This window comes from Bradyrhizobium sp. UBA2491 (assembly GCF_002341725.1).
Classification (GTDB): domain Bacteria; phylum Pseudomonadota; class Alphaproteobacteria; order Rhizobiales; family Xanthobacteraceae; genus Bradyrhizobium.
Window position 1 is genome coordinate 185,376 of the sequence record NZ_DDOP01000081.1, and the last position, 40,876, is coordinate 226,251.

At 65.3% G+C, this 40,876-nt stretch carries 44 protein-coding genes; 34 read left to right on the plus strand and 10 right to left on the minus strand.

Annotated features, from left to right (window positions below):
* Nucleotides 1-128 precede the first annotated feature (128 nt).
* From B2W55_RS28855 to B2W55_RS28910, 12 genes are all read left to right on the plus strand, one after another.
* Nucleotides 129-1,811, plus strand: coding sequence for a ShlB/FhaC/HecB family hemolysin secretion/activation protein (locus B2W55_RS28855; RefSeq protein ID WP_024578843.1), 1,683 nt, complete (start codon nucleotides 129-131; stop codon nucleotides 1,809-1,811).
* 5 nt (nucleotides 1,812-1,816) lie between these two features.
* Nucleotides 1,817-3,835 carry a DUF2341 domain-containing protein gene (locus B2W55_RS28860; protein ID WP_029878763.1) on the plus strand — a complete coding sequence of 673 codons (2,019 nt, stop codon included), beginning with the start codon at nucleotides 1,817-1,819 and terminating at the stop codon, nucleotides 3,833-3,835.
* Between the two features lie 5 nt (nucleotides 3,836-3,840).
* On the plus strand, nucleotides 3,841-4,245 hold the full coding sequence (locus tag B2W55_RS28865) for an ExbD/TolR family protein (protein ID WP_024578845.1): 405 nt from the start codon (nucleotides 3,841-3,843) through the stop codon (nucleotides 4,243-4,245).
* A gap of 20 nt (nucleotides 4,246-4,265) precedes the next feature.
* On the plus strand, nucleotides 4,266-4,778 hold the full coding sequence (locus B2W55_RS28870) for a hypothetical protein (RefSeq protein ID WP_024578846.1): 513 nt from the start codon (nucleotides 4,266-4,268) through the stop codon (nucleotides 4,776-4,778).
* Nucleotides 4,775-5,584 (plus strand): TonB C-terminal domain-containing protein, encoded by an 810-nt coding sequence (locus B2W55_RS28875; RefSeq protein WP_024578847.1) that lies wholly within the window; start codon nucleotides 4,775-4,777, stop codon nucleotides 5,582-5,584. The genes B2W55_RS28870 and B2W55_RS28875 overlap by 4 nt, the downstream gene beginning before the upstream one ends.
* Nucleotides 5,585-5,647: 63 nt before the next feature.
* Complete coding sequence (locus B2W55_RS28880) at nucleotides 5,648-7,501, plus strand: putative porin (protein WP_024578848.1); 1,854 nt, start codon at nucleotides 5,648-5,650, stop codon at nucleotides 7,499-7,501.
* 2 nt (nucleotides 7,502-7,503) lie between these two features.
* A complete protein-coding gene (locus B2W55_RS28885; RefSeq protein WP_024578849.1) occupies nucleotides 7,504-8,097 on the plus strand; it encodes a hypothetical protein in 594 nt (197 codons plus the stop codon).
* Nucleotides 8,094-9,137 carry a peptidylprolyl isomerase gene (locus B2W55_RS28890; RefSeq protein WP_024578850.1) on the plus strand — a complete coding sequence of 348 codons (1,044 nt, stop codon included), beginning with the start codon at nucleotides 8,094-8,096 and terminating at the stop codon, nucleotides 9,135-9,137. Before B2W55_RS28885 ends, B2W55_RS28890 begins: the two co-directional genes overlap by 4 nt.
* 13 nt (nucleotides 9,138-9,150) lie before the next feature.
* Nucleotides 9,151-9,684: a YbjN domain-containing protein gene (locus B2W55_RS28895; protein ID WP_024578851.1), complete on the plus strand. Its 534-nt coding sequence runs from the start codon at nucleotides 9,151-9,153 to the stop codon at nucleotides 9,682-9,684.
* A gap of 37 nt (nucleotides 9,685-9,721) precedes the next feature.
* Nucleotides 9,722-10,627 carry a lytic transglycosylase domain-containing protein gene (locus B2W55_RS28900; RefSeq protein WP_024578852.1) on the plus strand — a complete coding sequence of 302 codons (906 nt, stop codon included), beginning with the start codon at nucleotides 9,722-9,724 and terminating at the stop codon, nucleotides 10,625-10,627.
* 97 nt (nucleotides 10,628-10,724) lie between these two features.
* Complete coding sequence (locus B2W55_RS28905; RefSeq protein ID WP_024578853.1) at nucleotides 10,725-11,147, plus strand: hypothetical protein; 423 nt, start codon at nucleotides 10,725-10,727, stop codon at nucleotides 11,145-11,147.
* 114 nt (nucleotides 11,148-11,261) lie between these two features.
* Nucleotides 11,262-11,438, plus strand: coding sequence for a hypothetical protein (locus B2W55_RS28910; protein WP_311538750.1), 177 nt, complete (start codon nucleotides 11,262-11,264; stop codon nucleotides 11,436-11,438).
* 33 nt (nucleotides 11,439-11,471) lie between these two features.
* Here the strand turns inward: B2W55_RS28910 and B2W55_RS28915 are convergent, their stop codons facing one another.
* Complete coding sequence (locus B2W55_RS28915) at nucleotides 11,472-12,530, minus strand: AraC family transcriptional regulator (protein ID WP_024578855.1); 1,059 nt, start codon at nucleotides 12,528-12,530, stop codon at nucleotides 11,472-11,474.
* A 373-nt stretch (nucleotides 12,531-12,903) separates the two neighbouring features.
* Here B2W55_RS28915 and B2W55_RS28920 point away from each other — a divergent pair, with 373 nt between their 5' ends.
* Genes B2W55_RS28920 through B2W55_RS28940 form a run of 5 tightly spaced genes read left to right on the plus strand, consistent with a single transcriptional unit; the run spans nucleotide 12,904 to nucleotide 18,175 of the window.
* Complete coding sequence (locus B2W55_RS28920; protein WP_024578856.1) at nucleotides 12,904-14,556, plus strand: fatty acid--CoA ligase; 1,653 nt, start codon at nucleotides 12,904-12,906, stop codon at nucleotides 14,554-14,556.
* A 42-nt stretch (nucleotides 14,557-14,598) separates the two neighbouring features.
* A complete protein-coding gene (locus B2W55_RS28925; protein ID WP_024578857.1) occupies nucleotides 14,599-15,081 on the plus strand; it encodes a MaoC family dehydratase in 483 nt (160 codons plus the stop codon).
* 5 nt (nucleotides 15,082-15,086) lie between these two features.
* Nucleotides 15,087-16,787: an alpha/beta fold hydrolase gene (locus B2W55_RS28930; RefSeq protein WP_024578858.1), complete on the plus strand. Its 1,701-nt coding sequence runs from the start codon at nucleotides 15,087-15,089 to the stop codon at nucleotides 16,785-16,787.
* On the plus strand, nucleotides 16,780-17,730 hold the full coding sequence (gene phaZ, locus B2W55_RS28935; protein WP_024578859.1) for a poly(3-hydroxyalkanoate) depolymerase: 951 nt from the start codon (nucleotides 16,780-16,782) through the stop codon (nucleotides 17,728-17,730). The genes B2W55_RS28930 and phaZ overlap by 8 nt, the downstream gene beginning before the upstream one ends.
* 16 nt (nucleotides 17,731-17,746) lie before the next feature.
* Nucleotides 17,747-18,175 (plus strand): phasin family protein, encoded by a 429-nt coding sequence (locus B2W55_RS28940; protein ID WP_024578860.1) that lies wholly within the window; start codon nucleotides 17,747-17,749, stop codon nucleotides 18,173-18,175.
* A gap of 149 nt (nucleotides 18,176-18,324) precedes the next feature.
* On the opposite strand, the gene B2W55_RS28945 is transcribed toward B2W55_RS28940, so the two are convergent.
* The 4 genes from B2W55_RS28945 to B2W55_RS28960 are packed head-to-tail and all read right to left on the minus strand — an operon-like array spanning nucleotide 18,325 to nucleotide 20,957.
* On the minus strand, nucleotides 18,325-19,572 hold the full coding sequence (locus B2W55_RS28945) for an MFS transporter (RefSeq protein ID WP_024578861.1): 1,248 nt from the start codon (nucleotides 19,570-19,572) through the stop codon (nucleotides 18,325-18,327).
* Nucleotides 19,569-19,898: a hypothetical protein gene (locus tag B2W55_RS28950; RefSeq protein WP_024578862.1), complete on the minus strand. Its 330-nt coding sequence runs from the start codon at nucleotides 19,896-19,898 to the stop codon at nucleotides 19,569-19,571. Before B2W55_RS28950 ends, B2W55_RS28945 begins: the two co-directional genes overlap by 4 nt.
* Nucleotides 19,885-20,460 (minus strand): isochorismatase family protein, encoded by a 576-nt coding sequence (locus B2W55_RS28955; RefSeq protein WP_024578863.1) that lies wholly within the window; start codon nucleotides 20,458-20,460, stop codon nucleotides 19,885-19,887. The genes B2W55_RS28950 and B2W55_RS28955 overlap by 14 nt, the downstream gene beginning before the upstream one ends.
* 44 nt (nucleotides 20,461-20,504) lie before the next feature.
* On the minus strand, nucleotides 20,505-20,957 hold the full coding sequence (locus B2W55_RS28960) for a MarR family winged helix-turn-helix transcriptional regulator (protein ID WP_024578864.1): 453 nt from the start codon (nucleotides 20,955-20,957) through the stop codon (nucleotides 20,505-20,507).
* Nucleotides 20,958-21,636: 679 nt separating this feature from the next.
* Here B2W55_RS28960 and B2W55_RS28965 point away from each other — a divergent pair.
* Complete coding sequence (locus tag B2W55_RS28965; protein WP_145987220.1) at nucleotides 21,637-21,936, plus strand: hypothetical protein; 300 nt, start codon at nucleotides 21,637-21,639, stop codon at nucleotides 21,934-21,936.
* A 24-nt stretch (nucleotides 21,937-21,960) separates the two neighbouring features.
* Nucleotides 21,961-22,269: a hypothetical protein gene (locus B2W55_RS28970; protein WP_024578867.1), complete on the plus strand. Its 309-nt coding sequence runs from the start codon at nucleotides 21,961-21,963 to the stop codon at nucleotides 22,267-22,269.
* A 45-nt stretch (nucleotides 22,270-22,314) separates the two neighbouring features.
* Here the strand turns inward: B2W55_RS28970 and B2W55_RS28975 are convergent, their stop codons facing one another.
* Complete coding sequence (locus B2W55_RS28975; RefSeq protein ID WP_244442114.1) at nucleotides 22,315-22,857, minus strand: hypothetical protein; 543 nt, start codon at nucleotides 22,855-22,857, stop codon at nucleotides 22,315-22,317.
* A gap of 100 nt (nucleotides 22,858-22,957) precedes the next feature.
* Between B2W55_RS28975 and B2W55_RS28980 the strand changes: the two genes are divergently transcribed.
* The 9 genes from B2W55_RS28980 to B2W55_RS29020 all read left to right on the plus strand — a co-directional run bounded on the left by B2W55_RS28980 (nucleotide 22,958) and on the right by B2W55_RS29020 (nucleotide 29,347).
* A complete protein-coding gene (locus B2W55_RS28980; RefSeq protein ID WP_024578869.1) occupies nucleotides 22,958-24,028 on the plus strand; it encodes a histidine kinase in 1,071 nt (356 codons plus the stop codon).
* Nucleotides 24,029-24,089: 61 nt separating this feature from the next.
* Nucleotides 24,090-24,746 carry a response regulator transcription factor gene (locus tag B2W55_RS28985; protein WP_024578870.1) on the plus strand — a complete coding sequence of 219 codons (657 nt, stop codon included), beginning with the start codon at nucleotides 24,090-24,092 and terminating at the stop codon, nucleotides 24,744-24,746.
* 6 nt (nucleotides 24,747-24,752) lie between these two features.
* On the plus strand, nucleotides 24,753-25,271 hold the full coding sequence (locus tag B2W55_RS28990) for a hypothetical protein (RefSeq protein ID WP_291532663.1): 519 nt from the start codon (nucleotides 24,753-24,755) through the stop codon (nucleotides 25,269-25,271).
* A gap of 2 nt (nucleotides 25,272-25,273) precedes the next feature.
* Nucleotides 25,274-27,016 carry an OmpA family protein gene (locus B2W55_RS28995; protein WP_024578872.1) on the plus strand — a complete coding sequence of 581 codons (1,743 nt, stop codon included), beginning with the start codon at nucleotides 25,274-25,276 and terminating at the stop codon, nucleotides 27,014-27,016.
* Nucleotides 27,016-27,516 carry a Rab family GTPase gene (locus B2W55_RS29000; RefSeq protein WP_024578873.1) on the plus strand — a complete coding sequence of 167 codons (501 nt, stop codon included), beginning with the start codon at nucleotides 27,016-27,018 and terminating at the stop codon, nucleotides 27,514-27,516. The genes B2W55_RS28995 and B2W55_RS29000 overlap by 1 nt, the downstream gene beginning before the upstream one ends.
* Nucleotides 27,517-27,798: 282 nt before the next feature.
* Nucleotides 27,799-28,203, plus strand: a complete 405-nt coding sequence (locus B2W55_RS29005) for a DUF3597 domain-containing protein (RefSeq protein ID WP_024578874.1) — start codon at nucleotides 27,799-27,801, stop codon at nucleotides 28,201-28,203.
* A 78-nt stretch (nucleotides 28,204-28,281) separates the two neighbouring features.
* Nucleotides 28,282-28,563, plus strand: a complete 282-nt coding sequence (locus B2W55_RS29010; protein WP_024578875.1) for a hypothetical protein — start codon at nucleotides 28,282-28,284, stop codon at nucleotides 28,561-28,563.
* Between the two features lie 74 nt (nucleotides 28,564-28,637).
* Entirely contained in the window at nucleotides 28,638-29,057 is a 420-nt protein-coding gene (mscL, locus tag B2W55_RS29015; protein ID WP_024578876.1) for a large conductance mechanosensitive channel protein MscL, read from the plus strand.
* Nucleotides 29,058-29,125: 68 nt separating this feature from the next.
* Nucleotides 29,126-29,347, plus strand: a complete 222-nt coding sequence (locus tag B2W55_RS29020) for a hypothetical protein (protein ID WP_024578877.1) — start codon at nucleotides 29,126-29,128, stop codon at nucleotides 29,345-29,347.
* Here B2W55_RS29020 and B2W55_RS29025 read toward each other — a convergent pair.
* The 3 genes from B2W55_RS29025 to B2W55_RS29035 form a co-directional block, all read right to left on the minus strand.
* Nucleotides 29,344-30,162, minus strand: a complete 819-nt coding sequence (locus B2W55_RS29025) for a class I SAM-dependent methyltransferase (protein WP_029878770.1) — start codon at nucleotides 30,160-30,162, stop codon at nucleotides 29,344-29,346. The genes B2W55_RS29020 and B2W55_RS29025 overlap by 4 nt on opposite strands.
* Complete coding sequence (locus tag B2W55_RS29030) at nucleotides 30,149-30,613, minus strand: Rrf2 family transcriptional regulator (RefSeq protein WP_024578879.1); 465 nt, start codon at nucleotides 30,611-30,613, stop codon at nucleotides 30,149-30,151. Before B2W55_RS29030 ends, B2W55_RS29025 begins: the two co-directional genes overlap by 14 nt.
* 81 nt (nucleotides 30,614-30,694) lie before the next feature.
* A complete protein-coding gene (locus B2W55_RS29035) occupies nucleotides 30,695-31,456 on the minus strand; it encodes an SDR family NAD(P)-dependent oxidoreductase (protein ID WP_024578880.1) in 762 nt (253 codons plus the stop codon).
* A gap of 93 nt (nucleotides 31,457-31,549) precedes the next feature.
* Between B2W55_RS29035 and B2W55_RS29040 the strand changes: the two genes are divergently transcribed.
* The 4 genes from B2W55_RS29040 to B2W55_RS29055 all read left to right on the plus strand — a co-directional run bounded on the left by B2W55_RS29040 (nucleotide 31,550) and on the right by B2W55_RS29055 (nucleotide 35,659).
* Nucleotides 31,550-32,146 (plus strand): TetR/AcrR family transcriptional regulator, encoded by a 597-nt coding sequence (locus B2W55_RS29040; protein ID WP_024578881.1) that lies wholly within the window; start codon nucleotides 31,550-31,552, stop codon nucleotides 32,144-32,146.
* Nucleotides 32,147-32,253: 107 nt separating this feature from the next.
* The gene (locus B2W55_RS29045) at nucleotides 32,254-34,338 is read left to right on the plus strand and encodes a tetratricopeptide repeat protein (protein WP_043855362.1); all 2,085 of its coding nucleotides are present in this window, start codon (nucleotides 32,254-32,256) and stop codon (nucleotides 34,336-34,338) included.
* A gap of 146 nt (nucleotides 34,339-34,484) precedes the next feature.
* Nucleotides 34,485-34,784: a hypothetical protein gene (locus B2W55_RS29050; protein WP_024578883.1), complete on the plus strand. Its 300-nt coding sequence runs from the start codon at nucleotides 34,485-34,487 to the stop codon at nucleotides 34,782-34,784.
* A gap of 38 nt (nucleotides 34,785-34,822) precedes the next feature.
* Complete coding sequence (locus B2W55_RS29055; RefSeq protein ID WP_145987221.1) at nucleotides 34,823-35,659, plus strand: hypothetical protein; 837 nt, start codon at nucleotides 34,823-34,825, stop codon at nucleotides 35,657-35,659.
* Nucleotides 35,660-35,709: 50 nt separating this feature from the next.
* Here B2W55_RS29055 and B2W55_RS29060 read toward each other — a convergent pair whose 3' ends face one another.
* Nucleotides 35,710-37,440: an ATP-dependent Clp protease adaptor ClpS gene (locus tag B2W55_RS29060; protein WP_024578885.1), complete on the minus strand. Its 1,731-nt coding sequence runs from the start codon at nucleotides 37,438-37,440 to the stop codon at nucleotides 35,710-35,712.
* Nucleotides 37,441-37,764: 324 nt separating this feature from the next.
* On the opposite strand from B2W55_RS29060, the gene B2W55_RS29065 reads away from it, so the two are divergent.
* Together B2W55_RS29065 and B2W55_RS29070 are read left to right on the plus strand one after the other, a co-directional pair.
* Nucleotides 37,765-40,119, plus strand: coding sequence for a mechanosensitive ion channel family protein (locus B2W55_RS29065; RefSeq protein ID WP_024578886.1), 2,355 nt, complete (start codon nucleotides 37,765-37,767; stop codon nucleotides 40,117-40,119).
* Between the two features lie 266 nt (nucleotides 40,120-40,385).
* On the plus strand, nucleotides 40,386-40,876 hold a 491-nt coding region (locus tag B2W55_RS29070; RefSeq protein ID WP_291532671.1), incomplete at its 3' end, for an LLM class flavin-dependent oxidoreductase.

Below are 40,876 nucleotides of genomic sequence, written 5' to 3' on the forward strand. Positions count from 1 at the left end.
AGGCGCCGCTATCGCGATCTTCCTGTCGCGATGGCGCGCGTCTGCACGAAGTAAGTGGGACGTCTGTGCGTAGTCGAAGAGATCATTTGTTTTTTGGGCGTCGTCAACGGCGCCGGGTCGGGTTCTGCATGTCGGCCGCCGTGCTCTCCGTGGCTGGTTCTGTCGCGGCGGTCGTTCCGGCGCGCGCGGCGAAGGATTCCGCGGCGCCGGCCGCAGCGCCGGCGCCCGGCAAGCAGCCGGCCCAGGCGAATGCGCCGGCGCAGAAGCCGGCGGCGCCGTTGCAGCGCTTCGACATCGACGACTTCGCGGTGCAGGGCGCCGACAAGCTGCCCCAGGTCGAGATCGAGGAGGCCATCTATCCGTTCCTCGGTCCGGGCAAGACCTCGGAGGATGTCGAGAAGGCGCGCGCCGCGCTGGAGAAGGCGTATCACGACAAGGGCTACCAGACCGTCAGCGTCGCGGTCCCGCAGCAGAATGTCACCGGCGGCGTGGTCACCCTCAAGGTGACGGAACTGAAGGTCGGACGGCTGCGGGTCAAGAACTCGCGTTACTTCGACCTCGACCGGATCAAGGACAGCGCGCCTTCGCTGAAGGAAGGCACCGTTCCCAATTTCACCGATGTCACCAAGGACATCGTCTCGCTCAACCAGTGGCCCGATCGCCGCGTGACGCCGGCATTGCGTGCCGGCGTGGCGCCCGGCACCGTCGACGTCGATCTCAATGTCGAGGACAAGGCGCCGATCCACGCCAGCCTCGAAGTGAACAACCGGCAATCGCCGTCCACCACGGCGAGCCGCGTCTCGGCCACCGTCCACTACGACGATCTGTGGCAGCTCGGCCACTCCCTGAGTTTCACCTATCAGGTCGCGCCGGAGCGTCCGAGCGATGCCGAGGTTTTCTCCGGCTCGTATATGGCGCGCGTGCCCAACGCCGATTGGCTCAATTTGCTGTTCTACAGCGTGAAGTCGAACAGCAATGTCGCGACGATCGGCGGTACCAACGTGGTCGGTCCCGGCATGATCATCGGCGAACGGGCCGTGATCACGCTGCCGACCCGCGAGGGCCTGTTCCACACGCTGTCGGTCGGCATGGACTACAAACATTTCGACCAGACCGTGAAACTCGGCACCGACGGTTTCTCGTCGCCCGTCACGTACTATCCTTTCGTCGCGACCTATGGTGCGACGTTCCAGAACGACAAGTTCACGACGCAGTTCAATGCCGGCATCACCTACAACATCCGGACGCTGAGCAGCCCGTGGGACGAGTTCGACGCCAAGCGCTACAAGGCGTCGCCGAGCTTCACCCACCTCAACCTCGACGTCTCGCATACCCAGGAACTGCCGGAAGGTTTCCAGCTCTACGGCAAGGTGCAGGGGCAGATTGCCGACGGTCCGCTGGTCTCGAGCGAGCAGTTCAGCCTCGGCGGTCTCGATACCGTGCGCGGCTATCTCGAATCCGAGGCGCTCGGCGACAACGGCGCGGTCGCCAACCTCGAGCTGCGCACCCCCAATGTCGGCGGCATGCTGCAGAACGAGCTGAAGAGCGAGACCGGCGAGGGCAAGCCGCGTTTCACCACCTTCAACGACTGGCGTTTCTTCGCCTTCATGGACGGTGGCTATACGGCGATTCAGCAGCCGCTCGTGGGGCAGCAGTCGTCGTTCGTCGCATGGAGCTACGGCGTCGGCACGCGTTTCAAGACGCTCGAATATTTCAACGGCATGGTCGCGTTCTCGGTGCCGGGCGTTACTCAAGCATACACGCACGCCAACAGTCCGCGCGTGAACTTCCGAATCTGGGGTGAATTCTGATGGGGATGGGCTTCTCTTTCGAGCGGCGCGCGCTGCGCCGCGGCATCGCGAATATCGCGACGGCATTGTTGTTCGGGCTCGTCGCGCTGGTGACGTCGCTCGCACCGGCGAACGCCTGGTGGAACGACGAATGGTCGCTGCGCAAGAAGATCACGGTCGATGCCAGCGCGTCGGGCGCCAACGTCACCGATCCGATCGGCGCGACGCCGGTGCTGGTCCGGCTGCATGTCGGGAACTTCCGCTTCAGCTCGGCCAAGGACGACGGCAGCGATCTCCGCTTCGTCGCCGGCGATGACAAGACGCCGCTGAAGCATCACATCGAAAAGTTCGACTCGCTGCTTGGCGAGGGCCTGGTCTGGGTTGCGGTGCCGAACCTGGCGCCGGGTGCGCGGACCGATATCTGGCTCTACTACGGCAACAAGAAAGCGCTCGCGACCAGCGATCCCAAGGGGACCTACGACCCGGATACGCTGACGGTCTATCACTTCAACGAGCGCGGCACGCCGGCGATCGATTCCTCGGTGTGGGCCAATAACGCCCAGAGCGTTGGCCAGCCCGCGGACGGTTCGCTGATCGGCACCGGCTTGCGGCTCGATGGCCGTGCCCCGGTGACGATGCCGGCCTCGCCGTCGCTCGCATCGCCGGACGGCGCCGCGCTGACCTGGTCGGCCTGGATCAAGCCATCCGCGCTGCAGCCCAATGCCGCGCTGTTCAGCCGGCGCGACGGCGCCAACGCGCTGGTGATCGGTGTCGACAACGGCAGCCCGTTCGTCGAGGTCACCAATGCGGGCTCGGTGCAGCGCTCCACCGCCGGTGCACCGGTGGCGGCCGGCAGCTGGCATCATGTCGCCGTGGTTGCGGCAAACGGTCAGGTCACGCTCTATCTGGACGGCGCATCCTATGCCGCGCTGAGCGCGAGCCTGCCGGCTCTCAATACCGTTGGCCTGATCGGAGGAGACTCGTCGACCTCCAGCGCTTCTCCGATCGCGCCTGCGACGGCCCCGTCCGCAGCAACACCGTCAGTGCCCCCTGATGCGTCGGCTGCGGACGGTGGCGCCGCGCCCGCGGCGACGCCGGATGCGGCGGCAACGCCGGCACCGGCGCCCGCTGCGGCGATGGCCGGTTTCGTCGGCGACATCGACGAGCTCGAGATCAGCAAGGTCGCGCGGCCGGTCGGCTTCATCAAGATCGCGGCGATCGGGCAGGGCCCCGACCAGGGCAAGCTGATGTCCTTCAGCGTCGACGAGGAGACCGCAAGCTGGTTGTCCGGCTACTTCGCGGTGATCCTGAAGTCGGTGACGCTCGACGGCTGGGTGGTGATCGGCATCCTTCTGATCATGGCCGTGATCAGCTGGGTGGTGATGATCGACAAGGCCTCGTATCTCAACAAGCAGGCCAAGGCGAATGCCCAGTTCATGAAGGGCTTCCGCGAGATCGCCGCCGATCTCACCATGTTGGATCGCGGCGATGCCGATGACGTCTCGACGCTCGGCGGACGCCTCACCGAGGCCGATGCCAAGATGATGCGCTCGTCCTCGCTCTACCGCATCTATCACATCGGCGCGGCCGAGATTCGCCATCGCTTCAGCAACTCGCAGCGCGCGCCGGTGCTGTCGGCAGTTTCGATCGCGGCGATCCGCGCGGCGCTCGATAGCGGCGTCGTCAAGGAGATGCAGCGGCTCAACCGCCTGATGGTGGTGCTGACGATCGCGATCTCCGGCGGACCGTTCCTCGGCCTGCTCGGCACCGTGGTCGGCGTCATGATCACCTTCGCAGCGATCGCGGCGAGCGGCGACGTCAACGTCAATGCGATCGCGCCCGGCATCGCGGCGGCGCTGGTGGCGACCGTCGCCGGTCTCGGCGTCGCGATCCCGGCGCTGTTCGGCTACAACTACCTGATCTCCCGGATCAAGGACCTGACCAACGACATTCAGGTCTTCGTCGACGAGTTCGTGACCAAGATGGCGGAATTCTATTCCGCCGACCGGCCGGACCCGATCGAACACCGCATCGCCGCGGAGTAATTGCGATGCAGATCCAGGCCGATTCAAAACCCTATGACGACATCAACATCACGCCGATGTTGGACCTCGCCTACGTGCTGCTGGTGATCTTCATCATCATGACGACGGCGACCGTGCAGGGACAGAAAGTCAACCTGCCGAAGGCCTCGGCGGCGCCGAGCCTTGCGACCCAGACCACCAAGGCGATCACGGTCGCCAACGACGGCAAGATCTTCCTCGACACCATTCCGGTGACGCTGCCCGAGCTCGAGCAGCGGCTGGTGCAGCAGAAGGCCCTGACGCCCGAATTCCCCGTGGTGCTGCGCGGCGACGCGCAGGCGCAGTACCAGAGCGTGATGGACGTGTTCGATCTGCTCAGCCGCATCGGCCTGAGCCAGGTCGGGCTCGCCACCAAGCCGCTCGTGAAGTGAGCCAGCCCGGAAGCGCCGCCATGATCACGCAGCCATCACCTTTCCCACTGACCGAGCGCAGGACGCTGCGGTCGTGGCTGAGCGACGTGATGCGATCATTCGATCCGGGTGGCGATGCCGCAGACCTGGAGCCCGTCGCGCCGGCGTCGCTTCCGGCCGGCTCCGGCGTCGGGTTGCCCAGCTCCGAACTCGGTGAGCAAACACGTGGCGAGGTGCTGCCGTTTCCCGTCCATGGCGAGGCCCTGCTGGTCAAGCTCGCGGACGTGCTGCGCCGGCATGTCGCCCGCCGGCAACCCGCCGACGATGTGTTGCTGCTGACGATCTCGCGATCTCCATGGGTCCGGCTCTCGATCGATGCGGCGGCCTATGTCGACTATCTGAGCGAGATCGGCACCTTTCAGGCCGCGATCGAGGCGGGCCCGGACACCAAGGTCATCCTGAAGACCACGGATTTCGACGCGCTCGCCAGCTTCGTCACCCAATACGTCAACGAGAAGCTGACCGACCGTGGCTCGACGGAGGCCGCGCCATGAATGCGCCGATGCGAGACCAGAATGCGCAGGCCGCGCGCGCCACGCCGGCCGCCGAAGATCACGTTGCCGCAGCAGCGGCAGCACCGCCGCCGGTCCCGGTTCGCAAGGCTGCGGCACGGAAAAGCGAGCGCACCGCGCTGCTGCGTTACGGCGCGGTCGTGGTGGTCGCCGCGCTGTTCCTCAGCGGCATCATCTATTTCCTTCTCGGTCACGACGATATGCCGCCGCCGCGTCAGGTGCGCGATCTCACCATCGTCAATGTGACGCTGCCGCCGCCGCCTCCACCTCCACCGCCGCAGCCGCAGCCCGAGCAGAAGATGATCGAGCAGCCCAAGATGGCGGAGCCCGAGTTCAAGGAAGAGAAGCCGGTCGACAAGCCGAAGGACGAGCCGGCCAAGGATGCCAAGAACGACGAGCCGCCCGGGCCGCTGTCGCTTGATGCGAAGCCGACCGGCCCCGGCGATTTGTTCAATCTCGGCGGCAAGCCCGGCGGCAGTCCGTATGGCGGTGGCGGCGGTGGGGGCAGCCGGTTCGGCTGGTACGCCACGATCATCACCTCGCAGATCGAGGCTGCGATCCGGGCCAATCCGAAGACGCGCAACATGGCGACGCAGATCCAGGTGCGGCTGTGGGTCGACAGCTCCGGCCACATCTCCCGCGTCGTGCTGACGCCGTCGTCCGGCAATGCCGAGGTCGACGCGGCGTTGCGCAACGAGGTGATCGGCAGCCTGACGCTGCGCGAGCCGCCACCCAAGGACATGCCGATGCCGGTGGTCACGCGCGTCACCGCGCGCCGGCCGAGCTGACAAGACCGACCTACGAACGACCAACCTGCGAATTTCAAAGTGCGAGTGAGAACTGGGGGACTGATGTTTAAGAAACGAGCTCACGCAGAATGGCGCGCGTTGCCGCTTGCGGTGTCGCTGGGCGCGCTTGCCTGCGCAACGCCGGCCGTGGGCCAGACTGCGGATCAGGCGCCCGCCGCCGCAAAGCAGACCGATGCCAGGAAACCGAAAGTGTCGAGCACCAAGCCGACATCGTCGAACGCCACCGTCAACCTCGTCAATCTGCTGGTCCAGCAGGGCGTCCTCAAGGAGGACCAGGCCCAGGCGCTGATCAAGCAGGCCGAGGACGAGGCCTATGTTTCCCGCCAGGCCGCCAAGGACGCCACCGCCAAGGCCGACGACGCCACCAAGGCCGCGACCGCGGCCGCCGCGGCGGCGCAGCCGCCCGGCACCCGGCACGTCACCTACGTTCCCGAAGTCGTCAAAAGACAGTTACGGGAAGAGATTAAGCAGGAGGTGATGGCCAAGGCACAGAAGGAAAACTGGGCGTCGCCCGGAACCTATCCGGAGTGGGCGCAGCGCATCCGCTTCTACGGCGATGCGCGCGTGCGCTATCAGGGCAACTATTTCCCCGGTGGCAACGACCAGGGCGGAGCCATCAACTTCAACGCCATCAATACCGGCTCGCCGTACGATCTTTCGCAGATCACGAACCCGTATGGTGCGCCCACCTATGACGCCACGCAGGATCGGAACCAGTTCCGGCTTCGCGGCCGGCTCGGCATGGAAGCGGACCTGCTGTACGGATTCACCGCGGGCTTGCGCATCGCGACCGGCGAAAACAACTCGCCGGTGTCGACCAACCAGACGTTTGGTACCGGCGGTGGCAACTTCTCGAAATATGGCGTCTGGCTCGACCGCGGCTACATCAACTGGCAGGGCTGGAATGGTGATCTGGCCTTGTCAGCGGGCCGCTTCGACAATCCGTTCTGGTCGCCGACCGATCTGGTCTGGTACCGCGAACTCGGCTTCGATGGTTTCGCCGTGCAGGCCAAGCACGAGGTGTGGGAAGGCTTCACGCCCTTCGCAGTGGGCGGTGCATTTCCGATCTACAACACCGATTTCAACGCCGGAATCAATCTGACGAATCCGCCAACCAAGTTCGCCAGCCACGACAAGTGGCTGTTCGGAGGTCAGGTCGGCTTCAATGCGCGGTTTAGTCCGGAATATACATTCCGGTTCGGCGTCGCCTACTACGACTTCGACAATGTGCAGGGGCAGCTTTCCAGTCCCTGCATCGTCGAGCTGTCGGGCGATGTCTGCAATACCGACCTGACCCGACCGTCGTTCGCGCAGAAGGGCAACAGCTACTTCGCGCTGCGCAACATCATTCCCGACCCGGTCGGAACCGGCAACAATGGCGGCCAGAACTTCAAGTATCAGTATTTCGGATTGGTCGGCCAGTATCGCCCGGTGGTGGTCAGCGCGCAGCTCGATCTCGGACAATTCCACCCGACCCACATCGTGCTCGACGGCGAGTACGTCAACAACACCGCGTTCAGCCGTTCCCTCATGAACGTTGCGGCGATCAACAACCGCGGGCCGAGTCCGGACGGCGGCACTACGCCAGGTGCGTTCAACGGCGGCAATCAGGGCTGGCTCGGCCGCGTCACCGTCGGCAACAAGGAGATCAAGCATCTCTGGGATTGGAACGTCCACGCCGGCTACAAATACCTGGAGTCCGACGCCACCATCGACGCATTTGCAGACTCCGACTTCGGCCTCGGCGGCACCAACCTCAAGGGCTATTTCGTCGGCGGCAATGTCGGTCTCGGCGAGAATGTCTGGGCGACCCTGCGCTGGATGAGCGCCAACAGCATCGCCGGTAACCCCTACGCCGTCGACGTCCTGCAAGTCGACCTCAACGCGAAGTTCTGACCATGCGCATCGCACTGATTGTCCTGACGATGTTGCTGGGAGCGTTGAGCTCCGGCACCGCCTTCGCCCAGTCCGAGACCGACCGCCTGCGCGACGCCCTGCGCAGCGCGACCGCGCAGACCCGCGCGCTGGAAGACCAGCGCACGGCCCTGCAAGCCAAGGTGGCCGACGCCGATCGCGAAAAGGCGGCGGCCAAGAAGGAGGTCGACGACCTCAAGGCCCAGCTCAAGAAGGCTGACAAGGAACACCGCGACGCGGTCGACGAGTTCAACCAACGGCTCGCCGAACGCGATGAGACGCTGGAGAAGTGGAAGTCGGCGTATGAGGAGGCGGCCACCGTCGCCCGCAGCAAGGACGCCGAGCGCGCCAAGTTCGAAGGTGAGGCGACCGCCTACAAGGCCAGCACCAAGAGCTGCATCGCCAAGAACACCCAGCTGGTCAAGGCCGGCAAGGAGATGGTGCAGCGCTACAAGGACCTGACGATCGGCGAGATCGTGGTCTCGCGCGAGCCGATGATTCAGCAGCGCCGGGTCGAGATCCAGAACCAGCTGCAGGAAAGCACCGACAAATTCCTCGATCAGAAGGTGAACCCATGACGACCGCTCTTCACATGAAGCCGCTCCGGTCGATCGGCCTGGCCGCTGCCGTTGCGGCCTTCGTCGTGCCGCTCGATGCGTCGGCGCAAGCGCAGGCTCCCGCGCCACGCACGGTACAGGCGCCCGTCAGGAAGCCGCAGCCCCAGCCCGCGGCCCAGGCGCAAGCCGCCGCCACGCCGGTCGCCCCGGTCGCGGCCACCCCGAAACCTGTCACCGCTCCCGAGAACGTCATCGCGCGGGTCGGCGACACCAATATCTCGGCCGACGACCTCCGCAGCTATGTCGCAGCGCTTGCCCCGCGCGAGCAGGCGGCGCTGGCCAAGGATCCGGCGATGCTCAGCCAGGCGGTCCGCCTGCTGCTTGCCAACCGCCTCGTGCTGCAGGAGGCGGTGGCGAAGAAATGGGATCAGCAGCCCAGCGTCGCGGCGCAGCTCGAGCGGGCCCGCGAGAGCGCGGTGGTTGAGCTCTATCTGCAATCGGTGTCGACGCCGCCGGCGAACTTCCCGAGCGAAGACGATCTGCAGAAGGTCTATGAGGCCAATCGCGCCGCATTCCTGATGCCGCGGCAATTCCAGTTGGCGCAGATCTTCATCGCTGCGCCGAAGGAAGGCGACAAGGCCGCCGAGGACAAGGCGAAGCAGGAGCTCGACGACGTGCAGCGCAAGCTGAGGGCGCCGGGAGCCGACTTCGCGGCGATCGCGCGCGGTGACAACAACGCCGCCAAGGACGCCGGCGACCTCGGCTGGGTCGCGGAAACCCAGATCCGTCCGGAGATCCGCAGCCAGGTGATGGGGCTCGCCAAGAACAGCGTGTCCGAGCCGATCAAGCTCGACGACGGCTGGCACATCATCAAGCTGATCGACACCAAGGCATCCTACACCCGCACCCTGCCGGAGGTGCGCGACCAGCTGGTGCAGCAGATCCGCTCCGAGCGCTCGACCATGATGCGACGCGCCTATCTTGGCGAGCTGCTGAAGCAGCATCCGCCTGTCCTCAACGAGCTGGCACTGTCGAGCCTGCTCGACGCGTCGAAGAAGTAAAGTGGAGACCAAGATGTCCGATATCATTACCAGGCTCACGATCGAAGAGCTGCGCGACAGCTTCCAGAACGTCGGCTATCGCGTCGAAACGCTGACCGATCCGGTCGCCAACACGACCTATCTGCGTTCGGCGACGGCGGGGCTGGGCTTCGAGATCCGGCCGGGCAACCAGCTGATCGGCGAGGAACAGGGCTTTGTCGACGCGACGCTGGTCACCACGCTCCAGGTGCAGGGTGAACTGCCGCTCGACCTCGTCAATCGCTGGAACGCGACGCGGCGGTTCGGCCGGTTGCAGCTCAGCCACCCGTTCCTGGTGTTCTGCCTCGATGTCTCGGTCGCCGGCGGCGTGGCGCCGAACTTCGTGCGGGCGCAGATCGAGATCTGGGACCGGCTGGTACAGGAGCTGATCGCCTATCTGCGCGAGGAGCTGCCGAAGCTCGCTGCCCGCAACGGCGCGGCCGCCGCTGCCCCGCAGCCCGCCGCACCGGCGCAGCAGCCGGCACGCGAGCACGCCTCGGAGGCGGGAGCCGTTCCCACCATCCAGTAAGTCGTGACGGCGCGACGACCAGGACCGCAAGCAACCCATGAATGACGCTGCCTCCTCGATGAAGGCGAGCTGCTTCGGCCGATGGCGGAAGCAGCTCGATCCTGCTCGTCGCCGAGGCAGCTTCATCGCAGCGGGCTGTCTCGCGCTTGCGCTTGGCCTGGCGCAGACCGCCCGAGCGGAGGAAGCGGCGCCGGCGTTCAGCACGCGCTTCGCCGCCGTCGACCAGGGAGAGCCTGCTGCCGACGCCGCGGCAAAGCCGCCGGCCGAGGCGGCAACGAAGCCGTCCGCAGCGGCAAAGGATGCTGCCAAGGATGCTGCGAAGGATGCCGGCGGGAAGAACCTGCCGCCACCGCCCGTGAGCCAGCCCGCGGTTTCGGATGCGCGCATGCGCTATCGCGCGCTGATCGAAAAGGAGGCAGCCGGGACCGGGCTCGCGCCTGAGATCGCCGAGGCCGTGATGGGGGTGGAGAGCGGCTACAATCCCGACGTGATCGGTGGCGTCGGCGAAATCGGGCTGATGCAGTTGTTGCCGTCGACCGCGCGCATGCTCGGCTTCTCCGGCTCGCTTGCCGAGCTTGCGATTCCCGAGAACAACATTCACTTCGGTGTCATGTATCTGGCGCGGGCGTGGCGCCTTGCCGGCGGCGACCTCTGCACCGCGGTCATGAAATACCGCGCGGGTCATGGCGAGACCCGCTTCTCCTATCTGTCGGTGAATTATTGCGTCGCGGTGCGCGCCCGGCTGTTTGCCCGCGGTTTCCGGGTCACCGGAACCGTGCCGGTCGCGACCTTCGGTGAGCCCGGGCGCAGCGGTGGCGGTGGAGGAGGCGGCGGATGCGGCCGCAAATGCCTCGGCGGTGGTGGACGCATCGGGCGTGTCGATCTCGTTGCGCTCAACACCCGGCTGAACGCGCTTGTGATCCAGGCCCGGGGAGGCAAATAGCAAGCGGTCCATCGCCGCAATCGATGTCGTTGCCTTGATATCCTCCCTCGACTTCCTATCGTTTGAAGCAGCTCTGGTTCTGCAAGGAGCAGTACCGATGAAAGCATTGATGTTGGCGATCACGATGGCCGGGTTGTCGGCGATGCCGGCGCTGGCGCAGACGCCGCAACCTCAGCACACGCCGTTGCCGGAAATCATCGTCGGCGCGCCGCCGCCCACGGTCAACCTCAACCGCGACACCGGCGGCAGCAGCGGTCGGGCTGCGGCAAGAGGTAGCGGCAGCGGGCCCGGTGAGCGTTGCGGCGATGCGGCCTCGCTTGGCTGCATCAACGAGCGGCTCAGAAAACAGGTCGATCAGGTCAATCCGCCGGTGACCAACACGCCGCCGATCGACGCGAAGTCGCAGGACCTCAAGGTCGGCGTGGTCAACATCCCGGCAGTGCAGCAGCAGTATGGCCGCAACTTCGGGGTCTCGGCGTTTCCCTATCGCCCGCCAACGCCGGTTTACACGCACCGATGATGGGTAAGATGGCGTTGATTGTCCGAGCGATCGAGATGCCGTCACATTTCTGACGATGGGCACGTGGGAAAATAGCGAAACTAACGGCTTGCTGATTCGATGCGAAAATCCGACGTGACGTGCCCCCATTGCCAGGCCGGCTATCGCCGGATCGAACTGACGTCGAAGGGCGGCGTCGCGGGCGAGTTTCGATGCCTGGTGTGTGACAACATCATCGAGCTGATGGATGGCTCGACCGATGTAGCCTTCCGGCTGACCGTGCAGCCGGGCAAGACGTCCTACGCTTACTGACGTCCTGGGCGACCTGCTCGTCGGTGTCTGCGATCATTCGCCGCGGATGTCGCTCGGTGCCTTGTTGGTCCAGCGATGAAACGCGCGCCTGAAATTGGCGGCATCGCTGAAGCCGAGGGCCAATGCGATATCCTCGTTGGCGAGCGCGGTGTTGCGGAGATATTTCAGCGCGATCTGGGTTCGCAACTCGTCATGCAGCCCGCGAAACGAGAAGCCCTGCTGGCGAAGCTGGCGCCGTAATGACCGGTCGTTCACGCCGAGCATTTTCGCGATCGCCTCGAAGGTCGGAGGATTGGCGATGTCGCCGAGCAGGATGGCACGAATCCGTCCGGCAACGCCGGTCCGCAATTTCAGGTCTCCGAGCAGGTCGTCGCAGAGCGCCACGATGGTCGGATAGGTCGTCTTGTTGCCGAGATCCGCGCTCCGATCCAGCCATTGCGCCTTGAAGACGATCTGGTTGGCCGGCCGATCGAAGCGCACCGGGCATCCGACATGATCGAGCGGAAGATCGAAGTCCGGCGCCTGCGGATAGGCGAGCGTGATCTCGCTGGGGGCGAAGCCCGGTCCCATGATGTCGCGCATCAGCGAGATGTGGATGCCGATCTGCATCTCGGCGACGAAACGATAGAGCGCGGAATCGGCAAGCGCGTGCAGGTTAGGCTCGATGGTCCATCGCGCATGGGCCTTGTCCTCGCTGAAGTCGATGGCGGCGAGCGGCGCAGCGAGCGCGTGGTAGCGCATCGCGAATTCCATCGCCTTGCGGAAGTCCGGACAGCACAGCAGCGCATAGCCGTACATTCCGTATGTCGAGATGTGGATCGACGCGCCGATGCGATAGGGCAGATGACGGTCGGTCGACAGCCGCAACGCGTTCTGGCAGACGGTCATCAACTGGGTCAGCGAAATCCGCGCCTGCGGTGAATGGACGTCGGCCAACGGAATGTTCGTGCCGCGCAGGATCGCTTCGGCCGCGATGCCGGCACCGGCAAGCATGTCGAAGACCGCGCCAAGCTTGGTCGCCTCATACACCTTGTCGCTGCTGCCGACGGTCAGGATATCGTTGCGGGAGCCCGCAGGCTTCTTCAGTCGCATGGTTGGTTGCAAAGTGAAGCAGCCTTTCCTTCTGTGCGGAAGCAATCGCCAGCTCCTTGGAACATAGCCGGTTCGCGCCACAACCCAAGGCTTATCAATGGGTCGTCCATGTTGCGCAGCAGCAAAGGGGAGCGGGTGAGGAGATCCGTTCGGCAGCTGGCTGTTGCCGTTCGCCGAGAGCAAGCCTGTCCAGTTCAGACCCGTTCGATGTCCGTTTCGGACCTTCACAAATCTCGGGCGTCACGCGACGCTTGGGCATAATGTCACGCGGTATGACCGTCGCGACGCGAGACGGCAGACCAGACGATCCGCTCGTTCAAGAAACGCGGACGTTGCGACGGCCGGAGGAAACGAAAGTCGAGGGAGGGCTTCCATGGTTGGGAGACTGATTCAGACTGCCAAATCCGCCTATCAATATCCGCTCATCTTCAAGCAGCTCTGGCACACGCCGCGTGTGCAGGCGCCGGACCAGGAGATCGTCTACCGCGATCTCAAGCGCTTCACCTACCGCCAGACCAGGGAGCGGATCGGACGCCTGGCGTCCGCGCTCAGCAAGGCCGGCGTCGAGCCCGGCGACACCGTCGGCGTGCTCGAATGGGACAGCCATCGCTTTCTGGAGGCTTTCTTCGCGATCCCGATGATGGCGGCGGTGCTGCAAACGGTGAACGTCCGGCTGTCGCTCGAGCAGATCGCCTACACGATCAATCACGCCGGGGCGTCGACGCTGCTCGTCAACGACGAATTCGTCGGACTGCTCGAAGGCATGAAGGGACAGCTCCCGAATGTGAAGCGGATGATCGTGATGTCGGACCGGCCGGCACCGCAGACCGGCAGTCTGTCCTTCGTCGGCGAGTATGAAAGCCTGCTCGCTGCGGCCTCGCCGGATTACGACTTCCCGGATTTCGACGAGAACACCCAGGCCACCACCTTCTACACGACCGGCACGACCGGGCTGCCCAAGGGGGTCTTTTACAGCCACCGCCAGCTGGTGCTGCATTCGATCGCGGGACTGGCGCTGTTCGGCATGGCGGGCTCGCAAGGCCGCTTCTCGCGCGACGACGTCTACATGCCGATCACGCCGATGTTCCACGTCCACGCCTGGGGCTTCCCTTGGTCGGCGACGCTGGCCGGTACCAAGCAGGTCTATCCCGGCCGCTACGAGCCGGCGATGCTGGTCAAGCTGATCAAGAGCGAGGGCGTCACCTTTACCCACGGCGTGCCGACCATCTTGCAGATGCTGCTCAACGCAGCCGCCGCGGCCAAGGTCGATCTGCACGGGTTGAAGATGGTGATCGGCGGCTCGGCGCTGCCCAAGGCGCTGGCCAAGCAGGCGCTCGCGGCCGGCATCGACATCTTCGCGGGTTATGGCATGTCGGAGACCGGGCCGCTCGCCGCGGTGTCGCACGTCAGCTCCAGGGACCTCAGCGGCGATCCCGACGGCGAGGTCGAATTTCGCACCCGCGCCGGCATCGCCGGCCCGCTGGTCGATCTGCGCATCGTCGATCCCGACATGAAGGACATCCCGCATGACGGCAAGTCCGCCGGCGAGATCGTGATTCGCGCGCCATGGCTCACCCAGGGCTATTACAACAATCCCGAGGGCTCGGAGCAGCTCTGGGCCGGCGGCTATCTGCACACCAGCGATATCGCGGTCATCAGTCCGGGCGGCCACGTCCATATCACCGACCGGATCAAGGACGTGATCAAGACCGGCGGCGAATGGGTGTCCTCGCTACAGATCGAGGACCTGATCTCGCAATGCGCCGGTGTGGCGGAAGCCGCCGTGATCGGCGTCAAGGACGACAAATGGGGCGAGCGGCCGCTCGCGCTCGTGGTCAAGAAGCCGTCCGGCGCCGACGGCCTCACCGACGCTGCGATCAAGGATCATCTCAAGCAGTTCGCCGACCAGGGCGTGATCTCGAAATACGGCATCCCCGGGACCATCCTGTTCATCGACAGCATTCCCAAGACCAGCGTCGGAAAGATCAACAAGAAGGAGCTGCGCGAGCAATACGGCGACATGTGACGGCGCGCGCAAGCCCGAGAAAAAATCAAGGAGGACGACAGGATGAGCAGCCTCACAATGGCCGACCTGGGTACGCATGTCGGACGCGAGCTCGGGGTTTCCGACTGGGTCGTGATCGACCAGCAGCGCATCGACACCTTTGCGTCCTGCACCGGCGATCACCAGTGGATTCATGTCGACGTCGAGCGGGCCAAGCGCGAGAGCCCGTTCCGCGGTCCGATCGCGCATGGCTATCTGACGCTCGCGATGGTGGCGCCGCTCGCGATGGAGGTCGGCATCATCCCGCGTGATGCCGCCGCTGGATTGAATTACGGCATCGACAAGGTCCGTTTCCTCGCGCCGGTGCCGGTCGGTGCGCGGGTGAGGCTGCGCGTGACGCTCGCAGGGGTGGAGCCGAAGGAAGCCGGCCAGCTGATCATGAAGACCCAGAACACGCTGGAGGTCGAGGGATCCGAGAAGCCAGCCCTGATCGCCGAAACGCTGGCGCTCCTGATTCCTGCCAAGGTTGTTGCCAAGGGAGCATGACAGTCATGGCTACGGACAATCGGACTCCTGAACCGACGGCCGACCTCTCCGAGGCCGCATCGCGAAACACGCTGGCGCTCAATCCGCTGGTCGGGATCCGCGGCCAGGACCTCGTCGACAGCGCGAGCATCCTGTTCAAGGCCGTGATCAACGAACCCAAGGTCGCAACCGAGCAATGGCTGTCCTTTGTCAGCGAGATGGGCTCGATACTTGCCGGAAAATCCGAGCGAGCGCCGAAGCCGGGCGACCGGCGGTTCGCGGACCCGGCCTGGAAGGAGAGCTCGCTGCATAGCGGGCTGCTCAAGGCCTATCTGGCGTGGGGTGAGACGGTCAATGGCCTGGTCGACAAGACGAGCCTCAGCGATATCGACAAGCAGCGCGCGCACCTGATCACGGAGATCCTGATCGACGCGGTGGCGCCGACCAACACGATGTTCACCAATCCGGCGGCGGTACGCAAATTCCTCGATACCGGCGGGCAAAGCCTGTGGAGCGGGCTGAAGAACTATTTCGACGATCTCGCGCGCAATCGCGGCATGCCGTCGATGGTGGACACGACCGCGTTCAAGGTCGGCGAGAACCTGGCGACGACGCCGGGCGCGGTGATCTTCCGCAACGAGTTGCTGGAGCTGATCCAGTATACCCCGACGACGCCGACAGTCAGGAAGCGGCCGCTCGTGATCACGCCGCCGCAGATCAACAAGTACTACGCGCTCGATCTGTCGCCGGACAAGAGCATGATCCGCTTCCTGCTCGAAAGCGGCATCCAGACCTTCGCGGTGAGCTGGCGCAATCCGACCGCAGCCAATCGCGATTGGGGGCTCGACACCTATGTCGCGGCGCTCGACGAGGCGGTCGATGCCGCGCGCGAGATCACCGGCAGCGAGGACATCTCGATGATGGGCTCCTGCTCCGGCGGCATCACGTCGACGGCCTATTTCGCGACGCTCGGCAGCGCGGCCGAGAAGAAGATCAGGAATCTCGTGCTGGCGGTCTGCCTGCTCGATCCCAATGCGGCCGAGGAGACGACGCTCGGCTGCCTGATGACACCCGAGACCATGCGCCTGGCGAAGGAATCCTCCAAGCTGCGCGGCATCGTCGACGGCCACGATCTGGCGCGGATGTTCGCCTGGATGCGGCCGAACGACCTGATCTGGAATTACTGGGTCAACAACTATCTGCTCGGCAACCAGCCGCCGGCCTTCGACATCCTGTATTGGAACGCCGACACGACCCGCCTGCCGGCGGCGCTGCATGGCGACTACCTCGATCTCTACTTCACCAACCCGTTCCTGAACCCCGGCAAGCTGACGCTCAACGACAAGACCATCGACATGAGCAAGGTCAAGGCCGACAGCTATGTCGTGGCCGGCGTCACCGATCACATCACGCCGTGGAAGGGCGTCTACAAGACCGCGCAGATCATGGGCGAAGGCACCACCTTCGTGCTGTCGAACAGTGGGCATCTCCAGAGCCTGCTCAACCCGCCGAGCAATCCGAAGGCCTCCTTCATGATCGGCCCGGTCGGCGCGGGCAAGCCCGACGACTTCATGGCCACGGCCGAGAAGCGCAAGGGAAGCTGGTGGCTCGACTGGCGCGACTGGCTGTACGCGCGCTCGGGCGACGAAGTGCCGCCGCCTGCGACGCTCGGCAGTGCGCGCCATCCGAGCCTCGGCCCGGCTCCGGGGACCTACGTCTTTGACTGAGGACCTCACCAGCGCCGACAAGGCCGAGCCCGCTGCTGCCGCCATGCGTGGCGCGATCGAGGCGCGGCAGATCACGATCGACGGTCAGCCGCTTCAGGTCGCGATCCGGCATGGCGACGGCAAGGGGCCGCCGCTCCTGCTGTTCAACGGGATCGGCGCCAATTGGGAGCTGGCAAGGCCGTTCCTCGAAGCGCTCACTGGCACCACCGCCATCATCTTCGACGTGCCCGGCGTCGGCGGATCGCCGAAGCCGGCGTGGCCGTATCGCCCGTCGACGCTGGCGCGGCTTGCCGCCGAACTCGCCGCCGAGCTGGGTTACGCCGAGATCGACGTCGCCGGCGTGTCCTGGGGCGGCGGCATCGCGCAGCAATTCGCGCATCAATTCCCGAAGCGCTGCCGCCGGCTGGTGCTGGCGGCGACCGCGCCCGGTTTCATCATGGTGCCCGCGAGCCCCTCGGTGCTGTGGAAGATGGCGACGCCGCGCCGCTACACCGACAAGGGCTATATGAAGAGCATCGCCGCCGACATCTATGGCGGCGCGTTTCGCGACGATCCGTCATTGATCGGCCGGCATGCGGCTGCGATGCACGGCGCGCGCAGCCTCGGTTACTTCTATCAGTTGCTGGCGATGACCGGCTGGACCAGCCTGCCGTGGCTATGGTCGCTGCCGCAGCCGACGCTGATCCTGATGGGCAGCGACGACCCGTTGGTGCCGCCGATCAACGGTCACATCATGGCCAGCCTGATCCCGAACGCCGAGCTGCACATGATCGACGACGGGCATCTGTTCATGGTGACGCGGCCGGCGGAAACCGCTCGCCTGATCGAGGCGTTTCTCGCCGACGAAGGCCGCGAGGTCGTGCCGGCATCGCTGCTTGCACGCACCACTAGCTACCTGAGGGATCTCGTTCCAACATCCGGAGACGGACGCCAGAAGTCGTAACCACAGGGAGGACATCATGACGGATAACAGCTCATACATCGATATGCTGCGGAAGTTCGGCAGTGATCTCGGCTTGCCGAAGCTGAACGTGGACGAATTGCTGCAGACCCAGAAGAAGAATCTCGAGGCGCTCGGCCAGAGCGCGAAAGTAGCGGCGCAAGGCGCGCAGACCGTGGCGCAGAAGCAGCGTGAGGTGATGGAGGCCGGCTTGCGCGAGGCCGCGACGCTGGCGCGCGAATACAAGCCGCTCGGCAAGGTCCATGAGAACCTCGCCTTGCAGACCGAGTTCGCGCGCAAGGTGTTCGATATCGCCGTGAAGGGCGCTCAGGACAGCGCGTCGACCGCGCGACAGTCGACCACGGATGCGGTCAAGATCATCCAGGACCGCATGAAGGAAAGCTTCGAGGAACTTCGCGCCAGCGCGCGTCCGAACAAGTCGGCTTGAGACCGTCCGCCCGGACGCCACAGCGACGAAGCAATCCATCAATTCGCGCGGACGACAACGATGGATTGTTTCGCAGCGCCTGTCATCCGGCGGCGCTTCGCGCCGGCCGGGTGGCTCGTGATGATGTGGATCGGTCCGGAAGCGTTGGTCTACTCGGCCGGCGGCATGCTGCCATGTTCAGTGCCGTGCCTGGCTGCGGCGTTCGCCCGCGCAAGCATGCCGAGCGCGACGAGTGCGGCGGCAAAGCCTGACGCAGCGCCGACGCCGAGCGCCCAGCGTGGGCCGAGATGGTCGGCGACCCAGCCGACGATCGGTGCGCCGATCGGCGTGCCGCCGAGCGCGACGCCGAGCCGCAGCGCCATCACGCGCCCGCGCATCGCCGGCTCGGTCGAGAGCTGCATCAGCGCGTTCGAGGTATTGAGGATCGTCAACGAGGCGATGCCGATCACGACGAGGGCGGCGGCAAACAGCCAGTAGTTCGGTGCCAGCGCGGCCAGCGTACAGCCGATGCCGAAGATCGCCGAACCCAGCATCAGCGCGGCGAAGCGCGGCTGGTCGCGCGTCGCCGCCAGCAGCGCGCCCGACATCGTTCCGATCGCCATCATCGATGACAACAGGCCAAAGCCGCGCGCGTCGGTATGGAAGACGCCGACCGCCATGGTCGAGATGAAGATCGGAAAGTTCAGCCCGAAAGTCCCGATCAGGAACAGCATGACCAGGGTCGCCCTGAGATCGGGGCGGGACCAGACATACTTGAATCCCTCGGTGATGCCGCCCCTGGTGCGGGGTGCGCGCGCATTCGGCCGGAGCTCGGATTTGCGCAGCAGGCACAGCGAGGTCAGCACCGCCATGAAGGACGCTCCGTTGAACAGGAACGCCCAGCCGGTGCCGACCGAAGCGATGAGCAGTCCGGCCATCGCGGGGCCGACCATGCGCGCGGCATTGAATGAGGTCGAGTTCAACGCGATCGCGTTCGACAGGTCTCGGTCGCCGACCAGCTCGGCGACGAAGGTCTGGCGGACCGGAGCGTCAAGCGCGGCGCTGCAACCGAACAGAAACGCGAATACATAGACATGCCAGAGCTGCACCAATCCGGTGACGGTGAGGATGCCGAGGATCAGTGACAGCGTGCCCATCGTCGCCTGGGTTGCCATCAGGAGCCGCCGCTGGTTGAAGCGATCGGCGGCGAGGCCGGACCAGGGCATCAGCAAGAGTTGCGGTCCGAATTGCAGCGCCATCACGATGCCGACGGCGGATGCGCTGTGATTTGTCAGCTGGGTGAGGACGAGCCAGTCCTGCGCGGCGCGCTGCATCCAGGTGCCGATGTTGGACACCAGCGCGCCGGCGGCCCAGACCCGGTAGTTGAAGCTCGCGAGCGATCGAAAGACGCGTCTCATGTTCGTTGCGGATCATTCCCGCCGTGAAACCGGCCGAACCGCCGCGCCATGACGATACCGAATAGAAGTCCGCCGAGACCGAGGGCCGCGACATCGCCTGTGTTGCGGAGGGCGAACTCGCCGACGCGGCAGACCAGCAGGTAGCCGACGAAGAGATTGAAGAAGCCCCAGATGATATTGACGGTCGAGGTCGATAGCCCTTCTCCCGGCGGCTTGGCAAACGGGGTCTGGAACGGTTCGCCCATGATGCCGGCGACAACGTGGGGAATGGCGTTGGTGAGGAAGGCGCCGCCGAAGAAATAGGCGACGAGCTCAAGCCAGTTCATGGGCATGCGTCCTTTCGAGCAGATCGATGATCGCCTGGGTCGAGCCGGTTTCGCCGAGTCGCGGGAACACCTGCTCGATGCTGTAGTCGTGCGCGTTCGGCCGCGCGTCGGTCATGGCGTCGATCGCGAGCGTGACGTTGAGGCCGGCCTCAAAGGCCTGCCGCGCCGTGGATTCGACGCCGGTGCCGGTGGCGACGCCGGCGACCACGACATGGGTGACGCCGCGGGCTCTCAGCCGGGTCTCGAGATCGGTGCTGGCAAAGGCGCCCCAGGTCCGCTTGGTCACGACGATGTCACCCGGCTGCCGGTCAAGCTCCGGGAGCAGGTCGGTCCAGCCGTCGGGAAATGCGCCGTTATGGCGCGGCCGCTCGGTTCGTCCGGGTGCGATCCCGTCGACATTGACCAGCACGACCGGCAGTCCGCGCCGCCGGAACGCCTGGATGAGCGCGCGGGCCCGCGTCACGACGTCTTCGAATGGATGGACAAAGGGCGCGCCGGCGAGCCCGGCTTGCAGATCGACGACAATGAGGGCGGTGATCGGATCGAGTGTCGTGAGGGCCATCATCGTTTCCTTTCAACCGGATGTTTCTCGCGATTGGCGCGGGCTCAGTCGGCGACCAGCCGCTTCAGCAAGCCGACCGCGGCGGCGAGTTCATCCTGCTCCCGCACCGACAGCCGCGTCGCGATGGTGCGCGCCAGCCAGTCCTGCCGCGCGGCGCGGCCGGTCCGCAGCCGCTCGCGACAGATGTCGGTGAGCGACATGATGGTCTGGCGGCCGTCGTCCGGATCGGGCGCACCGCGCACCAGGCCCGCGGCCTCGAGCGCTGAGATCGCCGAGCTCATCGACTGCGGACGCATTCCCTCCGACCGCGCCAGGCTGGACACGGTCGCGGGGCCGTCCTTCTCGAGGCGCAACAGCACCGCGACCTGCGACGGCGGCAGGTCGTCACGCTGCCCCTGTTCGCGCAGCCGGCGCTTCAGCGTTCCGATCAACAGGCGAAGGTCTTCGGCGAGCGCGGATGTGCGCGCCGAGCCGGTACGTGACGCAGCATTGTTCATGACTGGGAGGATGGCATATATACAGGTAAACTGTAAAGATTATCTTCGCAGATTGCCTTCATATTCCTGTGATCGTCAGCGTCATGTCAGGGCATTGTTGGATCATGCTCCAAATCGAAATGGCCGATTGCCGTCGGACAGGAAGCAGCGCTGGTTAAAAAGGGGGAGTGATGGTCGGAAGCACGCAGGATGCACGCGCCGGCTCGAGCCGGTCCGCTTCCGGCTATCATGGCAACGCGGTGCTGGTGCGCCGCGTAAGGGCGGCGATACGCTGCGCGTTACCAGATGACGCGTGCGCAAATCAGCGCAAGCGGCACGATCGCAAGACCTATCGGAACCCATCTGCGCATGTCAGCGGGGTCCCTCGAATATCGGAAGATCTGGATGCAAACGAAAAAGCAGACCGCTGCGCCGAGCAGGATGCGGAACAGGTCAGAGGGGGTGTCGTATAAAGTCTCAAGAGTCTCGTTCTGCGGCATGGCCACCCGGGCCGTTGTTACCACCACGACGAGCAGAAAAAGCGTCCGTAGAACGAGACCGAGGAATCGCATTATGCGTGCCAGCCATCACTCTATTCGAGTCGGTGTATAGCACATATTCGGCAATAAAGTAAGCATCTGCACAACTTTGTGCAGTGCGACGGCATCATGACAACCGCTCGTTCGAAGGGCAAGCTGCTATGAAATACGGCACCACGTTTGGGCTTATCCTGGGATTGACTGTCCTCTTGGGCAACGCGGCGTTCGCGGCCACCCCGGCGCGCTGCCGAGCCGAGGTGCTGCGATCCGAGGAGCTTCCTTATGCGCCGATCGGTTCCTGGCTGTTGAAGGCCACCGTTCGTATCATTTATCCGGACGGCCAGGCCGCGGAGTCGACGTTCTTCAGGACCGTGCCCTGGCAGGTCACGCTGCGCCGGGGCGAGCATTTTCGGTTCGACTGCGAGCGGATGCGCGATGCGTGGCCGGTCGCCCTGCAATAGCTCAAACGCGAGGTGGATAGCGTCATGGTCAATCTGATTGTCGGTCTCACCCAGGTTGCATTCGCTCTCGGCAGTCCCGCCGGCGCGGTGGCGGATCGCGCATGGCAGCCATCGGTCGAGCAGGTCAGGATGGTCTGCGATCAGGACTGCAATTGCTGGCGAACGCGGTATCAGGAACGCCGGCCGTTACTCTTGGGCCGGGACGATCTGGCCTGCCCGCCGTCGGAACGACGCCCGGTCGGCTATTACAACGGCTACTACCGCAAGGGACCGGCGACGGGCGTGGATTTCGACAGCAAGTATCCGGTCCGGGAATTTTCGTTCCCGTTCTGAACGGCGCGAGCGCCAGCTCGAGGCAGGTGAGGCGCGTGCCGCGTTCTATTCCTGCGGCACGGCTCCGCCGGAGACGCTGCGTTCATCGAAGCGAGGACCGGCGCGTCGTTTCGCAGGCTCCGGGTCGGCCTGGTCGTTCGTTCCGCTGGATGGTGCAGACGCGTGGAGCTCCCGCGCCCGTCGGGTCACGGCGGCATAGCGCGCCGTCGCGCTGAGACTCATCAGGCCTGCGCGTACCAGTCCGAGAATCGCGCGCCGCGAATGGAAAGGCCCGGTCTTGCTCGCGGCATAGCCGCGCGGATAAAGTTGCAGGCGGCCGCCAAACGCTTCCTGCAACGCCGCCTTCTGGGTCGCACTGAGGCGCCGGCGCCGCGCGGGCTTTTCCGCTTCCACCAGCATGCGCAGCTCGATGCCGGGTGACTTCCGTGGCGCGGCCTTCATTGTCAGCTTACACTCCGGTCGACGGTCGTCGGCTTCCGCGAGGCCCGGCGCCTGACTGGCGTCGCCATGGACGCCGGCATGTGGCACATCATGGCTTGCGCTGTTGCTCATCACGAAACAGAACCGCATTTCGCGCAGCGGCGGCATCTGACGAAGGTCAGGATCGGTTGTGACGAAAGTCATATTCGTTTGCCGCCGCTATCGGCTTACGCCAGAGTGGGGCGGTCGCTAAGCGGATGGGCAACGCATGATCGATCTGAGCGCGGACTTGCTTGCGGCCGCCGAAGCCGATGTCATCGGCCTCGCCGTCATCGGCGCTGACCGCGGCATGCAGCGGAAGATCGGACGGCTGGTCGAATGGCTTCCCGCGATCGGCGTCGATTGCTGCGAGTGCATGCTGCTGGTTGGTATGGAGGCCGAACTGGCGGCGCTTGCCGGTGGCCAGCGCGACATGATCGCGCTCGCTGGCGTGCGTGGCGCATCGCCCGACATTGCGCAGCCGATGACGGCGGTCGTGCTGTGGAATGCCACGCAGTCGCACTATTTCGTCATCGCGATGCCGGACTTCGCCGGACGCCAGGTCGAAACGCTGCTCGGCAGCGAGCGCCGGGCCCGGCGCCTGATGGAGCAGCAGCTCGAGGCGGCGAGCGCGGAGGTGCGCTTTGCCTCGCTGGCGCGGACGCGGCTTCGCCTGGCGCGCGATCTGCACGATACGCTGGTGCATTCGATCGTGGCGCTGCTGACCCAGATCCGGCTGATCAGGCACTATCTGTCGACCGATCCCGCGCGCCTTGCCGACAGCCTTGCGACGGCCGAAGACGCCGCCGCGAGCGGGCTCGCGCGCGCCCGTGAAGCCATCGAGCGCTTGCGCACGCCCGACGATCTGAAGCTCGATCCGGACGTCGAGGGACTGCTGAGCGACTTCGCCACACGCAGCGGCGTCCGGGTCTCGATCCAGATCGACGAGCCGGCGCGTGCCGGATTGCGCGATTGCGGCCTGACGGTTCAGCGCATCCTCAGCGAGGCGCTCCGCAACGTTCAGAACCATGCGCAGGCGCATCGCGTCTCCTTCCACGCCTATGATGCGCCGGCCGCGATCGGCCGAAGGCTCGTCGTCGAGATCCGCGATGACGGCCGCGGCTTCGATCCCGCGGTCCCGGCACCAGGACATTTCGGATTGATCGGAATGGCCGAATTTGCTGAACTCGTCGGCGGAAGCTGCGCGGTGGAGAGCGCACCAGGGCAGGGAACGCTGGTCCGGATCTCGCTCCCCGTGGCGGTGCCGCCGGCGGCGTCGGCCGGCGTGCTGGCCGATTGATGTGATTGCTTCGCATTGAGAGCTGTTCGAGCGAAGCGCTTCGAGAGGATGACGGAAGCCCGTGAGCAAGATTGAAAAGGTGCGGGTGCTGATCGCCGAGGATCAGACGCTGATCAGGGAAGGGATCGCGACGCTGCTCGCCCAGCAGAACGAGGATTTCGAGATCCTTCCTGGCGCGTCCGACGGCGAGCAGGCCATCGAATTCGCGCGGCGCTATCGGCCGGACGTCATCCTGATGGACCTCCAGATGCCGCGTGTCGACGGTATCGCCGCGACCCAGCGGATTCTGCGCGAGCTGCCGCAGACCCATGTCGTGGTGCTGACCACATTCGAGACCAACGATCTGATCTTCGAGGCGGTGAGCGCGGGTGCCAAGGCGTATCTGCTGAAGGATGCCAGGATGGAGGAGATCGCAGGCACGATCCGCGCCGTGATCAACGGCCAGTCGGGGCTTTCACCCGGCGTCGCCGCGCGCATCCTCGACGAATTCAAGCGGCTGCGTGGTCCGCGCGTCTCCGCCAAGCTGCCGGTCCGCGACGGGCTGACGGCGCGCGAGAACGAAATTCTGACCCTGATCGTCGAGGGCAAGAGCAACACCGAGATCGGCGAGCGGCTGCATTTGGCCGAGGGAACCGTGAAGAACTATGTCAGCACGATCCTGGAGAAATGCCAGGTCAAGAACCGTACGGAACTGGCAATAAAGGCAATAACTTACTAGAAATAATTGCCCGCGACCGCACACCAAGCGGTTGATCCGGCTGAGATTGCTCGCCTTTCTCTGGGCCGCGCCCATAAAATTGGCTATAGGATTGTTCCGGATTTGCTTTTTGACGCGGCAAGTCCGGGTTGCGCAGCTATGAGTAAGCAGGGATTGACCATGAAGGGTATCGACCGCCAGACCAAGGGCACGGATGGACTGGCAGACGCCGCGGCGGCCGGCAACGGCGCGGATTCGGCGGCGCATGGCATGGCCGCGATCGATCAGGTCCGCGATCTTCTGTTCGGCGGCGCGCAGCGCTCGATCGAGACCAACCTCGCGGGCCTGCGCGAGGAGATGCAGGCGCAATTGAAGCAGATGCAGGCGGATTTCACCAACGAGGTCACCGCCCTGCAGGCGAGGCTCTCCGATCTCGAACGGGATACCGAGCAGAAGCGCCTCGACTCGCTGAAGGATGTCGGCGCGGCGATCACCCAGCTCGGCGCGGCCATCAGCGGATTGGGATCGGGCCGCACGGGCAAATAGCCATGGCAGCCGCTGCCGGCCAGAACCGCGAGATCGAGCAGCTCAGGACTTTGCTGTTTCAGCCTGAAGCGACGCGCTTGACGTCGCTGGAGGCCGAACTCGACTCGTTGCAGCGTTATGTCGGCAACGCCGACCGGCTGGAGACCGCAACCGCCGGCATCCTGGTGGAGGCGCTGGAGCGCGCCGAGGTCAATCGGCCGCGCGAACTCGCGACCGCGATCGCGCCGGTCGTGGTCTCCGCGATCAGGAACGAGATCAAGAATTCGCGCGAGCAGATGATCGAGGCGCTCTATCCGATCGTCGGCCGCCTGGTCAGCGCCGCGGTCGCGAATGCGTTCCGGGAAGTGGTCGCCTCGCTCGAGCAGCGCATCAACGCGCTGACCTCGGCGCAATTGTGGGTGGGGCGGATCAAGTCGCTGGCGACGGGACGCCCGATCAGCGAGTTCGTGCTGGCCGACAGCCCGCCGCAGGTCAACCGCCTGCTGATCATCGAGCGCGGCAATGGTCGCCTGATCGCCGACTGGAAGCGCGACGCGACCCCCGACGAGCGCGCCGATCTGCTCAGCGCGATGGTGGCGGCGATCCTGGAATTCTCGGTGCAGGCGCTCGCCGGCGAGGGCAATCTGCAAACGCTCGATTTCGGCGGCCGGCAGATCGCGCTGCGCGCCTCGCCCCGCTTCATCCTGGCGGCGGAATGTCTGGGCCCGCTGCGCCCGGCGGACAATGCCAGGATCAATTCGCTGTTCTTCGATGCGATCGAGCGCATCGACCGCGGCGCGGATTGCGATGCCCCGATGCTCGCTGCGCTGGTCGCTGCGATCGAGACCGACGACGCGCCGCCCAGGATCGCGAGCCGGCGCGGCAAGGTCATCCTGATCGCGGTGCTCACCGCGGTCGCCGCGCTGTTGCTCTGGCTTGCTGCGATGTCGGTGACACGCGGCCTGCTGGAGCGGCGGACCCATGCGGCGCTGGAGCAATTCACCGCCAACCAGCCGCTGCTGGCCACGTTCCCGCTGCGGCTCGACTTCGATCACGGCAAGTCCAGCGTCGCGGTCTCGGGCATCGAGCCGAGCCAGTTGGAGACCGCGCCGCTGCTCGAGGTGCTCGCAACGGCCGCTGCGCCTTACAAGATCGTCAACCGCATCGGTCTGGTATCCGCGCCGGATCAGGTCGCGGCGTCACAGGCCAGCATCGCGGCGAGCCTGACGCGCCTGCAGGCGAGCCTCGACCAGATGCGCGAGGCGATGAGCGCGCAGGCGAAGTCGGGCGAGCAGCGCTATGCCGGGCTGACCGCGCAATATGACAAGCTCGGCGAGCAGTACGCTAGGCTCGGCGAGCAATATGCCAAGCTGCAATCCGTCACCGACGGGCCAGCGGCGCGGCTCGACCGCTTCATCGCCTCCACCGCCATCTTCTTCGTCAACAACGCCGACGAATTCCTCGACAACGATCAGGCCGAGCAGCAGCTTCGCGAACTGGCCGGATTGTTGGCGAACAACGATCTCAGGGTGAGGATCGTCGGCTATGCCGATCAGAGCGGCACCGAAGGCACCAACCGGACGCTGGCGCGCAAGCGCGCGGAGCAGGTGCAGCGCAGGCTGGCCGCGCTCGGAGTCGATCCGTCGCGCTTGATCCTGGTGTCGCGCGCGGCGACGATGCCGATCACCGATCGGCCCGACGCCACCGTCGGCGGCAACCGCCGGGTGGCGTTCGAGACGGTCTATCGAGGCGAAGTGGCGCGCTGATGCTCACCGCGAAAGTCATGCTGCTCGGCGATATGGGGGTCGGCAAGACCTCGATCCTCTATCGGCTGATCTACAACCGGTTCGAGGGCCAGTACAAATCGACGCTCGGCGTCGAGATCCTGAGCCATGACGTGGTCGCGGCGGATGGTAGCGATCCGACCCGCCTCGTGCTGTGGGACACCGACGGCGATTTCGGCACGCAGATTTTCGACACCGTCTATGTCACCGGCGCGTCGGCCGCGATCATTGTGTCCGACGTGACGCGACCGCAGACCGTGACCCGCATGGTCGAACTGGTGCGCGGCTTCGAGGCGCGCTTCCCCGGCCGGCCGTACAGGGCGCTGTTGAACAAGATCGACCTGCCGGAGGCCGCGGGCAGCGCGGGCGTGATCGCCGAACTCGGCAAGTCCAGCGTCAGGTCGGTCAGCGCCAAGACCGGCGTCGGCATCGCGGAAAGCATTGCCGAGCTCGCGCAAACCATCCGTCGCCGTCAGCTCTAGTTCGCGCAATTACACGCAGTTTGGTGTCAGCCGTCCCGACTTCTCGGGGCTGGCGAATCGGGCCGGGACGGCTGACTTCATCGCACGTGGGGCGTACGATGAAACGCTCTCGACGTGCGGCGCACGACCGCACGATTCTCTCCCCGACTGCACCACGCCCTCCCACACTCCGATAGTGACGATGGTCATCTTCCACTCGGCCAATGGCCTGCCTATCGTCCGCTCCGTCACCGGAACCAGCCATGAGGCCAGCAGTGTCTCGGGCGCACGGAGCGAGAGAACATGAGTATTTTTGGAAGCATCATGGGCGCAATCTTTGGCCACGGCGCCCAGGCCAAGACGGCTGAGACCACAGCGACTGCGGCACCTGCACCCGGAGCGGCGCCGGCGTCGACACCGTCGGCTGCGCCCGCTACGCCTGCCGCGCAGACGGTTGACGTCGCCGCGATCGTCGACAAGGCGGCCGCCGCCAAGGGCGAGAAGCTCGACTGGCGGACCTCGATCGTCGACCTGATGAAGGCGCTCGGCCTCGACTCCAGCCTTGCTGCGCGCAAGGAGCTCGCCAAGGAGCTGCACTACACCGGCGATACCAACAACACCGCCGCGATGAACGTCTGGCTGCATCAGCAGGTGATGGCCAAGCTGGCTGCCAATGGCGGCAAGCTGCCGGCCGACATCAAGACCTGATGACCTGCCTCGAGCCGTGCGGGGCGTTCGCGCCTCGCGCGGCTCCAAACCATGTGTATTGCGTGAGGAGCAGTTGCGATGACCTCATCTCATCTTGCCATCCTGGACCGGCAGACCGGCGTCGCGCGGTTCGCCGCGTTGATCGGCGCGGGGCTCGGCCTCGTCGCGCTGGCGCTCGGCGTCAGCATCGCCGTCGTCAATGCCGATAGCGGCGGCGACGTGCCGCGGCCGGCGAATGCGACCGTGCAGCGCGCCGCGCAGACCCCGCCGCCGGCGCGGGTCATCCTGCCCGCGCCGTGGGAGCAGGCCGCGCCTGCGCAATCCGCTGCGGCGCCGGCGAAGCCGGCAGACCGCCGATAATTTTTCCGCGCCTTCGTTGCGGCCGGCGACCAACGGTGCCGGATCGCGCCACAGCCTTTGCAACAGGACATCACATGCTGAAGGAATTCAGGGAATTTGCCATGAAGGGCAACGTCGTCGATCTCGCCGTCGGCGTGATCATCGGCGCGGCGTTCGGGGCGATCGTGTCGTCGATGGTGGCGGACATCATCATGCCGATCATCGGCGCGGTCAGCGGCGGGCTCGACTTCTCCAACTATTTCACGGCGCTCTCGAAGTCGGTGACGGCGACCAACCTGGCCGATGCCAAGAAGCAGGGCGCGGTGCTGGCCTGGGGCAATTTCCTGACCCTGACGCTCAACTTCCTGATCGTGGCGTTCGTGCTGTTCATCGTTGTTCGTCTCATGAACCAGCTCAAGCGCGAAGCGCCCGCGGCGCCGGCCGAGCCGCCGAAGCCGACCAGGGACCAGGAGCTGCTCACCGAGATTCGCGATCTGCTGAAGTCGCGTGCGTAGAACGTCTTCAAGCGGCGACACGATCGCCGCGCGTGTACTGCGTAATGCCCAGCTCTTGGAGCCCAGCCATGCCAGAACAGGTCAAGCTGCCCCGAAAGCTTTCGCAAGAGCCCGGTGGCCCGTCGACGCTACGGCCGAGCCACCGGCGGGTCATCGAGGAAATCGATCGCTGGGCCAACAGTCCCGGTCTGCGGCCGCCGAGTGACACGAAGGAGCTGGACGACAAGCGCTCGCGCGGCCGACAGCGGGAACGGCGGCCGCGCTGGCTGGCGGATGATCCGCGAAATTAACGGCGCACAGCGCTCGCGATCAGCGCGGTCGAGGGAATCGCGAAGCTGTCGCCAACCCGTCCGCGTTCGATCTCGGCGCGGAACGCGCGCGCGACTGCCGCGCTCTGGTCCGCATCGAGCCCGCTCCAATGCGGCATGAATTCGAACAATTTCTCGATCTCGCCGGGGTTGCCGACATTGAGTTCGAAGTCACGGGTGACCTCGGTGACGACAGGATCAGCGAAGCCGGCGGCGGCGATCGCGGCACTGAGGCGGTCGGGGTCGGCGAGCTCGGCGAGACCGGTGCAGGGCATCGGCGTGACCTTCTTAGGATAGAGCCGCCGGATGACCTGCGACAGCAGCAGATGCACGGCGGCACCATCGGCGTTCTTCCAGACCGCGATCGCCGCCGATCCGCCTGATCGCGTCACCCGTGCCATCTCACGCAAGCCGGCGCGCCAGTCCGGAAACAGCATCACGCCGAATACGGACACCACCGCATCGAAAGCGGCGTCCGGCAGATCGAGCGCCTGGCCGTCCATCTGCCGTGCCTCGATATTCGCCACATCATGCGCACGGACCCGCGCCACCATGCCGGCGGAGAAGTCGATCGCGGTAACCGCAGCACCGGTGCGGGCGGCGGCCAGCGCCGCGACACCGGTGCCGGTCGCGACGTCGAGCACTTTCGATGACGGGCCGATCGGGAGCAGCGCGACTGCGGCCTCGGCGAAATGTGTCGTGAATGGCTGCGACTGCGCCTCGTAGGTCGCAACCATCTTGTCCCAGTGCGCAGGATCGTGGAACGGTAGCGGCTTCGCCGGCTCATTTGACTGCATGAATCTGGTCCTCGAGTCCTTGTTTGTGTTTGGCGAGCCGGCGCTTGAAATCCCTGGCGAGCGCTTCGAGCGTCACCGCGCCGAGCCGCTTCAGGAACAGCGCCTCCACCTCGCGAAACGTCCCGGAGAGCGCGTCGTTGACGGCCTGTTCGACGAGGCAGCCGGGATTTTCCGAACGGTGGCCCATCGCGACGATGGTGGGCGCGCCGACCGCGCGATAGATGTCCGCGAGCGTGATGGCGGCGGGATCGCGCGCCAAGGTCCAGCCGCCGCCATGGCCCTTCTCGGAGCGGACCAGGCCCTGCTCGCGCAGGCCCGCCATCACGCGGCGCACCACCACCGGGTTGGTGGCCATCGCCTGCGCCAGTTGCTCTGATGTGACCGGCTCGCCTGCTCCGATCATGTGGAGCAGGCCATGCAGGACGCTGGACAGGCGGCTATCGCGGATCATGTAACTTCATATGTTACATGATGGGGTCGTCGTCAAGAGGGACGATGGCGGGCGAGCCGGCGGGGTTTGGCCGGGTCGCTGTCAGGCATGGGCCATGCCGCCATCGACTGTGAGCTCCGCGCCGGTCGTAAAACCTGCTGCGGGTGAGGCGAGAAAGCGGATCGCTTCCGCCACTTCCTCGGCGCCTCCCCAGCGGCCCATCGGAATCAGGCTCTCGACATAACGACGGATCGCAACATCGGCGGTTGCCCGTTCGGTCAGCGGGGTCTCGATCGGTCCCGGCGATACGACATTGACGCGAATGCGCCGCGCCATCAGCTCGCGTGATGTTCCGGCATTGCGGACGAAGGCGCGGATAAAGCCTTTGCTGCCCGCATAGAGCGGATCGCCGGGCTGGCCTTTGCGACCGGCGACCGAGCCGACAAACACGACGGATGCGCCGTCGGCGAGCAGCGGCAGCGCTTCGACGAAAGTGAACACGCTTCCCCGAACGTTCACGTCCATCAGCCTGTCATAGCTGGCGGGCGTCAGTTCGCCGATCTCGGGAGCATTCGAAACGCCGGCATTGATGACAAGGATATCGAGCCGGCCGTGGCGCGCGGCCACGCGCTGCATCAGGCCTGCGATCTCGCGGGCTTCGGCGAGATCGACCAATTCGGCTTCCGCGCCTGCGCCGATCTCGCGCATCACAGCATCAAGGCGCGGCGCATCGCGTCCGGCTACGATCACCTGCGCGCCTGATCTGGCGATCCGCGCCGCCGTCGCGCGGCCGATGCCGCTGCTTGCCCCCGTGACGAGGGCGATCCGTCCCGAAAGATCGGACGATTGGTCTGGATTTGTCATGTGACCTCATTTATCAACGAGTGTTGATGAAGCAGATAGCGTGAGTTCCGAGAAATGTCAACGACTGTTGATAATGGGCGCAGGCCGGTCCGGTTGTCCGCGGCAGAAAGCCGTGCCCGCATCCTTGCGGCTGCGCGGCGAGCCTTCACCCGCGCCGGATACGACACGGTCGGTGTCCGCGAGATCGCTGCCGATGCCGGTGTCGATCCCGCGATGCTGCCGCGGTTGTTCGGGTCGAAGGAAACCCTGTTCGCCGAAATTGCCAACGGCGCCTTCAGCCTGGAGCCGGCCTTCGAGGGGCCGCTGCACGGTCTCGGTGCGCGCGTCGCCAGGCATTTGCTGGGTCCGATCGAGAAGCCGCCTGCCGCGGATTTCGACGAATTCGCGTTCCTGCTTCGCTCCGTCGGCAGTCCCGTCGCGGCCTCGATCCTGTCGCAGGCGCTGCATGCTCATTTCGTCAAGCCGCTGGCGGAGCGCATGGACGGTGCAGAAGCCGAGCTGCGCGCGGCGCTGATCACGTCCTATGTGCTCGGCTTTGCCGTACTGCGTGCCGCGCTCCGCTCGCCGGCGATTGATCATGGTGATCCCGAATTGATCGTGATGCGGCTCGGCAAAGCCATTCAGGATTGCCTCGACCAAACGAGGCCCGGATCCGGAGCGTCGCGCCTCGCGACCCGTCGCAAGATCTGACACGCCTGTCCGATATTCGCGTGCCGGATTTGGCGGCGCCATCCGTTTAATCCCCATCGGGGTCATGACGACGGGGTGGTATCGTGGGCAATGCGGTGGTTGATCGGATGCTATTGGATGCGGTTGCGCATTATGGCGCGGGCCGCGCGACGGAGGCCGGCGCGCTGTGCGGCGACATCCTCACCGCCGATCCCGATCATGTCCCGGCGCTGCATCTGTCCGCGGTGATCGCCTTCGTGACCGATCGCGCCGCGGAAGGCGCGGTGCTGCTGAGCCGGGTGTTCAGCCTCGATCCGCATCATGGACCCGCGTTCGGCACGCTCGGCGATGCGCTCGCCGTGAAGGGCGAGCACGAGGGCGCGGTGGCGGCGTTCCAGCGTGGCGTGACGCTGCGGCCGCGTGATACCGGCCTCCACATGAAGCTCGGTGCTGCGCTGTGCGACCTGTCGCGCTTCGACGAGGCCGAGGCCGCATTTCGCCGCGCGATCGCACTTGATCCCGGCCTGACGCGGGCGCGGTTCAATCTGGCCGTCGCGCTGGCCGGGCAGCGAAAGCTGATCGAAGCGGAACAGGCCTATCGCGACGTGATCGCGCGCGATCCAGCCTATTGCGGGGTCTGGCTCAATCTCGGCAACGTGCTGACCGATCAGGACAAGCTCGATGCCGCCGTCGCGGCCTATCGCAGCGGGCTCGGCACCGAACCCGGCAATGCCGGGCTGCACAGCGGCCTCGGCGCGGCAAGCTATCGCCAGGGCCGGCTGCGGGATGCGATCCAGCATTATCGCCGGGCGATCGCGCTCGATCCGGTCAACCTCGCTCCGCAACGCCTGCTTGCCATGGTGTTGCATGAGGCGGGCGAGCGCGACGAAGCCGTCCGCATCTATCGACAGGTCTCGGCCCGCGACCCGTCAGATCATGTCATCCTCAACAATCTCGGCGCCTGCCTGTTCGAGCTCGGAGAGGTCGATGATGCGATCGCGTGCGCCGAACTCGCGCTGGCGATCAAGCCGGACCATGCGGCCGCGCATACCAATCTCGGGATCATCTTCGAGGCCCAGAACCTGGTCGATGCCGCGGTGGCCGCGCATCGGCGCGCCATCGAGCTCGACCCCGACTTCGCCAAGGGATACGCCAATCTGGCGGTCGCGCTGCGCAATGCCGGCGACATCGACGCGGCGCTGGTGGCCTCGCGCCGGGCCATCACGCTCGATCCGCAGCAGCCGCTCGCGCATTACAACCACGCTCATTTCCTGCTGATGAATGGCGAGTTCGAGGAGGGCTTCGAGGAATACCAGTGGCGCCGCAAGGCCAAGATGCTGAGCGATGGCGATCCCGTGTTCGACGAGCCGGAATGGCAGGGCGAGCCGCTCGCAGGCCGCACGCTGCTGCTGTTCGCCGAATACGGGCTTGGCGACGCCATCAATTTCGTCCGCTACGTGCCGATGCTGGCGGACAGGGGCGGCCGGATCTTGCTGCAAGTGCAGCCGGCGCTGGTGTCGCTGCTGCGCCCGATGCTGCCCGATGTCGCGGTGTTCGCGCGCGGCGAGCCATTGCCGCCGTTCGATCTGCAACTGCCGCTGCTCAGTCTGCCGCGGATCTTCCGCACCACCGTCGAGACCATCCCCGCGGCGATCTGCTATCTGCAAGCGGATGTCGTCAAGCTCGCGCGCTGGCGCGAAGCGCTGAGCGGCGTCTCCGCGCTGAAGGTCGGCGTGGTCTGGAGCGGCAATCCCAGGCACAAGGGCGATCGCCAGCGCTCGCTATCGGCGGACGCCGTGCTGCCGCGGCTGGTGACGCCTGGCGTCCAGCTCTACAGCCTGCAGAAGGAGCCGCGCCCGGACGATGCGCCGGTGCTGCGGCGGCTTGCCGCTGACATCGTCGACCTCGCGCCGACGCTCGGCGATTTCGCCGATACCGCGGCGGCCGTCTGCTCGCTCGATCTCGTCATCGCCGTCGACACCTCGGTGGCGCATCTCGCCGGCGCGCTCGGCCGCCCGGTCTGGATGTTGTGTCCGTACGCGCTCGACTGGCGCTGGCTGCGCGATCGCGCCGACACGCCCTGGTACCCGACCATGCGGCTGTTCCGCCAGGACAAGCCGCAGGCCTGGGACGGCGTGCTGGCGCGGATGTCGGACGAGCTGGCGCGGGTGGCACAAGGTGCGCACAAATTGCTGCTGCCGCCGGCGTCGTAGAGCTCACCGGACACGGGAATGTGGATTTGATGCAACATATGATTGAAAAATTCTAAAGCTGCAACAAAACATATTGAAGCTTCCCCCGCGTGCGCGCCGAATGCGGAAACCGATCATTGCAACGATCGCATCGGCTGGGGGGTCTGATGAAGAAAGCCAAGGCACGGAAGGCCGGCAAGGCAAAGAAGCCGGTCAAGGCAAGTAAGCAGGTCAAGGCAAGGAAGGCCAAGAAAGCAAAGGCCGCAGGGAAGCCGCGAATGACGGCGGCCTTGCCGCAGGCCGCAACGACAAGGGCCGCGGCCGCACATCCGAAGGGGTGCTGCACCATAGCGGCTCCCAGCGTGCCCGATCGCGATATCTCGGGCGTCACCGAAGCCGAATGTAACGCGATTGCCAATGCTCATCCCGGTTCGGTTGCGAACTGGGTCGAAGGCTCTTGCGCCTGAACGATTGACGACCAGAACATTTTTTTTGAGAGATTGCCATGTCACCCGCAAAACCGGGAATGCTTGCCGCTGCCGCTTTGTGTGCCTCGTTCCTCAGCGGATGTGCCGTACCGATCTACGATGTTCCATATGATTCTGCCGGCCAACCGACGGTGAAGTCGATCGTTGATCGCATCCAGTGCGAGATCAAGGAGATGGTTCGCGATGATAGCGACGACGTGGCCGCATTCCATGGACGATTTCTCCTGAACGGAGACTACGATGCCGAGATCTCGCTATCGGTTGAGGTCAATGATACTGGCGGCTTGGCGCCAAACATGAGCTACCTTCATCCGCCGACGTCGTTCACATTCAACGTCAGCGGCACTCTCAGTGGGTCACGCGACCATACCTTCACCGAGAACATTCAGTTGTCGACGCGGGAAATCTATCGCGAATGGAAGAGCGGCACGAATCTCCATGAATGCCCGCCCGCAGATACCAATCTATCGGGAAGGCTGGGCCTCAGCGATTTCGTGGCGATGGCCGCACTGACGCCTCGCCGCGACGACACCATTACGTTAGCGACGCCGGGCGGGGTGTTCGGCGGAACAATCACGTTCGTGATCACGAAGAATCTGAGCGCGATCGGGCCGACCTGGCAACTCGTGAACTTTACCGGACCGGGAGCATTGGGAAGTTTGTCGCAAGTCAACACGGACAAGATCACGGTTGCCTTTGCGCGCGGTCCCAATGCGGGCAAGCCGATGCCAGCGATCGTCAAGCGACCATGGCGGAGGGACATCAGCAATCCCTACGCGCACGAGTTCCTAAACCAACTGCTGACCAGCTCGATCAATACGCAGCTTCAGATTCTGCGCAACAGCCTCCGCTGATCAGGCAGCGGCGGTTGTTGCCCGCGGCGACCATGCGGCCGGGCGCGGCCTCACCCCGCGCTCATCCGCTGTGCTCCGCCGAGCAGCTTCACGTTGAGCCGGCCGCCGTCGAACAGCATCTCGTTCAGCGCGCCGTCGATGTCTTTGGTGGTGATATGCCGGCCGCCGTCGCGGGCGATGCTGGCCTGGGCGATGCGGCGCATCAGCTCCTTGATGAAGGCGGCGCTGACGCCTTCGGTGCGCTGCGCCGCGGCATCGATAACGGACGGTTCGAGCGGCAGGCCACGGCCGTAGAGCCGGATCAGCTTGCAGCGTCCGATTTCGTCGGGCAGCGGCACCTCGATCGCCTGGTCGATGCGGCCGGGCCGGCCGGCCAGCGCGCCTTCCAGCTCTTCCGGCCTGTTGGTGGTCAGCACGAACAGGATGTCGCAGTCCTCTTTCAGGCCGTCCATCTCGTTGAGCAACTTGTTGAGCAGGGATTCCTCGCACGGTCCGCTCATGCCCTTGCGGTCGCGCGCGATCAGGTCGACATCCTCGATCACGACCATGGTCGGTTGCAGTAGCCGCGCAAGGTTCATATAGGCGCCGAGCAGCCCGACCTGCTCGGCGGTGATGATCAGCGTGGTGTGACCGGGCAGGTTGGTGGCGAGATAGCGAATGGTGTGGGTCTTGCCGGTGCCCGGCGGGCCATAGAGCAGGATGCCCTTGCGGGTCGACTGGCCGAGCTTGCGCAGCAGATCGCGGCTCTCGACGAAGTCGAGCACGTTGCGGTCGAGCAGCCGCAAGGTCCGGTCCGGCAGGATTACGTCGTCGCGGGCGACCGTCGGCAGACGATGTACGGTCACGCCGCGCGCGCGACCGCGATAGTCGGCGGCGTCTTCCAGCGACAGGATCTTGCCGCGGTAGGATCGTGCCGTATGCACGGCAGCTTCGAGCTCGGCAAAGGTCTGTTGCACGAGGCTGTTTCCTGCGGAGCCTGCCGGCACCGCGAGCTCGATCCGCAAGCTCGGCTCGCTCTGATAATCACGGTGGTGGCTGAGCAGCACCGCGTAGCGCAGCTGTTCGGTCCGGCACAGCCATAATCCGTTGGTGAGGCATTTCACCGGCTCCGGCTCCCCGACGTCGACGTCGTGATATTGCGGTGGCGCGATTGCAGGTGCGTTGCGGCTGTTCTCCATCAGCGCGGCAAAGGCGAGGGTCTCGTAGCGGTGTTCCTCATGAAGGCCGAAGAAATGAAGCGGCGTGTCGAACAGCCGGTCGATCGCGATCTGAACATCGGCACGCATATGCCCGGGAAACTGCCGCGACCTGGTCAGGATCTGGTTGCGCGGCACGCCGGCAAAATGCCAATCGAGTGCTACGAAGGCGTATCGGAACTCCTCGCCCGGCAGGTTTTCCGAACTGGCCCTGGTGGCGAGCAGGCAGTTGCTGCACAGGCAGACCGTCTTGCGGCCGAGGAAAACGTCCGTGACAGGGTCCAGCGCGCCACAGAGCTCGCATGGCCGGGCCGCATCGGCAGCTGCGCTCGTGATCAGCAAGGAATAGCCGTTGCTGCGGATCAGCTGCTCGGCCGACTCCAGCAATGCCCGGGCCACTGTCGCCGGATAGGGGCCGCATGCAATTCCGCTCAGGGCCTCGATCCGTGCGGTGGCGGCGATCGCCTCTTTCCCGGACTTGCCAAATACCGTCCGCAGCAGGTTCCGGATGAAATCTATCGGTGTCTCGTCGTCGTCATGAATGAACAGCTTGATCGGGCCGCTCTCGGCAAGGACGTCGTGCATCGGATCCTCGAAACGCAATCGGAAACAAAAAGAACAAAATGAGAACATCATGGCCGTCGGCCTGCGTCAAGCGAAAGATTTGCCCACCTCACCCCTGACGTGTGGTGAGCCGGTCGGCCGGCTCGGCAGGGAACGCGGCGCATGTGTAAACGCCGCTCAATGCTTGTGACGATCATGTTGCGGCAAATGCCAAGACATGGCCGCCACAGCGGCAAACTTCCGACACATCATCGGGGCGAAAAGGAGTTATCCGACATGACGCGAGCGCGAGGCAGATTCTCTCCCAGGAATCTTCCGTCGCGCCATTGTTTTTATGAGGCTCTCGTGTCGCACAAACTCCGTTTTGCGATTCTTCTCGTCTTCACCCTGTTGGTCTCTCCGGTGCTCGCGCAACCGGCCGCCAAGCCAGCGCCGCCACAACCAAGTACCAGCGACGCGTTGACGCCGGAGCAGGCCAAGCGCGCGCTCGAAACGTTGCAGGACGACAAGAAGCGCGGCGAGATCATCAACACGCTGCGCGCCATCGCCAAGGCCTCGCCGCAGGCCACGGCTCAGCCGGCGGCTGCGGAGCCCGCGCCCGAGCAGCGTTCGCCGATTCCACTCACCGCGGACAGTCTCGGCGCGCAACTGCTGCTGATGGTATCCGAGCAGGTGACGGAGATGTCGCGCGAGGTCGCGAATGTTGCGCGTACGCTGACGCATTTCCCGGCGTTCTACTACTGGTTCGTTCGCACCGCCAACGATCCCGCTGCCTATGGTTTGCTGATCGATATCGCCTGGAAGCTGGCGCTGGTGTTCGGATGTGCGCTGGCCGCCGAATGGGTGGTGTTTCGCCTGATCAAGCGGCCAGTGGCGTTCCTGGAGCAGCGGCTGCCGCGGACCGCACGGGTGCCGGCGCAGGTGCTGGCGAGTGTCGATCCACCGTCATCGGTCGCCGACGTCACGCCGGAGCCCGAACTGCATCGCCGCCGGCTCAGCCTGGCGCGGGCCTGGCAGTCGGTGATCCGGCTGCCTTTCGTGGTCGGGCGCCTCGTGCTCGAACTGTTGCCGGTCGTGGTTTTCGTCAGCGTCGCCACCGCACTGCTCGGCACCGAGATCGGCGAACAGTCGACCACGCGGCTGGTGATCCTCGCGGTCGTCAATGCCTACGCATTCTCGCGGGCGCTGATCTGCGCGGTGCGGGCACTCGCCGGTCCGTTCGGCCTGTTCCGCGTCCGGGCCGAGACCGCGGCCTATATCGAGATCTGGGCCCGGCGCATCGTCGCGGTCGGCGTATCCGGCATCTGCCTTGCCAATGTCGCGCTGCTGCTCGGGCTGCATCGTGCCGGCTACGCCGCGCTGCTGCGGCTCGTGATGTTGGTCGTGCATTTGTTCGTCGTCGTCATCATCCTGCAATGCCGCCGCCAGGTCGCCGCCGCCATTCGCGCGCCGGCCGATCGCACCGGGCTTGCGGCGCGGACGCGCAACCGCCTCGCGTCGCTCTGGCATGTGCTGGCGATCGCGCTCGATCTCGCGCTGTGGGCGGTGTGGGCGCTCAACATCCGCAACGGCTATTCGCTGCTGCTGCAATATTTCGTCGGCACAGTCGCGGTGCTGCTGGTCACCCGCCTCGTCACCATGGTGGTGCTGAGCCTGATCGACCGCGGCTTCAGCATCAGCCCGGATCTGCTGCAACGTTTCCCGGGGCTGGAGTCGCGTGCCAACCGCTATCTGCCGCTGCTGCGCAAGGTGGTGTCGGCGGTGATCGCGCTGATCGGCTTCGTCGCGCTGCTCGAGGTCTGGGGTGTCGATGCCATCGTCTGGTTCTATGGCGGCCAGATCGGCTCCCGGCTGATCTCGGCGCTGGTGACGGTCGGAATTGCCGCGCTCGCCGCGGTCGTGATCTGGGAGGTCGCCAACGCGTTCATGGACCGGCAGATCGACACGCTGTCGCGCGAAGGGCATTACGCCCGCGCCGCGCGCCTGCGCACCTTCCAGCCGATGCTGCGCACCGCGCTGTTCTGCATCATCGTGGCGGTGGTCGGGCTCACCGCGCTGAGCGAGATCGGCGTCAATGTCGCGCCGCTGCTCGCGGGCGCCGGCATCGTCGGCATCGCGATCGGCTTCGGCTCGCAGAAGCTGGTGCAGGACCTCATCACCGGGCTGTTCCTGCTGCTCGAGAACACCGTGCAGGTCGGCGACACCGTCACGGTGTCCGGCCTTTCGGGCGTGGTCGAGAACGTCTCGATCCGCACCATGCGGCTGCGCGCCGGCGACGGCTCGGTGCACGTCGTGCCGTTCAGCGCGGTGACGACGATCACCAATGCCAGCCGCGGCGCCGGCAATGCCGCCGTCAGCGTCAACATCGCCTTCAAGGAGGACACCGATCGCGCCGGCGAGATCCTGAAGGACATCGTCGTCGGGATGCGGCAGGAGACGGCGTATCGCGCATTCATCCGCGGCGACCTCGAATTGTGGGGCGTCGACAAGGTCGACGGCTCGGTCGTCACGATCGTCGGCCAGATCCGCTGCACCGATAGCGGCCGCTGGGCGGTGCAGCGCGAGTTCAACCGCCGCATGAAGCGGCGCTTCCAGGACGAGGGCATCCAGATCGCCTCGATGGGCCAGACCATCCTGATGCAGATCCCGGCGCCCTCCGAGCCCGACACCAACGTGATGCCGCGCCGCGCGGCGGGCTAACGCGGGCGCAGCCCCCTCTCCCCGTGAGAACGGAGAGAGGGAGCACGAGCGCACCCGTCGCGTCTCATCGTTGCGACACCGTCTCGCGACGATGAGACGGCAACCACCCGATCTGTCCCCGGACGGCGCTCGCCGGCGACCGAAATAGGCCCTTTCGCATCCTTCCCTGCGATTTCCTTGCTGGCACAGCGCTTGCTGATTGTCGTGTCAATGCGCGGCAAGACGCATTGCATGACTGAACCGTAACGCAAAGGAAGGAAACGCACATGGAGCTTGGCTACTTCACCATGCCCTCGCACCCGCCGGAGTGCGGATTGAAGGAAGGGCACGACTGGGACCTGCAGACGATGCGCTGGCTCGATGAGCTCGGCTATCAGGAAGCCTGGATCGGCGAGCACCACACCGCGCCCTGGGAGCCGCACCCGTCGCCCGATCTCTTGGTGGCGCAGGCGCTGTTGCAGACCAAGAATCTGCGCATCGGCCCCGGCGGCTTCCTGCTGCCGTATCACCACCCCGCCGAGCTCGCCAACCGCGTCGCGATGCTCGACCACATCTCGAACGGGCGCCTGAATTTTGGCGTCGCCGCATCGGGCCTGCCGAGCGACTGGGCGATGTTCAATGTCGACGGCATGAGTGGTCAGAACCGCGACATGACCCGCGAGGCGCTCGAGATCATCCTGAAGATGTGGACCGAGCCGGGACCGTGGACGCACAAGGGCAAGTACTGGACGGTGAGCAAGCCGGACACGATGTTCGA

Coding starts and splice junctions, on each gene's coding strand:
- B2W55_RS28855 (WP_024578843.1), top strand. CDS start 129: ATGTCGGCCGCCGTGCTCTCCGTGGCTGGTTCTGTCGCGGCGGTCGTT.
- B2W55_RS28860 (WP_029878763.1), top strand. CDS start 1,817: ATGGGCTTCTCTTTCGAGCGGCGCGCGCTGCGCCGCGGCATCGCGAAT.
- B2W55_RS28865 (WP_024578845.1), top strand. CDS start 3,841: ATGCAGATCCAGGCCGATTCAAAACCCTATGACGACATCAACATCACG.
- B2W55_RS28870 (WP_024578846.1), top strand. CDS start 4,266: ATGATCACGCAGCCATCACCTTTCCCACTGACCGAGCGCAGGACGCTG.
- B2W55_RS28875 (WP_024578847.1), top strand. CDS start 4,775: ATGAATGCGCCGATGCGAGACCAGAATGCGCAGGCCGCGCGCGCCACG.
- B2W55_RS28880 (WP_024578848.1), top strand. CDS start 5,648: ATGTTTAAGAAACGAGCTCACGCAGAATGGCGCGCGTTGCCGCTTGCG.
- B2W55_RS28885 (WP_024578849.1), top strand. CDS start 7,504: ATGCGCATCGCACTGATTGTCCTGACGATGTTGCTGGGAGCGTTGAGC.
- B2W55_RS28890 (WP_024578850.1), top strand. CDS start 8,094: ATGACGACCGCTCTTCACATGAAGCCGCTCCGGTCGATCGGCCTGGCC.
- B2W55_RS28895 (WP_024578851.1), top strand. CDS start 9,151: ATGTCCGATATCATTACCAGGCTCACGATCGAAGAGCTGCGCGACAGC.
- B2W55_RS28900 (WP_024578852.1), top strand. CDS start 9,722: ATGAATGACGCTGCCTCCTCGATGAAGGCGAGCTGCTTCGGCCGATGG.
- B2W55_RS28905 (WP_024578853.1), top strand. CDS start 10,725: ATGAAAGCATTGATGTTGGCGATCACGATGGCCGGGTTGTCGGCGATG.
- B2W55_RS28915 (WP_024578855.1), bottom strand. CDS start 12,530: ATGCGACTGAAGAAGCCTGCGGGCTCCCGCAACGATATCCTGACCGTC.
- B2W55_RS28920 (WP_024578856.1), top strand. CDS start 12,904: ATGGTTGGGAGACTGATTCAGACTGCCAAATCCGCCTATCAATATCCG.
- B2W55_RS28925 (WP_024578857.1), top strand. CDS start 14,599: ATGAGCAGCCTCACAATGGCCGACCTGGGTACGCATGTCGGACGCGAG.
- B2W55_RS28930 (WP_024578858.1), top strand. CDS start 15,087: ATGGCTACGGACAATCGGACTCCTGAACCGACGGCCGACCTCTCCGAG.
- B2W55_RS28940 (WP_024578860.1), top strand. CDS start 17,747: ATGACGGATAACAGCTCATACATCGATATGCTGCGGAAGTTCGGCAGT.
- B2W55_RS28945 (WP_024578861.1), bottom strand. CDS start 19,572: ATGAGACGCGTCTTTCGATCGCTCGCGAGCTTCAACTACCGGGTCTGG.
- B2W55_RS28950 (WP_024578862.1), bottom strand. CDS start 19,898: ATGAACTGGCTTGAGCTCGTCGCCTATTTCTTCGGCGGCGCCTTCCTC.
- B2W55_RS28955 (WP_024578863.1), bottom strand. CDS start 20,460: ATGGCCCTCACGACACTCGATCCGATCACCGCCCTCATTGTCGTCGAT.
- B2W55_RS28960 (WP_024578864.1), bottom strand. CDS start 20,957: ATGAACAATGCTGCGTCACGTACCGGCTCGGCGCGCACATCCGCGCTC.
- B2W55_RS28965 (WP_145987220.1), top strand. CDS start 21,637: ATGAAATACGGCACCACGTTTGGGCTTATCCTGGGATTGACTGTCCTC.
- B2W55_RS28970 (WP_024578867.1), top strand. CDS start 21,961: ATGGTCAATCTGATTGTCGGTCTCACCCAGGTTGCATTCGCTCTCGGC.
- B2W55_RS28975 (WP_244442114.1), bottom strand. CDS start 22,857: ATGCCGCCGCTGCGCGAAATGCGGTTCTGTTTCGTGATGAGCAACAGC.
- B2W55_RS28980 (WP_024578869.1), top strand. CDS start 22,958: ATGATCGATCTGAGCGCGGACTTGCTTGCGGCCGCCGAAGCCGATGTC.
- B2W55_RS28995 (WP_024578872.1), top strand. CDS start 25,274: ATGGCAGCCGCTGCCGGCCAGAACCGCGAGATCGAGCAGCTCAGGACT.
- B2W55_RS29000 (WP_024578873.1), top strand. CDS start 27,016: ATGCTCACCGCGAAAGTCATGCTGCTCGGCGATATGGGGGTCGGCAAG.
- B2W55_RS29005 (WP_024578874.1), top strand. CDS start 27,799: ATGAGTATTTTTGGAAGCATCATGGGCGCAATCTTTGGCCACGGCGCC.
- B2W55_RS29010 (WP_024578875.1), top strand. CDS start 28,282: ATGACCTCATCTCATCTTGCCATCCTGGACCGGCAGACCGGCGTCGCG.
- mscL (WP_024578876.1), top strand. CDS start 28,638: ATGCTGAAGGAATTCAGGGAATTTGCCATGAAGGGCAACGTCGTCGAT.
- B2W55_RS29020 (WP_024578877.1), top strand. CDS start 29,126: ATGCCAGAACAGGTCAAGCTGCCCCGAAAGCTTTCGCAAGAGCCCGGT.
- B2W55_RS29025 (WP_029878770.1), bottom strand. CDS start 30,162: ATGCAGTCAAATGAGCCGGCGAAGCCGCTACCGTTCCACGATCCTGCG.
- B2W55_RS29030 (WP_024578879.1), bottom strand. CDS start 30,613: ATGATCCGCGATAGCCGCCTGTCCAGCGTCCTGCATGGCCTGCTCCAC.
- B2W55_RS29035 (WP_024578880.1), bottom strand. CDS start 31,456: ATGACAAATCCAGACCAATCGTCCGATCTTTCGGGACGGATCGCCCTC.
- B2W55_RS29045 (WP_043855362.1), top strand. CDS start 32,254: ATGCTATTGGATGCGGTTGCGCATTATGGCGCGGGCCGCGCGACGGAG.
- B2W55_RS29050 (WP_024578883.1), top strand. CDS start 34,485: ATGAAGAAAGCCAAGGCACGGAAGGCCGGCAAGGCAAAGAAGCCGGTC.
- B2W55_RS29055 (WP_145987221.1), top strand. CDS start 34,823: ATGTCACCCGCAAAACCGGGAATGCTTGCCGCTGCCGCTTTGTGTGCC.
- B2W55_RS29060 (WP_024578885.1), bottom strand. CDS start 37,440: ATGCACGACGTCCTTGCCGAGAGCGGCCCGATCAAGCTGTTCATTCAT.